This window comes from Pseudonocardia sulfidoxydans NBRC 16205, from assembly GCF_007989085.1.
GTDB lineage: Bacteria > Actinomycetota > Actinomycetes > Mycobacteriales > Pseudonocardiaceae > Pseudonocardia > Pseudonocardia sulfidoxydans.
In genome coordinates this window covers 1-56,498 of the sequence record NZ_BJVJ01000007.1, presented here as the reverse complement: position 1 = coordinate 56,498, position 56,498 = coordinate 1, and the positions used below count along the sequence as shown (strand labels likewise).

At 71.4% G+C, this 56,498-nt stretch carries 54 protein-coding genes (1 of these 54 running past the window's edge); 32 read left to right on the top strand and 22 right to left on the bottom strand.

The features are described from left to right. Window positions 1-1,435 carry the 5' portion of a flavin-containing monooxygenase gene (locus PSU4_RS05925; protein WP_147103202.1) on the bottom strand. It extends 209 nt beyond the left edge of the window, so 1,435 of the gene's 1,644 nt are visible here — the first part of the coding sequence; its start codon is at window positions 1,433-1,435; its stop codon lies off the left edge, out of view. A 127-nt stretch (window positions 1,436-1,562) separates the two neighbouring features. Here PSU4_RS05925 and PSU4_RS05920 point away from each other — a divergent pair, with 127 nt between their 5' ends. Genes PSU4_RS05920 through PSU4_RS05905 form a run of 4 tightly spaced genes read left to right on the top strand, consistent with a single transcriptional unit; the run spans window position 1,563 to window position 6,154 of the window. Continuing rightward, on the top strand, window positions 1,563-2,708 hold the full coding sequence (locus tag PSU4_RS05920; RefSeq protein WP_147103200.1) for a thiolase family protein: 1,146 nt from the start codon (window positions 1,563-1,565) through the stop codon (window positions 2,706-2,708). Then, window positions 2,705-3,028: a Zn-ribbon domain-containing OB-fold protein gene (locus PSU4_RS05915; RefSeq protein WP_147103198.1), complete on the top strand. Its 324-nt coding sequence runs from the start codon at window positions 2,705-2,707 to the stop codon at window positions 3,026-3,028. Before PSU4_RS05920 ends, PSU4_RS05915 begins: the two co-directional genes overlap by 4 nt. After that, window positions 3,025-5,133, top strand: a complete 2,109-nt coding sequence (locus tag PSU4_RS05910) for an acetate--CoA ligase family protein (protein ID WP_147103196.1) — start codon at window positions 3,025-3,027, stop codon at window positions 5,131-5,133. The genes PSU4_RS05915 and PSU4_RS05910 overlap by 4 nt, the downstream gene beginning before the upstream one ends. Before the next feature lie 19 nt (window positions 5,134-5,152). Then, the gene (locus PSU4_RS05905) at window positions 5,153-6,154 is read left to right on the top strand and encodes a cyclase family protein (protein WP_186816767.1); all 1,002 of its coding nucleotides are present in this window, start codon (window positions 5,153-5,155) and stop codon (window positions 6,152-6,154) included. A 144-nt stretch (window positions 6,155-6,298) separates the two neighbouring features. On the opposite strand, the gene PSU4_RS05900 is transcribed toward PSU4_RS05905, so the two are convergent. From PSU4_RS05900 to PSU4_RS05885, 4 genes are all read right to left on the bottom strand, one after another. Beyond that, window positions 6,299-7,126: an LLM class F420-dependent oxidoreductase gene (locus PSU4_RS05900; protein WP_147103192.1), complete on the bottom strand. Its 828-nt coding sequence runs from the start codon at window positions 7,124-7,126 to the stop codon at window positions 6,299-6,301. 25 nt (window positions 7,127-7,151) lie between these two features. Further along, window positions 7,152-7,985 carry a mycofactocin-coupled SDR family oxidoreductase gene (locus tag PSU4_RS05895; RefSeq protein ID WP_147103191.1) on the bottom strand — a complete coding sequence of 278 codons (834 nt, stop codon included), beginning with the start codon at window positions 7,983-7,985 and terminating at the stop codon, window positions 7,152-7,154. A gap of 7 nt (window positions 7,986-7,992) precedes the next feature. Then, window positions 7,993-8,388 (bottom strand): nuclear transport factor 2 family protein, encoded by a 396-nt coding sequence (locus tag PSU4_RS05890; protein WP_147103189.1) that lies wholly within the window; start codon window positions 8,386-8,388, stop codon window positions 7,993-7,995. A gap of 160 nt (window positions 8,389-8,548) precedes the next feature. Next, entirely contained in the window at window positions 8,549-8,950 is a 402-nt protein-coding gene (locus tag PSU4_RS05885) for an FmdB family zinc ribbon protein (RefSeq protein ID WP_147103187.1), read from the bottom strand. A 270-nt stretch (window positions 8,951-9,220) separates the two neighbouring features. On the opposite strand from PSU4_RS05885, the gene PSU4_RS05880 reads away from it, so the two are divergent. Beyond that, entirely contained in the window at window positions 9,221-10,009 is a 789-nt protein-coding gene (locus PSU4_RS05880) for an N-acyl homoserine lactonase family protein (RefSeq protein ID WP_147103185.1), read from the top strand. Window positions 10,010-10,085: 76 nt separating this feature from the next. On the opposite strand, the gene PSU4_RS05875 is transcribed toward PSU4_RS05880, so the two are convergent. Together PSU4_RS05875 and PSU4_RS05870 are read right to left on the bottom strand one after the other, a co-directional pair. Continuing rightward, on the bottom strand, window positions 10,086-10,679 hold the full coding sequence (locus tag PSU4_RS05875; protein ID WP_147103184.1) for a carboxymuconolactone decarboxylase family protein: 594 nt from the start codon (window positions 10,677-10,679) through the stop codon (window positions 10,086-10,088). 179 nt (window positions 10,680-10,858) lie between these two features. Then, entirely contained in the window at window positions 10,859-11,716 is an 858-nt protein-coding gene (locus PSU4_RS05870; RefSeq protein ID WP_147103182.1) for a sugar phosphate isomerase/epimerase family protein, read from the bottom strand. A 252-nt stretch (window positions 11,717-11,968) separates the two neighbouring features. Here PSU4_RS05870 and PSU4_RS05865 point away from each other — a divergent pair, with 252 nt between their 5' ends. The 3 genes from PSU4_RS05865 to PSU4_RS05855 all read left to right on the top strand — a co-directional run bounded on the left by PSU4_RS05865 (window position 11,969) and on the right by PSU4_RS05855 (window position 15,903). Next, entirely contained in the window at window positions 11,969-13,159 is a 1,191-nt protein-coding gene (locus PSU4_RS05865) for a M24 family metallopeptidase (protein ID WP_147103180.1), read from the top strand. 203 nt (window positions 13,160-13,362) lie between these two features. Continuing rightward, on the top strand, window positions 13,363-15,117 hold the full coding sequence (locus tag PSU4_RS05860; RefSeq protein WP_147103179.1) for a sigma-54-dependent Fis family transcriptional regulator: 1,755 nt from the start codon (window positions 13,363-13,365) through the stop codon (window positions 15,115-15,117). A gap of 84 nt (window positions 15,118-15,201) precedes the next feature. Continuing rightward, window positions 15,202-15,903: a GntR family transcriptional regulator gene (locus PSU4_RS05855; RefSeq protein ID WP_186816766.1), complete on the top strand. Its 702-nt coding sequence runs from the start codon at window positions 15,202-15,204 to the stop codon at window positions 15,901-15,903. A 179-nt stretch (window positions 15,904-16,082) separates the two neighbouring features. On the opposite strand, the gene PSU4_RS05850 is transcribed toward PSU4_RS05855, so the two are convergent. From PSU4_RS05850 to PSU4_RS05840, 3 genes are all read right to left on the bottom strand, one after another. Continuing rightward, window positions 16,083-16,949 (bottom strand): mycofactocin-coupled SDR family oxidoreductase, encoded by an 867-nt coding sequence (locus PSU4_RS05850; RefSeq protein WP_147103175.1) that lies wholly within the window; start codon window positions 16,947-16,949, stop codon window positions 16,083-16,085. Window position 16,950: 1 nt separating this feature from the next. Then, a complete protein-coding gene (locus PSU4_RS05845) occupies window positions 16,951-17,316 on the bottom strand; it encodes a hypothetical protein (RefSeq protein WP_147103173.1) in 366 nt (121 codons plus the stop codon). Between the two features lie 109 nt (window positions 17,317-17,425). Further along, window positions 17,426-18,367 (bottom strand): NADP-dependent oxidoreductase, encoded by a 942-nt coding sequence (locus PSU4_RS05840; RefSeq protein ID WP_147103324.1) that lies wholly within the window; start codon window positions 18,365-18,367, stop codon window positions 17,426-17,428. 167 nt (window positions 18,368-18,534) lie between these two features. On the opposite strand from PSU4_RS05840, the gene PSU4_RS05835 reads away from it, so the two are divergent. The 16 genes from PSU4_RS05835 to kce all read left to right on the top strand — a co-directional run bounded on the left by PSU4_RS05835 (window position 18,535) and on the right by kce (window position 36,313). After that, window positions 18,535-19,446 carry an FAD binding domain-containing protein gene (locus tag PSU4_RS05835; protein ID WP_186816765.1) on the top strand — a complete coding sequence of 304 codons (912 nt, stop codon included), beginning with the start codon at window positions 18,535-18,537 and terminating at the stop codon, window positions 19,444-19,446. Continuing rightward, on the top strand, window positions 19,443-19,979 hold the full coding sequence (locus PSU4_RS05830; RefSeq protein WP_147103169.1) for a (2Fe-2S)-binding protein: 537 nt from the start codon (window positions 19,443-19,445) through the stop codon (window positions 19,977-19,979). The genes PSU4_RS05835 and PSU4_RS05830 overlap by 4 nt, the downstream gene beginning before the upstream one ends. Continuing rightward, window positions 19,979-22,435, top strand: coding sequence for a xanthine dehydrogenase family protein molybdopterin-binding subunit (locus tag PSU4_RS05825; RefSeq protein WP_147103167.1), 2,457 nt, complete (start codon window positions 19,979-19,981; stop codon window positions 22,433-22,435). The genes PSU4_RS05830 and PSU4_RS05825 overlap by 1 nt, the downstream gene beginning before the upstream one ends. A gap of 1 nt (window position 22,436) precedes the next feature. Further along, window positions 22,437-23,195, top strand: coding sequence for an SDR family oxidoreductase (locus PSU4_RS05820; protein ID WP_147103165.1), 759 nt, complete (start codon window positions 22,437-22,439; stop codon window positions 23,193-23,195). After that, window positions 23,192-24,139 carry an AAA family ATPase gene (locus PSU4_RS05815; protein ID WP_222596176.1) on the top strand — a complete coding sequence of 316 codons (948 nt, stop codon included), beginning with the start codon at window positions 23,192-23,194 and terminating at the stop codon, window positions 24,137-24,139. Before PSU4_RS05820 ends, PSU4_RS05815 begins: the two co-directional genes overlap by 4 nt. A gap of 116 nt (window positions 24,140-24,255) precedes the next feature. Continuing rightward, window positions 24,256-25,125, top strand: coding sequence for a vWA domain-containing protein (locus tag PSU4_RS05810; RefSeq protein ID WP_246114964.1), 870 nt, complete (start codon window positions 24,256-24,258; stop codon window positions 25,123-25,125). A 117-nt stretch (window positions 25,126-25,242) separates the two neighbouring features. Further along, window positions 25,243-26,085, top strand: coding sequence for a mycofactocin-coupled SDR family oxidoreductase (locus PSU4_RS05805; RefSeq protein WP_147103163.1), 843 nt, complete (start codon window positions 25,243-25,245; stop codon window positions 26,083-26,085). 145 nt (window positions 26,086-26,230) lie between these two features. Beyond that, complete coding sequence (locus PSU4_RS05800; RefSeq protein WP_147103162.1) at window positions 26,231-27,358, top strand: substrate-binding domain-containing protein; 1,128 nt, start codon at window positions 26,231-26,233, stop codon at window positions 27,356-27,358. Then, on the top strand, window positions 27,351-29,834 hold the full coding sequence (locus PSU4_RS05795) for an ATP-binding cassette domain-containing protein (RefSeq protein ID WP_147103160.1): 2,484 nt from the start codon (window positions 27,351-27,353) through the stop codon (window positions 29,832-29,834). The genes PSU4_RS05800 and PSU4_RS05795 overlap by 8 nt, the downstream gene beginning before the upstream one ends. Before the next feature lie 13 nt (window positions 29,835-29,847). Continuing rightward, window positions 29,848-30,858: an ABC transporter permease gene (locus tag PSU4_RS05790; protein ID WP_147103158.1), complete on the top strand. Its 1,011-nt coding sequence runs from the start codon at window positions 29,848-29,850 to the stop codon at window positions 30,856-30,858. A 56-nt stretch (window positions 30,859-30,914) separates the two neighbouring features. Then, complete coding sequence (locus tag PSU4_RS05785) at window positions 30,915-31,652, top strand: alpha/beta fold hydrolase (protein ID WP_246114963.1); 738 nt, start codon at window positions 30,915-30,917, stop codon at window positions 31,650-31,652. Continuing rightward, window positions 31,642-32,379 carry an HpcH/HpaI aldolase family protein gene (locus PSU4_RS05780; RefSeq protein ID WP_186816764.1) on the top strand — a complete coding sequence of 246 codons (738 nt, stop codon included), beginning with the start codon at window positions 31,642-31,644 and terminating at the stop codon, window positions 32,377-32,379. The genes PSU4_RS05785 and PSU4_RS05780 overlap by 11 nt, the downstream gene beginning before the upstream one ends. A 78-nt stretch (window positions 32,380-32,457) precedes the next feature. After that, on the top strand, window positions 32,458-33,000 hold the full coding sequence (locus tag PSU4_RS05775; protein WP_147103149.1) for a DUF421 domain-containing protein: 543 nt from the start codon (window positions 32,458-32,460) through the stop codon (window positions 32,998-33,000). A 244-nt stretch (window positions 33,001-33,244) separates the two neighbouring features. Then, entirely contained in the window at window positions 33,245-34,114 is an 870-nt protein-coding gene (locus tag PSU4_RS05770) for a sugar phosphate isomerase/epimerase family protein (protein ID WP_147103147.1), read from the top strand. Between the two features lie 118 nt (window positions 34,115-34,232). After that, entirely contained in the window at window positions 34,233-35,351 is a 1,119-nt protein-coding gene (locus PSU4_RS05765) for a substrate-binding domain-containing protein (RefSeq protein ID WP_147103145.1), read from the top strand. Window positions 35,352-35,380: 29 nt separating this feature from the next. After that, entirely contained in the window at window positions 35,381-36,313 is a 933-nt protein-coding gene (gene kce, locus PSU4_RS05760) for a 3,5-dioxohexanoate:acetyl-CoA acetone transferase (RefSeq protein WP_147103143.1), read from the top strand. 220 nt (window positions 36,314-36,533) lie between these two features. Here the strand turns inward: kce and PSU4_RS05755 are convergent, their stop codons facing one another. Next, on the bottom strand, window positions 36,534-36,800 hold the full coding sequence (locus tag PSU4_RS05755) for a hypothetical protein (protein ID WP_246114962.1): 267 nt from the start codon (window positions 36,798-36,800) through the stop codon (window positions 36,534-36,536). A gap of 174 nt (window positions 36,801-36,974) precedes the next feature. Between PSU4_RS05755 and PSU4_RS05750 the strand changes: the two genes are divergently transcribed. Further along, window positions 36,975-38,060 carry a hypothetical protein gene (locus tag PSU4_RS05750; protein ID WP_147103141.1) on the top strand — a complete coding sequence of 362 codons (1,086 nt, stop codon included), beginning with the start codon at window positions 36,975-36,977 and terminating at the stop codon, window positions 38,058-38,060. Between the two features lie 5 nt (window positions 38,061-38,065). Here the strand turns inward: PSU4_RS05750 and PSU4_RS05745 are convergent, their stop codons facing one another. Continuing rightward, a complete protein-coding gene (locus tag PSU4_RS05745; RefSeq protein ID WP_186816763.1) occupies window positions 38,066-38,479 on the bottom strand; it encodes a DUF1622 domain-containing protein in 414 nt (137 codons plus the stop codon). Between the two features lie 192 nt (window positions 38,480-38,671). Between PSU4_RS05745 and PSU4_RS05740 the strand changes: the two genes are divergently transcribed. Together PSU4_RS05740 and PSU4_RS05735 are read left to right on the top strand one after the other, a co-directional pair. Then, window positions 38,672-39,940: an AI-2E family transporter gene (locus PSU4_RS05740; RefSeq protein ID WP_147103139.1), complete on the top strand. Its 1,269-nt coding sequence runs from the start codon at window positions 38,672-38,674 to the stop codon at window positions 39,938-39,940. A 26-nt stretch (window positions 39,941-39,966) separates the two neighbouring features. Beyond that, on the top strand, window positions 39,967-40,638 hold the full coding sequence (locus PSU4_RS05735) for a GAP family protein (RefSeq protein WP_147103137.1): 672 nt from the start codon (window positions 39,967-39,969) through the stop codon (window positions 40,636-40,638). A gap of 35 nt (window positions 40,639-40,673) precedes the next feature. Here PSU4_RS05735 and PSU4_RS05730 read toward each other — a convergent pair whose 3' ends face one another. From PSU4_RS05730 to PSU4_RS05715, 4 genes are all read right to left on the bottom strand, one after another. Continuing rightward, window positions 40,674-42,020, bottom strand: coding sequence for a diacylglycerol/lipid kinase family protein (locus PSU4_RS05730; protein ID WP_147103135.1), 1,347 nt, complete (start codon window positions 42,018-42,020; stop codon window positions 40,674-40,676). 106 nt (window positions 42,021-42,126) lie between these two features. Next, window positions 42,127-42,681: a potassium channel family protein gene (locus PSU4_RS05725; protein ID WP_222596175.1), complete on the bottom strand. Its 555-nt coding sequence runs from the start codon at window positions 42,679-42,681 to the stop codon at window positions 42,127-42,129. A 48-nt stretch (window positions 42,682-42,729) separates the two neighbouring features. Next, window positions 42,730-44,178: a DUF2252 domain-containing protein gene (locus PSU4_RS05720; protein WP_147103133.1), complete on the bottom strand. Its 1,449-nt coding sequence runs from the start codon at window positions 44,176-44,178 to the stop codon at window positions 42,730-42,732. Window positions 44,179-44,222: 44 nt separating this feature from the next. After that, complete coding sequence (locus tag PSU4_RS05715) at window positions 44,223-44,657, bottom strand: DUF7144 family membrane protein (RefSeq protein ID WP_147103132.1); 435 nt, start codon at window positions 44,655-44,657, stop codon at window positions 44,223-44,225. Window positions 44,658-44,877: 220 nt separating this feature from the next. Between PSU4_RS05715 and PSU4_RS05710 the strand changes: the two genes are divergently transcribed. Continuing rightward, window positions 44,878-46,149, top strand: coding sequence for a RidA family protein (locus PSU4_RS05710; RefSeq protein ID WP_147103130.1), 1,272 nt, complete (start codon window positions 44,878-44,880; stop codon window positions 46,147-46,149). Between the two features lie 96 nt (window positions 46,150-46,245). Here the strand turns inward: PSU4_RS05710 and PSU4_RS05705 are convergent, their stop codons facing one another. Beyond that, window positions 46,246-47,004: an IclR family transcriptional regulator gene (locus PSU4_RS05705; RefSeq protein WP_147103127.1), complete on the bottom strand. Its 759-nt coding sequence runs from the start codon at window positions 47,002-47,004 to the stop codon at window positions 46,246-46,248. Between the two features lie 150 nt (window positions 47,005-47,154). Here PSU4_RS05705 and PSU4_RS05700 point away from each other — a divergent pair, with 150 nt between their 5' ends. From PSU4_RS05700 to PSU4_RS05685, 4 genes are read left to right on the top strand one after another with little or no spacing between them, the layout of a single operon-like run. Then, window positions 47,155-48,084, top strand: coding sequence for a hydroxymethylglutaryl-CoA lyase (locus PSU4_RS05700; protein ID WP_147103312.1), 930 nt, complete (start codon window positions 47,155-47,157; stop codon window positions 48,082-48,084). Window positions 48,085-48,113: 29 nt separating this feature from the next. Further along, window positions 48,114-48,866 (top strand): CoA transferase subunit A, encoded by a 753-nt coding sequence (locus PSU4_RS05695; RefSeq protein ID WP_147103125.1) that lies wholly within the window; start codon window positions 48,114-48,116, stop codon window positions 48,864-48,866. Further along, window positions 48,863-49,504, top strand: a complete 642-nt coding sequence (locus PSU4_RS05690; RefSeq protein WP_147103123.1) for a CoA transferase subunit B — start codon at window positions 48,863-48,865, stop codon at window positions 49,502-49,504. Before PSU4_RS05695 ends, PSU4_RS05690 begins: the two co-directional genes overlap by 4 nt. 25 nt (window positions 49,505-49,529) lie before the next feature. Continuing rightward, complete coding sequence (locus PSU4_RS05685) at window positions 49,530-50,399, top strand: hypothetical protein (protein WP_147103121.1); 870 nt, start codon at window positions 49,530-49,532, stop codon at window positions 50,397-50,399. 21 nt (window positions 50,400-50,420) lie between these two features. On the opposite strand, the gene PSU4_RS05680 is transcribed toward PSU4_RS05685, so the two are convergent. The 5 genes from PSU4_RS05680 to PSU4_RS05660 all read right to left on the bottom strand — a co-directional run bounded on the left by PSU4_RS05680 (window position 50,421) and on the right by PSU4_RS05660 (window position 55,433). Next, window positions 50,421-50,900: a DUF421 domain-containing protein gene (locus PSU4_RS05680; protein ID WP_147103119.1), complete on the bottom strand. Its 480-nt coding sequence runs from the start codon at window positions 50,898-50,900 to the stop codon at window positions 50,421-50,423. A gap of 21 nt (window positions 50,901-50,921) precedes the next feature. Continuing rightward, entirely contained in the window at window positions 50,922-51,440 is a 519-nt protein-coding gene (locus PSU4_RS05675) for a hypothetical protein (RefSeq protein WP_147103117.1), read from the bottom strand. 84 nt (window positions 51,441-51,524) lie between these two features. Beyond that, on the bottom strand, window positions 51,525-52,643 hold the full coding sequence (locus PSU4_RS05670; protein WP_222596173.1) for a glutamate--cysteine ligase: 1,119 nt from the start codon (window positions 52,641-52,643) through the stop codon (window positions 51,525-51,527). Between the two features lie 214 nt (window positions 52,644-52,857). Beyond that, window positions 52,858-53,271: an ATP-binding protein gene (locus PSU4_RS05665; protein ID WP_222596172.1), complete on the bottom strand. Its 414-nt coding sequence runs from the start codon at window positions 53,269-53,271 to the stop codon at window positions 52,858-52,860. A 515-nt stretch (window positions 53,272-53,786) separates the two neighbouring features. Continuing rightward, a complete protein-coding gene (locus PSU4_RS05660) occupies window positions 53,787-55,433 on the bottom strand; it encodes an ATP-binding SpoIIE family protein phosphatase (protein WP_186816761.1) in 1,647 nt (548 codons plus the stop codon). Window positions 55,434-56,498 lie beyond the last annotated feature (1,065 nt).

Genomic DNA, 56,498 nt, shown 5'->3' with positions numbered 1-56,498 from the left:
CCGCCTCGGTCTCGGCGGTGGGCTCGATCGTGTCCATCCCGGTCTTCTGCAGGTGTCGGATGACGTCGGCGATCCACTCGATCTGGACCTCGTCGGCCGGTGGCTGGTTCGTGAACGGGCCCATCGGTCCGAACATCGTGAACATGTTCGGGAAGCCACTGGTCATGAGGCCCAGGTGGGTCGTCGGCCGGTGCGCCCAGTGGTCGGCGAGGTCGATTCCGTCACGACCGGTGTGGGCGATCTTCAGCGTGTTGCCGGTGACGGCGTCGAACCCGGTCGCGAACACGATGACGTCGAGCTCGTGCTCGACGCCGGCGGTGCGGATCCCGCGCGGCGTGATCTCGACGATGGGGTCGGCCTTCACGTCGACGAGAGTGACGTTGTCGCGGTTGTAGGTCTCGAAGTAGCCGTCACAACACAGCGGGCGTTTGGCGTAGAGGTCGGTCGGTGTCAGCATCCGGGCGGTGTCCGGGTCGGTGACGGTCTCGGCGATCTTGCGCTTGATGAAGTCCGTCGCCGCGTTGTTGGCGAACACGTCGACGCCGATGTCGCTGAAGGTGGCGAACATGAACTGGAAGCCGCCGCCGTGCTGCCACCAGCGCTCGAAGATCGCCTCCCGCTCCTCGTCGGGGACGTCGGCGGCCGGTGTGGTGCTCTCCTCGAACCCGAAGCCGGTGATCGAGCTGCGCACGCGGTGCCAGTAGCCCTCGTAGTCGCTGTGGATCGAGGCCAGGAACTCGGCGTCGATCGCGCCGTGACGCGCCGGGACGCTGTACTGCGCGGAGCGTTGGAACACCGTCAGGTGGTCGGCGTCGGGAGCGATCTCGGTGATGACCTGCACGCCGCTGGACCCGGTCCCGATGACCCCGACGCGCTTGCCCCGGAAGTCCGTACCGGCCTGTGGCCAGCGGGCGGTGTGGAAGACCTCGCCGGTGAAGGTCTCCTGACCAGGGAAGGCCGGCATGTTCGTCGAGGACAGCAGCCCGACGCCCTCGATGAGGAAGCGCGCGGCGAGCCGTTCCCCGCGGTTGGTGACGACGACCCAGCGGTTGGTGTGCTCGTCGAAGGTGGCGCGCTGGACCCGGGTCTCCAGGGTGATGCTGCGGCGCAGGTCGAAGCGGTCGGCGACGTGGTTGAGGTAGGCGAGGATCTCGGGCTGGCGGGGGTAGCGCTCACTCCAGCGCCACGAGTCGAACAGGTCCCTGTCGAAGGAGTAGCAGTAGGCGGTGACCTCGGTGTCGGCGCGGGCGCCGGGATAGCAGTTCCAGTACCAGGTGCCCCCGACCCCGGGCGCGTCGTCGAAGGCCCGGACCTGCAGGCCGAGGTCGTTGCGCAGGACGTGGAGGGCGAGGAGGCCGGCGAAGCCGGTGCCGATGACGACGGCATCCAGCTCCACCGGCTCGACGCCGTCGTCGGTGTCGATCGGTCCGCTCATGCCTCCGATGGTCGGCGACGGCCGTCACAGTGTGCTGTCCCATTTCGGTACGTCGCGGTGTTCCAGATTCGTACAAGTGCCGCGTGCCGACGGTCCGTACGGTCTGGTGCGGAGGGAGGCTGCGCACATGGCATGGATTCGGGGAGCCGGGCTCACCGCGTTCGGACGACTGCCGGGCAGGGACGCGCTGGGCTGGCAGGCCACTGCGGCGACGCTCGCGATGGCCGACGCCGGGACCCGGCCCCGCGACGTCGACGGGCTGATCGTGGGGTACGCGACGACACTCGATCACCTGATGCCGGCCAACCTGCTGGCCGAGTATCTCGGTATCACCCCGGCCGTCGCGCTGGGGGCGGCGGTGGGTGGAGCGACGGGCGTCGCGATGGTCGTGCAGGCGGTGGCCCTGGTCGACTCCGGGGCGGCGTCGACGGTGCTGGTCGTCGCCGGGGAGGACCGGGCGAGCGGTCAGAGCACGCAGACCTCGACCGCCACGCTCGCCCAGGTCGGTCACCGCCGCTACGAGGTCCCGATCGGAGCAACCGTCCCGCAGTACTACGCGCTGCTCGCGTCGGCCTACCTGCACGAGCACGGACTCACCCCGGGTGACGGGCTCGCCCCGCTGGCCGTTGCCATGCGCGCGCACGCGGCCCGCCACGACGGCGCCCAGTTCCGGACGCCGGTCACGGCCGCGGACGTCCGGGCCTCGCGTCCGGTCGCTGATCCGCTGAACCTCCTGGACTGCTGTCCCGTCTCGGACGGTGGAGCTGCGGTGGTCGTGAGCGCCACCGCCGGCGGTGGTCGTGCCGTGGAGATCGTCGGGACCGGGCAGGCTCACCTGCACCAGCACATCAGCGAGGCCGACATGCACGAGTTCGGCGCCCGGGTGTCGGCCGGCCGTGCGCTGGCCCGGGCAGGTGTCCGGATCGGCGAGGTCGACGTCTTCGGCATCTACGACAGCTTCACGATCACCCTCGCGTTGCTGCTGGAAGAACTCGGACTGGCCCGGCCCGGCGGAGCCGGCGCGGCCGCGTCGGAGGGCCGCTTCGACCTCGACGGGCCCATACCGGTGAACCCGCACGGCGGCCTGTTGTCCTACGGACACTGCGGCGTCGGCGGCGGAATGGCCCATCTCGTCGAGATCGTCACCCAGCTCCGGGGGGAGTCGGGCGGACGGCAGGTCGCCAGAGCCCGGCAGGGTCTGGTCCACGCCGACGGCGGTGTCATGTCGGCGCACGTCACCGCGGTCCTGCGAGCTGCGCGAGGCGCAACATGACCGCCGACTGGACCGACGGCGAGCCGCGGATCGTCGTCAGCGTGTGCGCGGCCTGTGGGCACCGCTGGTACCTGCGACGAGCACAGTGTCCGAACTGCGGCGGGTCCGTGTCGTCGACGACGAGCGCCGGCGTCGGCACCGTCGTCGCGGTGACGAGCGGCGAGCGCGGCGCCATCGCGCTGGTCGACCTCGTCGACGGGGTGCGGGTCTTGGGGCGGTGCGGCTCGTCCCTGCGACCCGGGTCCGCCGTCCGACTGAGATTTCAGGCCGGGGCGGACGACCCCGTCGCGGTCCCCTTCTTCGAGGCGGAGAGCTCGTGACCGACCTGTCGTTCTTCCACGCCCCGCGCTCGGTCGCCGTGATCGGCGCCTCCGACAACCCGGACAAGATCGGCGGACGACCGATCAGGTACATGTCGGCTCTCGGGTACGCGGGAGCGCTGTACCCGGTCAACCCGAGCCGCCCGAGCATCCAGGGGCTGCCGTCGCACCCGTCGGTGGAGGCCCTGCCCGAGGTCCCCGAGGTCGCCGTCATCGCCGTTGCGGGGCAGGCCGCCGTCGACGCGGTCGCCACGTGCGCGCGGCTCGGCGTCCGCGGTTGTGTCGTGATGTCGTCGGGGTTCGGCGAGACTCCGGATCCCGACGGGCGGCGTCGGCAGGACGAGATGCTGACGACCGCCCGACGGGCGGGAATGCGCATCGTCGGCCCGAACACCCAGGGTCTGGCCAGCTTCGGGTCGGGCGCGGTGCTGGGCTTCTCGACGATGTTCACCGAGGAGCCCCCGGCCGACGGCCCCGTGGCCGTCGTCAGCCAGAGCGGGGCGATGTGCTCGGTGCCCTACGGGATGCTGCGTCGGCGAGGCATCGGCGTGCGTTATGCCCACGCCACCGGCAACGACGCCGACGTCAGCGCGGCAGAGCTCGCGACAACGGTGGTGGCCGACCCCGATGTCCGGCTCCTGCTGTTGTACCTGGAGGACATCCGCAGCCCTGCTGCGGTCGAGGAGCTGGCCGAGGTCGCAGCCCGGCGTGGTGTGCCGGTCGTCGCGCTCTCCGGTGGCCGCAGCGTGGGTGGGCAGCGCGCCGCCGCCTCACACACCGGGGCGCTCGCGAACGAGACCCGCGTCGTCGACGCCTTCTTCGAACGGCTCGGTATCTGGCGAGCCCGCAACTCCACCGACCTGACGGCAGCCGTCGACCTGTATCTGCAGGCGCCCCTACGTCCGCGCCGCGACGGGGCCGACCGGGGACTGGCGATCGTCAGCAACTCCGGGGCGATCTGTGTGCTCGCCGCCGACGCCGCCGCCGACCACGATCTGCGCCTCGCCCACTTCAGCCCGCAGACGCGTGAGCGTCTCGACGCGGTGCTGCCGACGTTCGCCGCGACCGCCAACCCGGTGGACGTGACCGCGGCGCTGATGACCGACAGCAGCCTGTTCGGCAAGGTCCTCCCGGTCATCAGCGCGGATCCCGGTGTCGAGGCGTGCGTCATCGGCATCCCGGTGGCCGGCCGCGGCTACGACATCGCCTCGATCGTCGCGGATGTCCAGGCATTTGCGCAGGACGGCACGTTTCCCGTTGCGGTCGCGATCGCCCAGCCCGAAGTGGGTGCCGTCTTCGGTGAGGCGGGGCTCGCGGTGTTCGACGACGAGGCCACTGCGGTCGCGTCACTGGCCCAGGTGACCCGGCACGCCGAGTTCGCCGCCGCGGCACTCGGTCGCCCCCGCCTTTCCGCCCGCCGCCCGGCGACATCGGCCCGCACCCTGGACGAGGCGGACAGCCTCGCAGCACTGGCGGGGCTGGGAATCCCCACTGTCGCCGCGACCCGGTGCGCGGATGCGGCCGAAGCCGTCGCGGCCTTCGATGCCCTGGGCCGGGTACCGGTCGTGCTGAAGGGTTGTTCCGCAGCGGTCACCCACAAGTCCGACCTCGGCTTGGTCCGCCTCGGACTGGCCGATGCCGACGACGTCGCCTCCACGGCTCGGGAGTTGCTCGGCACGTTGGCGCGCAATGGCTTCGCGGGAAGCGTGATCGTGGCGCCGATGGTCGGTGCAGCGCTCGAGGTGATGGTGGGGGCGCATCTCGATCCGGTCTTCGGCCCGGTGGTCGTGCTCGGCGCCGGTGGCACGACGGTCGAGATGATCCCCGACGTCCGTGTGCTGCTACCGCCGTTCGGCGCGGCCGAGGCGCGGGCTGCGGTGGCCTCGCTGCGGATGGCGCCGTTGCTGGGTCCGGTCCGGGGCGAGGATGCCGCCGACGTCGACGCCTGGGTCGATGCGGCCGTGCGACTCGGCGACGAGATGACCCGGGCCGGCTCACAGGTCGTGAGCGTCGATGTGAACCCGATGATGCTGCGCCGCGGCGCCGGCGGCGGTGCGGTCGCGGTCGATGCCGTGGTTCTCGTCGAGGGCGGCGTGGAGCCGTGAGCTGCGCGACCATCGAACGATGACCGAGCCGAGCTTCCCGACGTACGCGGAGCTACTTGCACGCACGGATGCGCCGCCCGGGTCGGCGTGGGGGGTGTGGGGCGCCGACGACGAGATCGGCACACTGAACCACCTCACTCCCGAGCGGGTGCGCGATGCGGCGTCTCTCGTGCGTTCGGGGCAGCGGATTCGCCTCGACCATCCGCTGGAGGCGTTCGACCCGCCCCCGGCGCCGACCCGGAAACCGCTGCGGCACATGATGTTCGGAGTCAACGATCATCATCGGGACGAGTATCTCGACGGCTTCTACACCCAGGGCAGCAGCCAGCTCGACGGGCTGCGCCACTTCGCGCACCCCGAGCACGGCTTCTACAACGGTGTGGACCCCGGCCGTCTGCTTCCCGGTCAGCCGACGCTCGGGGTGAACCGCTACGCCGAGCACGGGATCGTCGGGCGGGGCGTGCTGGTCGACGTGGACGCCCACCTGCGCTCGCAGGGACACCTGATCGACCACGACGGCGGCGAGGCGATCGACGTCGCGACGGTGCTGGCGGCCGCGGCCGCGCAGGGTGTCGAGCTGCGGGCAGGGGACATCCTGCTGGTGCGGACCGGCTGGGGGCACCACTACCTGAACGCGCTCGGCCCGCGTGAGCGCCGGGAGCTCGTGCCGCTGCGGGCGTCGGGGCTGCGAGCCTGTGTGGAGACCATCGAGTGGTTGTGGGACAGCAGGTTCGCCGTCGTCGCGAGCGACACGTTCGCGGTGGAGGCGTGGCCGGCGCCGCAGGACTCGCCGTTCCTCACCGCCGCGGAACGGACGGGCGCACCACTGAGCCCGCACAGCGGGCTGATGCATCGGGTCCTGATCCCGTTGCTGGGGGTCGTCCTCGGCGAGCTGTGGGCGCTCGACGAGCTGGCCGCCGCCTGCGCGGCCGACGGTCGCTGGGACTGCATGGTCGTGGCGACGCCGCTCAACCTCACCGGTGGCGTCGGGTCGCCGAGCAACGCGGTCGCGATCCGCTGACGGGCTCACCCCGACCGCACGCAACCTCACGGCTCCCGCCGCGGGTCGGGACGACCGGGAGGTTGCGGGTGGTTGGGAGCGCGGCGTGAACGACGTCGGCCGCCGTCCCGGTCGGGGACGGCGGCCGACGTACGTGGGCGCGGCTCAGCCGTAGCGGTGGACCAGCCCGGCCAGCGCGTCGAGCCGGGCGAGGCTGTCGCTCTCCGACGCCGGCTCGAGGACGACGGCGACGCGTTCGGCGCCGCCGTCCCGGTACGCGTCGAGGACTGCGAGGTTGTCACCGTCCGCGCCGAAGACGCTCATCGGAGCGTCGGGTGCGTACTCCGCGCGCATCTCGAACTGTGCCTTGACCCCGTCGGGGTCCATGGCGCCGCCGTGCAGCCAGCCGTCGCCGTACGCGGCGACGCGTGCCGCCGCAGCAGGACCCCACCCGCCGACATAGAGGGGCAGCCGCTCCTGCGCGGGCTTGGGCCACGACCAGATCGGGTCGAAGTCCACGAACCGGCCGTGGAACTCCGCCTCGTCCTCGGTCCAGATGACCCGCAACGCCTGGAGCTGCTCGTCGAGCAGCGCGCCCCGGGTGCGCGGATCGGTGCCGTGGTTGCGCATCTGCTCCTTGTTCCAGCCCGGCGCCACCCCGAACAGCACCCGCCCGCCGGAGACGACGTCGAGGCTCGCGACCTCCTTGGCGGTGTAGATGACGTCGCGCTGGGTCATCAGCGCGATGCCGGTGCCGAGGGTGATCCGCGATGTGGCGACGGCGGCTGCGGTGAGCGCGACGAACGGGTTGAGCAGCCGGGCGTAGTAGTCCGGCATGGGTCCGCCCAGCGGGAACGGTGACTCCCTGCTGACCGGGATGTGGGAGTGCTCGGTGACGAACAGGGACTCGAAACCCCGCTCCTCGACTGCGCGTCCCAGGACGTCGGGGCGGATGGCCCCGTCGGCGACGAACGCCCCGATGCCGATCTTCATGTCGTCTCCTCGGTCGGTCGGTTCGTCAGATGCGCTGGAACCCGGCGTCGACCGGCAGCGACACACCCGTGATGTAGCGGGCCTCGTCGGAGGCGAGGAACGCGATCGCGTTCGAGATGTCGCGCGGCTCGATCCACGGGACGGGGAGCGCGTTGAGAGCCGTGTAGGCAGGCACGCTCTCCTCGCGGGTCGGGTTCTCGGAGTCCGGGACGAACGCCTTGCGCAGCGCCGGGTTCTGGATCATGTCGGTGTCGCAGTTGGTCGGGTGGACCGTGTTGACCCGGATGAAGTGGGGGGCGAGCTCGAGGGCGAGGGTCTGCATGAGCCCGACGACGCCGTGCTTGGCGGCGATGTAGTGCCCTGCGCCCTGAACCGGACGCAACGCGACCGCGGTACTCGTCAGGGTGATCGACCCGCCGCGGCCGCCGGCGATGATGTGCGGGATCGCGGCCTTGCAGGTGTGGAAGACGCCGGTGAGGTTGACCCCGATCATGTCGTTCCACTGGTCGAGGGAGAGTTCGTGCAGCATGCCGAGGCTCACGATGCCGGCGTTGCCGCAGACGATGTCCAGGCGACCGAGCTCGGAGACACCCCTGTCGACGGCCTGCGAGAGCGCGGTCCAGTCACGGACGTCGGCCTGGGTGGCGATGACGCGGCGGTCGAGTTCCTCGACCAGGCGCACGGTCTCCTTCAGGTCTTCCGGGGTGGACATCGGGTACTCGATCGTGTCGACCTGACCGCAGAGATCGACGGTGATGATGTCGGCGCCCTCCTGGGCGAGCCGGATCGCGTGCGACCTGCCCTGTCCGCGGGCGCCGCCGGTGACGAGGGCGACCTTGCCCTCCAGCTTCCCTGGCATCGTCAGCTCACTTCTCGTTGTAGAGGGCGTTGATCGCGACAGGGTCCTTGTAGAACGAGTCGAGGCCGACGATCTTGCCGTCGCGGACCGTGTAGATCTCGGTGACGCGGGTCGGCAGCGAACGGCCGCTGCCCTTGGAGGTGAAGGTCATCTCCAGCCGGGAGACGATCACGTCGCCACCGTCGATCAGCGTGTTGCTGTCGATCCGGGGCTCGACCCCCGCGGCCATCTTCTCGATCAGCTTCACGAATCCGTCCGGACCGGTGAAGGTTCCGGAGAAGTCCATGCCGTCGGCCTCGTCGACGACCGCGTCGTCGGCGAGGCGGGTCAGGGCGTCCTCGAGGTCGCCGCGGATGAAGGCGTCGACGAATCCCTTCACGACCTGCTTGTCGGCCTCACTCATGAGTTGCCACCTTCCGTTCGTCGCACGGTCCGGCCGTCGTCGGCTGTCCGGGAGACGACGCTAGGAGCCGCGTTCGTCGGGTTGTTGTTCCAGGTTGGGACAAGGGAGGGACGGGGGGAACGAGGCTCCCGGGGCACTGCGGCGGGAGGCTCGGTGCGGGTCATGGCGGCGGCGCGGGTGTCGCCGCCGGGCGGGAGTGGCTGTGGCTCAGGACGTCCTCGATCTTCGGGGGGCGTATGGCCGATGCGGCCTCCTGACGTGCGAGCTCGCGGTCGAGCGCCCGGTTGTCCCCACGGACCCGGGCGACCCAGGCCCGGCCTGCATCCGGGGTCATGTGGCACAGGCCGAGAACGTCGGGGTTGCGCGTGCACAGCGAGGGTTCGGCCACGGCGGGGCGGGGGCTCTGCCGCGCCGCGCCGCGGGTCAGGCCGATCGGTGCCCACGCCCGGCGGGCAGTGCGCCCACACGCCGGGCAGGCGCGTGATGTCGGCGGCGGGACCGGCACCCGGACCTCGAAGCGGCCGGCGCAGGTGGGGCACATGTAGTCGACGAGGATCGCCATGCACGCAGGAAAGCAGCGCGGCCCGGCGCAGTTCTGTGCCGATCTGGCACACGGCCGGGCACGTGTCCCGAAATCGCACACCATTGTCGTGTGCGCGGTCCCTACCGTCCCGGTTCCATGACCGAGTTCCTGAACGGGCATGGAGGAGCTCGTCGAGACGACGTCCGTCTCACTCGGCGGCCTGGTCCGAGCCGCGTCTGCGCGCCTGGGCGCGTCACCTCTGCACGCCGGCCGTACCCCGACATCGCACCACCGACGGAAGGAAGCGCCATGCCTGTCCACGCCACCTGCAAGCGGTTGTGGGCGCTCGACTCGCCGAGCTTCACCCTCGACGCGTCGACGCTGATGTACGGGCTCAGCGGGGAGCTGACGGTCCCGCTGCCCGCGTACCTCATCGAGCACCCGAAGGGGCTGGTCCTGTTCGACACGGGCCTGGTGCCCGAAGCCCACGACGACCCCGAGGCCGTCTACGGCGAGCTCGCGACCATGACCAAGCTCGCGGTGAAGCCCGAGCAGCGGCTCGACCGCCAGCTCGCGGCCCTGGGCTACAAGACCTCCGACGTCACCCACGTCATCGCCTCGCACAGCCACCTCGACCACACAGGCGGACTGTCGCTGTTCCCGCAGGCGAAGTTCTACGCGGGCGAGGGCGAGCTGCCGTTCGCGTTCTGGCCGACGAGCGTCGGTGCCGGCTTCTTCCGCACAGCGGACATCGAGGCCACCCGGCACTTCGACTGGAACTACATCCCGGGCGTCGACGTCGACCTGTTCGGTGACGGCAGTCTGACGGTGCTGTTCACCCCCGGCCATACGCCGGGGGAGCTGAGCCTGCTGGTCCGGCTGCCGTCGCGGACGTTCATCCTGACCGGGGACACGGCGCACCTGCGCGCCGCGTTCGAGCAGGAGGTCCATTTCCCGATCGACTCCGACACCGAGGACGCGGTCCGCAGCCTGCGCCGGCTCAAGCTGCTCCGCGACGCCGCCGACGCAACGGTATGGATCACCCACGACCCCGACGACTGGGCCGCATTCGGTCACGCCCCGCACTGCTACGAGTGACCGGGGCGCCGTGACGGCACAGTGACGACGGACGGCCGCCCCCATCGGGAGCGGCCGTCCGTCGACCCGGTCGGGATCACCCCATCGTCACCTGGACCCACGCGTCGCCGCCCCAGGGAGTCACGACGGTGCCGCTGCTCGCGGGGCCCTGCTGCTTGAAGTGTTCGGGAAGGTCGTCGCGCAGGTCCCAGGTCGCGTCGAGCCGGCCGAGGCCGACGCAGATCGCAGCGATCTGGCCGAGCTCGACGATCTCGCCCTCGCTGTAGTGCGCGCGCAGGTTGTCGTAGACCGCGTCGTCGATCGAGAGGTGATCGGTGGCGAGCCGGTCGGCGTAGTCCAGTGCGGCGCGGTCGGCGTCGGTCAGGTCGGGTGCTTCCTCGGGCTTCTCCAGGGAGCACACCAGCGCCTCGTCGACGCCGTCGAGGGTCGCGTGCCCGTAACGCATCGCCATGCAGCTGCGGCACTGGTTGTGGAATGCGATGCGCAGCCGGACCAGCTCGACCAGGCGGGGGGTGAGCGAGGTGTTCGTCATCCAGGCGCCGAAGAACGTGCCCAGGGTCTGGACCCGTTCCGGGCGGGTCGCCCTGGCGTGGATCTTCATCACGAGGGGCACGTCCTCGCCGATGAGAGGGGCGTACACCTCGGGCGTCGCAGGAGCGATCCGAGCCATGTTGTCTCCTCGTGGACCTCGTCGTCCGGATCGGTGGTTCCGGACCGATGCGTTCATCGTCGGTTCCGGGATGCTGGGCGGAGGTGTCCCAACTTCGGGCACCGCTATCGGGACACGAGCTCGAGCAGGCCGCCTCATGGGAGCCGGGAGCAGACCGAGAACCGGCCGGGGCCGGGCGCTCATCGCGCGAACCGGCGGGCGGTGTCACGGGCGCGACGCAGTCCGTCGGCAAACGGAAGGGCCCGGTGTTCGGTCGAGAGGATCTCCACACCCCAGGGGCCGTCGAAGCCCAGCGCGCGGAGTGCGTCGACGACCGCGGGGATGTCGATGTCGCCGTCGCCGCAGTACCTCCGGTTGTCGACGGTGTCGGTGAACAAGTCCGGTCCGCAAGGCTCGGCGTCGGCGTCGGTGAGCTCGACGGCCCACACCTGACCGGCCGGAACCGTCGCCACCAGCTCCTCGGGCGTCGTCCCCGCCCGGAGCACGTGCCAGAGGTCGACGAGTAGCCCGACGTTGTCGCGGTCGGCTCGTGTGACCAGCTCGGAGCCGCGCGGGACGGACTCGACCATCGCCACCACGGCCGGCTCCAGCACGACGCGCTGTCCCCGGGCGGCGGCCCGGTCGCCCAGCGCCGCGAGGGGCGCGACGAGCGGGGTGAGGTCATCGATCGGGGCGGCGAACGCGGTGCCGACCTTGACGAACGCCGCTCCGAGCTCGGCCGCCGCGTCGAGCAGGAGCTCCTCGGTCTCTCGCGATGCGGCCCCGGCTGTGCCGTCGCACCACCAGTCGCTGAGGAACTCGACCTCGACGTGACCGATTCCGGCCTCGTCGAGGCGGCGGCGCAGGTCGGCGAACCCGCCGTCGGCGCGAATGGCGGCCAGGTCGTCCTGGGTGAAGCCGACGCCGTACCAGCCCTGCTCGGCGAGGATCTCGAGCCGCTCGGCCAGGGGGATCGGGCTGACCCACCGCGCGTCACGGGGTGTCACGTCGCCGATCGCCGTCCACGAGGTCGCGACAAGTCTCGGTGCGGTCGTCATGAGGCCTCCTCGGCCTGGTCGAGTGCGGGTGACGGCTCGTCATGCGGGGATCGCAGGAGCTACCCGGCGCCGATCGGTAGGGCGATCGGGCGCGCGGCGCGATGGTCGCCGTGCCGCACCGCGCCGAAGTTGTCCCAGCTCGGGACACCTGTGAACGGGACGTGACAGGCACGTTGACAGGGCTGTGGCGGCGCTCATAATGTTTTCGGTCGACAGGCGACAGTCGCCCGTTGCGTTCCCGAGGAGTTCGAAATGCCTGCAGCAGCACCCGCGCCACCCGCGCCGGCGGTGGCACCCGCGTTCGACCACCGCCAGCTCGACGAGCTGATGGAACGGGCCGGGCTCGATGCGCTGCTGGCGACGTCGAAGCACAACGTGCAGTACCTGCTGGGTGGTCACCGCTACTTCTTCTTCGACTACATGGACGCCATCGGCATCAGCCGCTACCTGCCCGTCGTGGTGTATGTGCGCGGCCGTCCGGAGGCCACGGCCTACATCGGTAACGCGACCGAGGACTGGCAGCTGGAGAACCGCCCGCTGTGGGTCTCCGACGTCGAGCTGTCGAGCTGGGGCGCCGTCGACGCCATCGACCGGGCGCTCGCACACCTGCGACGGGTCCACCCCGGCGCGGTGACGGTCGGGATCGAGCCGTCGTTCCTCCCGGCGGATGCATACCTGCGGCTGTCCCGGGAGCCGGGCGTGACCGTCGGCGACGCGTACCTCGCCCTCGAGCGCCTGCGGGCGCGCAAGACCCCCGAGGAGCTCGCTCTCGTCGAGCAGGCGTCGGAGGCGATCGTCGAGTCGATGGTCGCGGTGTTCCGCAGCCACGGGCCGGGCACTACCAAGAACGAGCTGGTCGAGGCACTGCGGCGTGAGCAGACCGACCGCGGCCTGATCTTCGAGTACTGCCTCGCCAGCATGGGCACCAGCTTCAACCGTGGTGTGTCCGAGCAGGCATGGCGTCGTGGCGAGGTGCTCTGCCTCGACTCCGGCGGCAACCTCGGCGGCTACATCGGCGATGTGGCGCGGATGGCGGTGCTGGGGGAGCCCGACGGCGAGCTCCAGGACCTCCTCGGCTACATCGAGGAGGCGCAGCAGGCGGCACGCAGGCCGATCCGGCCCGGTGCCCGGGGTGAGGAGATCTTCGCCGCCGCCGACGAGGTCGTCCGTCGCAGCGAGTTCGCTGGCAGCACCTTCTTCGTGGCGCACGGGATGGGACTCGTCAGCCATGAGGCTCCCCGGCTGACCGCCTCGGGTCCCGTCCCCTATCCGAACGACCACGGAGATCTGCCACTCGAGCCCGGGATGGTGCTGTCGATCGAGACGACGTTGCTGCATCCCACGCGCGGGTTCATCAAGCTCGAGGACACCGTTGTCGTCTCCGACGGTGCGTACCGGGCCTTCGGTGACGGGGCCCGTGACTGGTCCGTCGTGGACGGCTGAACTGCAGCGGGCGTTGCGCCCGAGTCCGGGAGATGCATCAATTCCACAGAACGTGACGGGGCGCCCAGGGCGCACGCAGTCCTCGTTGCCGCGGCAGAGTCCGCGCCGACGGGTGCAGGTCGGTAGTCCAGAACTGCAGCTCGAGCACGCGGCGATGCCAGAGTCACCGCCGCCGCACTTGCCTTGCCGACGGGAGGCCAACGATGTCCACGACCTACGCTCGCCAACTCCGCGCTGCTCGTGACGAGTTCGTCGTGACGGGCCACGTACCCGAGCGCTACCGCGCTGCCGTTCGACCGGAGATCGCCGCCTCGTGGGCGCGGTCACGTAGCGGTGGTGTGTCCCCGGAGGAGGCGCACCTGCCGACGCTGCCGGAGGTCGACGAGAGATGCAAGCTGGCGACGGTGGCGCGGCCCGTCCTCGACCGGCTCGCCTCCGAGATCGACGAGCTGGGCGGCGCGGTGTTCCTGGCGAACGCGCAGGCGCAGCTCGTACGCAGCTGGATACCCGACGAGATGGTTCGGACCTCGCTGCGGCGGATCCTCGCCGAGCCCGGCGCCAGCTGCAACGAGGCGCACGTCGGCACGAACGGGATCGGGACCGCCCTCGCGGACGGACAGACCAAGATCATCGGGGGGCCGGAGCACTGGGGAGAACTCCATCAGGACATGACCTGCGTGGCGGCTCCGATCCTGCACCCCGTCACGCGACGGGCAGCGGGCGCGCTCAATGTCACGTTGATGGACCAGCGCATCCATCCCGCTCTGACCGCGCTGGTCCGCTGGGGGATCGAGGAGATCCGGCAAGGCCTGCTCGAGCAGACGGGCAGGGCGGAGCGACTCCTGTTCGAGCAGTTCATGGCCCGTCGGCGGAGCGACCGCCCGTCGCTGCTGCTCAGCCCGCGGCTGTGTATCGCAGACCCTGCGGCTGCGGCGCTGCTGCCCGATCTCGACGCGGCCGAGCTCTGGGACCAGGTCAACCGGTCTCGCTCGCCGGGCGGGGCGACCGAGCTCGAGCTCGCCGACGGGGCCGTGGTCCCGGTGAACGTGACGCCGGTCGAGGAGGGACTGCTGATCGAGGTCCGACGACAGGGACGGCCACCGCGGCGGCGCTCGGCAGCGCGTCCGCGGCCCAGTGCCGCCTTCGCGACGGCACTCGAGGCCGGCGCAGACGCCCTCGCAGCCGGCCTGCCGCTCCTGGTCGTCGGCGAACCCGGCGTCGGCAAGCTGTCGCTGGCACGGCGGCTCACCAGTGCGGATCCGGATCTCGATCCACTCGTCGTCATCGACTGCCGCGCCCATCTCGACCATCCCGAGCGACTCGTCGAGGACGTGCGAACCACGGGCAGCGGCGCCCGGGTGCTCGTCCTGCGCCATCTCGACAAGATCGGCGTCCACGCGGCGAAGCTCCTCGCGCCGGTCCTCGAGGTGTTCACGGCGGGCGCCCACCCGCCCCAGCTGATCGCGACGATGACCGCCCGCGGGCGCCAGGGCGACGCCGCGCAGGTGGTGTTCGAGCGCTTCGCGACGGTCACGGTCGAGGTGCCACCGTTGCGTGACCGGGTAGCCGATCTGCCCTCGCTGGTGTCGGCCCTGACCGCCGGGCACGACCGGCGAGCCCGCTGGAGCCCGGAGGCACTCGAGGTCCTGGGCCGGCGCAACTGGCCCGGGAACGTGCGCGAGCTGGAGAACGTCGTGCAGCGGACGTTGAGCAACAGCGGTGGCCTGGTCCGGGTCGCCGACCTGCCGCTCGACGTCCGTCAGGAAGCCGGGCGTCGCAGCTTCACCAGGATGGAGCGAGCCGAGCGCGACGCCATCATGGCGGCGCTGGAGAACTCGCGGGGGAACAAGGTCATTGCTGCTGAGGAGCTCGGCATCTCCCGGTCGAGTCTGTACCGCAAGATCGAGAGATACGGCCTCGCCGACGCAGGCCAGGTCGAGGTGCGGCTCCGCAGCTGAATCCCCGAGCTCGTCTGCACGCAGTCGCCTGTCGACTGAATGATAGGTTCCGGTGGCGATCAGTGCGCTGCGAGGAGGCGAGTCATGTCCGTGTCCGTCCCGCCGTGGGAGTCGCTCGACATGAGTGGGCGGGCACCCAGGAAGGCCCCGTCACTTGCCGACCAGGCCTACGAGGCGCTCAAGCAGTGGGTCGTGGACGGCGACCTGCCGGCAGGGGTACCGCTGAGCGAGAACGACCTGGCGCGCCGGTTCGCGATCAGCCGCTCGCCGCTTCGTGAGGCGGTGCGGCGGCTGCAGGACGAGGGGCTGCTCGAACCCTCGGGGCCGCGTGGGTTCAGCGTCCCGCCGCTGAGTGTCGAGCTCGTACGCGATGTCTACGGAGTGCGCCGCGCCCTGGAGACGGCCGCCGCCGAGACCGCTGTCTCGATCCCGCCGGAGGAGATCGTGCGCATGCGTGCGCGGCTGGACGACCAGGTCGCGCGGGCCAGGCAGGGCGACTTCGCGCCGTTCAACAACAACGACTTCGCCTTCCACGACCTCTTCGTGGCCCACTGCGGCAACCGGCTGCTGATCAACAGTCTCGACCGCCTCCGGGGGAACCTGAAGCGCATCATCACCTACGCGGGACAGTTCGAGGCGCACACCCTCGAGTCCTGCGAGGAGCATCTCGCGATCATGGGTGCGATGGAGTCGGGCGATACCGCCGAACTGCGCCACACGGTCGACGTCCACATCCGCGGCGTCACGGAGAGGCTGGTCGCGACGTTCGAGGCCGACCGGGGCTGAGCCATCGTGTCGCGACGTGTCGTCGTTGCCGGCTGCACCCGGATGTGCCGCGCCCGGCGCCGCGGAACAGACCGGCTCGCGGCCGGCGTCCGTCGCAGGTGCTGTGACGACTGCCGAGGGCCCCGGACGCGGCGACGCCGCGTCCGGGGCCCTGTCGGCCGTGCCGATCCGATCGTTCGCTACTTGATCAGCGCACCGAGGTCGACCGACATCCGCAGGCCGGTGATGTAGCGGGACTCGTCGGACGCGAGGAACAGCACCGCATTGCTGATGTCGGTGACGTCGAGCCACGGGACCGCATGCTTCCACGGCTTGGACGGATCCCAGAGCAGGTTCATCGTCGAGGACGCCTCACCGAACTCCTCCCGGCTGGGGGAGTGGTCGAGGTCGGGCCGGAACATCCGCTTGAGGGGCTCGTTCTTGAAGTTGATGTCCGTGTCGACGGTCGCCGGGTGGATCGTGTTGACCCGGATCCCGTGCTCGGCGACCTCGGCCGCGAGGGACTGCGAGAGACCGACGACGGCGAACTTGGCCGCGCTGTACGCCGCAAGGTTCGGCATCGCCTTCAGGCCGAGCAGCGAGCTGGTGATGATGATCGAGCCGCCGTTGCCGGCCGCGATCATCCGAGGGACGACCGGACGGACCGTCGCCCAGACACCCTTGGTCACCACGTCGACGTGGGCATCCCACATCTCCTCGGTGATCTCCCAGGTCCGCGGACCGACCTGGCAGATTCCGGCGTTCGCGCACACGATGTCGACGTGGCCGAACTCCTCGTAGGCCTCGTCGACGACGGCCTGCATCGCGGCGACATCGCGGACGTCCGCGGTACGGGCGAGAATCCTGCGGTCCTGGTCCTCGACGAGCGCGACGGTCTCGTCGAGCTCCGACTTCGTCCCGAGGGGATACCCGAGGCCGTCGATGTCGTCGCAGAGGTCGATCGCGACGATGTCGGCACCTTCGCGCGCCAGCAGCCGGGCGTGCGAGCGGCCCTGGCCACGTGCCGCGCCCGTGATCAGCGCGACCTTGCCCTCCAGCCTGCCCACGTCAGATCTCCCACGGGGTGGTGACCTGCAGGACGGCCTCCTGCAGCGAGTCGCCCCGCAGATGGAAACCCGACTTGAAGTCGGCGTCGTGGAGCAGGGCGAAGAACTGCTTCGAGTTCGGGTAGCGGACGATCCACACGGCGTCCCAGGACTGCCCGTCCTCGGCGACCATGACGTGTCCTCCCTTCCCGAGATAGACGAACTCCACCCCGAAGCGGGGACCGTGCACCTTGCAGTGCCGGACGTAGTCCTCGTAGGTCTTCTCGCCGCCCTCGGTGAACCTGAGCAGGTTCATCAGGATGATGGGCTGGTCCTGGGGGAGGTCAAGAAGCGCGTTGATCGCGTCCTGTTCCGGATCGATGGCCATGAACGTTTCCTCTCGGGTTTCGCGGGTCCGAACGTCTGACGAGCGGGATCGGTCGTGACGGACGTTAGGAAGGGTCGTCGGGGCGCTGTTGTCCCGCGGTGGGACAGGCTCAGCCGGGAATCTCGAGAACGAGCTTGCCCGTGGTTCGGCCGGCCTCGCCCTGACGATGTGCGTCGCCCGCCGAGGCGAGCGGGAAGGTCGAGTCGACGACGACCTGAAGCTTCTTCTCGTCGACGAGAGCGGCGAGCTCGCAGAGCCCGGTGCGGTCGGGCTCGACGAGCATCCAGGTCACGGTGACGCCGTCGCGGCTGGGCATCAGCGACGAGTCGAACCCGGGAGGCGGGATGATGCTCACGAGGATGCCGCCCGTGCGCAAGGTGCGCAGCGAACGTTCGGTGACGTCTCCGCCGAGGGTGTCGAGTACGACGTCGACGTCGGACACGACATCGGCGAAGTCCTGGGTCCGGTGGTCGACGAGCTCGTCGGCACCCAGCCCGCGCAGGAGGTCGTGCTTGGCCGCGCTGGCCGTACCGATCACGTACGCGCCGCGCGCCTTCGCGATCTGGACCGCGAGGTGACCGACACCCCCGGCCGCGGCGTGGACGAGCACGCGCTGGCCGCTCGCGACGGCGGCGGTGTCGACGAGTGCCTGCCAGGCGGTGAGGCCCGCGAGCGGCAGCGCTGCGCCGTGAACGGCGTCGAGGCTGTCCGGGCGCGTGGTGAAGTGCCGGGCCGGGCCGGTCACGAACTCGGCATAGGCCCCGGCCGGGCGGGGGAAGCGCGGCATCCCGATGACCTTGTCCCCGGGCGCGAAGATCGTCACGCCGGGCCCGACCGCCTCGACGGTGCCGGAGACGTCGAAGCCGAGGGTGAACGGCGGCTTCTCGTCGTGGTAGAAGTAGCCACGACCCCGGGTCTTCCAGTCGGTCGGGTTGATCCCCGCCGCCTCCACCCGCACGAGTATCTCCGTGGGCCCGGCCACCGGTCGTTCCTGGTCGACGAGTGTCAACACCTCGGGTCCGCCTGCGCGGTTCTGGCTCATCGCTCTCATCGTCCTGCTCACGCGCATCTCCATGTCACGATTGGTGCGCCGACCGGGCGACGGTCGGCTGTCGACCGGACCGTAGAAGCGTGCTCTCCGGGGTGTCAACGTGCAGGAACGTCCCGTCCCAACTTGGGACAACCCCGCTCCGGGGGCTGTCTGCCAGCGTTGCCGACGTGAAGCCACCACCGTTCAGCTACCACCGCGGCCGCACCGTCGAGCATGCCGCGGAGCTGCTGCGCGAACTCGGGCCGAGTGCCCGGCTGCTCGCCGGCGGCCAGTCCCTGCTGCCGATGCTCAACCTGCGGCTCGCCGAGCCGGCGCACCTCGTCGACCTCGGTTCCGCCCCTGGACTCGACGCCATCCGCCGCGACGGTGACCTGCTGGTCGTCGGCGCCACGGCGCGGCAGGCCGCGGTGGAGAACTCCGCCGACGTCCGCTCGCTCGTGCCGCTGCTCGCCGAAGCCGTCGAGCATGTGGCCCACCCGCCCATCCGGCACCGCGGGACGGTCGTCGGCAGCATCGCGCACGCGTCAGCCGTTGCCGAGCTGCCCTGCGCAGCGCTCGCGCTGGATGCGCAGCTGACGTTGCTCAGCGCCGATGGCGTTCGGACGGTCGGGGCCGAGGACTTCTTCACGGGCGCCTTCACGACATCGGCTCGTGCCGACGAGATCGTCGCCCAGGTCGCCTTCCCGGTGACAGGGCCCGGTACCGGGCAGGCGTGGTCGGAGTTCAGTCTGCGGCGCGGCAACTTCCCGGTCGCCGGCGCCGGCGTGAGCATCACCGTCGCCGACGGCGAGATCGTCGACGTCGCGATCGCGATCTGCGGTGTGTCGGACCGACCTGTCCGTGCTCGTGCCGCCGAGGCGGCGCTCCTCGGATCCCGGCCCGATCCGGAGACCGTCGCCGCTGCTGCCGCCGCCTCCGTCGCGGAGCTCACCCCACGTGGCGCCGGGGACCTCGCCGCACACATCCTGCCGGTCGTCGCGGCGCCCGTTCCGGCTTGGGGGTATCGCGCATCTGTCGCGAAGTCCCAGGTCCGCCGAGCCGTGACGACCGCCCTGACCCGCGCCGGAGGCGTCCGATGACCGCGACCCACGAACCGGCGACGGGTGTCGACGAGATCGACACCGATCCCGCCGCGCTGCACCCGATCACGATCACCGTCAACGGAACGACGCACCGGCTGGCTGTGGAGGGTCGGCGGCTGCTCGTCGACGTGCTGCGTCAGGACCTGCGGCTGACCGGTACCCACACCGGTTGTGACCAGGGCGTCTGTGGGGTCTGTACGGTGCGGCTCGACGGCGCGACGGTGCGCTCGTGCATCACGCTCGCCGTGCAGGCCGACGGCGCCGACGTCCGGACCATCGAGGGCGTCGCTCCCGACACCCGGACGCTGCACCCCGTTCAGCAGGCGTTCTGGGAGAAGCAGGGCCTGCAGTGCGGGTTCTGTACTCCAGGGATGGTGTTGCGTGTCCAGGAGATCCTGGAGCAGAACCCCTGTCCGACCCGGGCGCAGGTCCGGGAAGGCATCTCCAGCAACCTGTGCCGCTGCACCGGCTACCAGTTCATCGTCGACGCCGCGGTCGAGGCGGCCGAGCGGATGGCGGAGGGCTCCTGATGACCCGGACCACTGACAACCAGGCCGACGTGCCGGCGCCGACGGCCCCGCACAAGGACATGAAGTGGATCGGCAGGTCCGTGAAGCGGGTCGAGGACCCCAAGCTGCTCCGCGGACTCGGTCGCTACATCGACGACGTCGTGCTGCCGGGGATGCTGCACGCGGTCGTGCTGCGCAGCCCGCACGCGCATGCGCGGATCGTCTCCGTCGACGCCGAGCGGGCCCGTCGGGCACCCGGCGTCGTCGCGGTCCTGACCGGGCCCGAGGCCGCCGAGCAGTTCGGCCCGCTGCCCGACTCCGGGCCCGCCCCCGACAAGCACGTCTGGCGGGTGCTGGCCGCCGACAAGGTTCACTACGTCGGCGAGGGCGTCGCGGTCGTCGTCGCGGAGAACCGCTACCAGGCCGAGGACGCCCGCGCGCTCATCGACGTCACCTACGACGTCCTCGATCCGATCGTCGACCCGATCGCCGCGGCCGAGGACACCGGCAATCTCGTCCACGAGGCCCTGGGTACGAACGTCGCCTACGAGCGGACGTTCACGTTCGGCGAGGTCGCCCGCGACTTCGCCGACGCCGATCTCGTCGTGCGGGACCGGCTTCGCTGGGGCCGTCAGACCGCGCACCCGCTCGACACCACGGCTGCGATCGGCGACTACGACGCGGGCACCGGCGAGATGGTGGTGCACACCAACAGCATCAGTATGACCTGGCTGGCATTCGGCGCGGCCGTCGCACTCGGTATCCCCAGCAACAAGCTCGACCTGCGGCCCTACATCTCCGGCGGCAGCTTCGGCTCCAAGCAGTTCTGCTGGCGATCGACGGTCACCGCGGCCATGATGTCCAAGATCACCGGGCGTCCCGTCAAGTATGTCGAAGACCGGCTCGACTACCAGCTCAACGGAGACCAGCACGGGTCCGACCGCTACTACGACGTCGAGCTCGCGCTGATGCGCGACGGTACGTTCCGTAGCCTGAAGATCGACTGTGTGGACGACTACGGTGCCTACATCCAGTTCGGGGTCGGATCGCACGGCAACGCGCTCGCCCAGGTGACGGGGCCCTACCGCATCACCAGCACGGAGTACCGCGTGCGTGCGGTCCTGACGAACAAGACGCAGCAGGGCGCCTATCGCGGCTTCGGTGCCGATGCCGGGAACTGGGCCCTCGAGCGCATCGTCGACAAGGCGGCCGCGGAACTCGATCTCGACCCGGCCGACATCCGGCGTCGCAACCTGATCCCGCCGGACGCGTTCCCGTACCACATTCCGAGCGGCAACATGTACGACTCGGGCAACTACGAGCCCGTGCTCGACCACGCCTTGCAGCGGTTCGACTACGACGGCTGGCGCCGCAAGCAGGAGGCGATGCGCGCCGAGGGCCGCAAGATCGGCATCGGCGTCGTCACCGCGAACGAGCGCAGCGTCTACGGTGCCACCGAGTTCTGGTTCTGGTTCGACGACAAGGATGTGCCGGTCAAGACCACCTCGACGCCGGAGGGTGTGTCGATGACGGTGGACACCGTCGGCGCCGTCACCGTGACGCTGTACTCGACCCCGTTCTGGGGCAACAGTTCCGACACGGTGGCGGCGATGATCGCCGCCGAGGAGTTCGACGTCGACCCGGCCGATGTCAGCGTCGTGCACCACGGCACCAAGGGCGGGCTGCCCGCGGCGGGGCCCGGAGGAAGCCGGCTCACCGTGATGCTCGCGGGCGCGATCACCGGGGCCTCGAAGAAGATCAAGGACAAGCTCCGGCGGATCGCCGCGCACGACATGGAGGTCGACGAAGCCGATCTCGAGTGGGTCGACGGCGGCTACCAGGTCCGTGGCGCCACGGACTCGCGGCGCGGTATCGCGGACCTTGCGATGCTCGCCTACCTGGTCAAGACAGCCCTGCCGGACGGCGAGGAGAGCGGTCTCGCGGCCGACTTCGTCTACGACCACCCCCACCTGACGATGCCGAAGCCCGACCGCAGCGACCTCGGGTCGTTCTATCCGTGTGTCGGGCACGCGTGTCACCTGGTCGCCGTGGAGGTCGACGAGGAGACCGGCTCGGTCGACATCCTCGACTATGTCGCCGTCCACGACTCGGGCACGTTGGTCAACCCGCGGTCCTACGACGGACAGATTGTCGGTGGCACCGCCCAGGGCATCGGGACCGCGCTGGCGGAGGAGATGACCTACGACGCGGGTGGCAACCCGCTGGTCGGCACGTTCTGGGACTACCTGATCCCGACGGCGCTCGACGTGCCCGAGGTGAACTTCGGCCACGAGGAGACCCCGTCGCCGATCACCGCCCACGGGATCAAGGGTGGCGGTGAGGCGGGGCGGCTGATGGCCCCCGGGGCTCTCTCCGCCGCCATCGACGATGCGCTGCGCGACCACGGTGTGCGCGTGACCGAGCTGCCCGCCACCCCCGAGCGGATCGTCGGCTGGCTGCAGGGTCAAGGGGGCTGAGATGGGGCGTCTGGACGGCAAGGTCGCCCTTGTCACCGGCGCCGGCCGGGTCCCCGGTCGGGCGCTGGCCGCGCAGTTGGTACGGGACGGGGCCGCACTGATCCTGGTCGATCACGATGACGACGCCCCGTCGGGGGCGGTCGACCTGATCTCGACGCGGGCGGTCGTGCAGGCGCTGGGTGGACGGGTCGTCGTCCATGACGTCGACGTCGTCGACAAACCGCTTCTCACGGCCGCGGTGTCGACGAGCGTCCGGCGGTTCGGCGGGCTCGACGCCGTCGTCGTCGGTCCTGTCGTCACAGCACCGTGCTCGGTCGAGGCAACCACGGACGAGGCGTGGTGCGACGCCCTCGACCGGGTCCTGACCGGAGCGTGGAACGTCTGCCGCGCAACGCTGCCGCACCTGGTCGACGGCGGATCCCTCACCGTCGTGGGCACCGCCGCCGGTCTGCGCGGCTACGCACATCTGGCGCACCAGGCGGCAGCCGAGCACGGCGTCGTCGGACTGGTGCGTTCGTTGGCCCACGAGCTCGCCCCGCGGTCGATCCGCGTCAACACCGTCCATCCCGTCGCCGACGCCGGTGCGACACCGGCGGGGGGTCTCGTCGGCAACCTCGTCTTCGATCCGGAGGCGAAGGTCCCACCCCGGTTCGCGGAGGCGGGAGACGTGTCCGAGACGGTTGCGTATCTGGCGTCCGACGATGCGCGCCTGCTCACCGGTCTCACCGTGCCCGTCACGGCCGGGTTGGTGCCGCGATGAGTACCGCGGTGGAGCCGGACGGGCACGTCGCCGGCGCCGAGGAGCCGACGGTGCGCCGTGCCTCGCGGGCACGCCGCGACGCGGTTGCCGGCTGCGTCGTGGGCCGCGAACGGGAGCTGGACCTCGTCCTCGCCGCCGTGTCGGCCGGACGCGACATCCTGCTCGAGGGCCCCCCGGGTACCTCCAAGTCGACGATGCTGCGGGCGATCAGCCAGAACTGGGGTGTGCCGTTCTTCCTCGTCGAGGGCAATGGCGAGCTGACCCCGGCCCGGCTCGTGGGCCACCACAATCCCGCCCGGGTGCTGCGCGAGGACTACTCCGACGACAACTTCGTGCCCGGCCCCCTGGTGCAGGCGATGCAGGCCGGCGGGTTCCTCTACATCGAGGAGCTCAACCGGGCGCCCGAGGACACCCTCAACGTCCTGCTGGCCGCGATGGCCGAGCGTGAGGTCGTCGTCCCGCGGGCCGGCACGGTCCGGGCGTTGCCGAGTTTCCGGCTCCTGGCGTCGATGAACCCGTTCGACAACATCGGGACGGCCCGCATCTCCGACAGCGTCTACGACCGCTGGTGCCGCCTGGTCGTCGACTACCAGGACGACACCGAGGAGCGGGCGATCGTGTCCACCCGCACCGGTTGCTCCGACGACATGCTCGTGGCCGACGCCGTGGCCATCACCCGGGCGACGCGGGCGCACCCGGAGCTGCGCCGCGGCTCGAGCGTGCGCGGCGCGATCGACCTCGTCGCGATCGCGGTCGAGCTCGAGACCCTGGAGACACCGGCGGACCGGAACCGGATCGTGCTCGATGCGGCGCTGCTCGCGCTGTCGGCGCGCATCGCGGTCGACGAGACCTCCGAGGCCACCCCGGAGCGGGTGATCACCGAGATCTGGGAGAACCATTTTTTCTCGCACCCCGGCGTGCGGCGCCGGGACCGCACGGCCTGACCCTCGACAACACGATCGAGCCGGCCGGCGAACCCGACCGCCCGGGCGGCTCACCTCGTCGTCGCGCGAAGCGACTCGCCGAGGCGCCGGCACTGTTCCAGGACGGTGGCGGGACCGTGCTGGTCGTCGAGCTCGCCGATGACCGCGCCGACGGGAGCGACGGGCGGCCGGCCGGCGGTCAGGGTGTCCAGGTCACCACCCAGCGTGCCCGTTGCCGCGATCTCGACGAGCTGCTCGAGGAGGTACCCGCCGACCGTGAGGTCGCCGCGATGGCCCGTCGCATCGCCCGCAGCCTCACCCTCCGGCGGCGGCCTCGGGTGCGGCGCGGCGAGCGCGGCGGAGGTCGCGGCCAACCGCTGCCCTACCGCTACCGCTCCGACGACATCGACATCGACCGCACGCTGGATGTGCTGGCCGAACATCCCCGACCCGATGACACTGAGATCATCGTCCGCGAGCGGGTCCGCTCGCGCCGTGCCGTGGTACTGGTCGCCGACGTGTCGGGGTCGATGCGCGGGGAGAAGGCACGCATCGCGGCTGCGGCGATCGCCGCGTTGTCGGCCGACCTGACCGGGGCGGGCAGCGACGACCAGCTCGCACTCGTCGCGTTCTGGTCCGACGCCGCACTGGTGAAGTCTTTCGGCACCCCGCTCCCGGTGACCCGGATGCTCGACCGGCTGCTGTGCATCCCCGCGCGCGGGCTGACCAACGTGTCGTTTGGTCTGGAGGTCGCGCGGGCCGAGCTCGCCCGCTCGCCGCTGCGGAAGCGCTCGATCGTCCTGCTCTCCGACGTCGTGCACAACGCCGGCGCGGACCCGCGAGGCGTCGCCGCCCGATGCGAGGAACTGCACGTCGTGCTCGAGTCCGACGGCGAACACGACGCCGTGCTGGCCGCCGACCTCGCCCGCCTCGGCCATGGCCGCCTCGCCTCGGTGACCGGCCACCGCGACGTCGCCCCGGCGCTCAACCGCCTGCTCTCCCATTGAGGCGTGTCACATTCCGGGACACCACCCGAACAATCGGCCGCCTTACCGTCAGGTCGTTCCGCGGGCCGGCGCACCTCGGCGCCTTCGCCCATTCCGACGTGACGGGAGCGACAAATCGTGAATCGGGTCGAAGGAAAGGTCGCGCTCATCACCGGCGCGGCCCGGGGGCAGGGGCGGGCGCATGCGAAAAGGCTGGCCGAGGAAGGTGCCGACATCGTCGCCGTCGACATCTGCGCCGACATCGAGAATCTCGGCTATCCACTGGGCAGCCTCGACGAGCTCGCCGAGACCGTCCGTCTCGTGGAGAACGAGGACCGGCGGATCCTCGCCCGGCGCGTCGACGTGCGTGACGGCGCAGGCATGCAGGCCGTCGTCGACGAGGCCTGCGCGGAGTTCGGCGGCATCGACATCGTGTGTGCCAACGCCGGGATCATCGACTCGGTCCCCAAGACCTGGGAGATCACCGAGGAGATGTGGGACGCCCAGCTCGACGTCATGCTCAAGGGTGTCTGGCACACGGTGAAGGCGGTGGTTCCGACGATGATCGCCGCAGGTCGTGGCGGTTCGATCATCATCACCAGCTCGTTGGTCGGGCTCAAGGGGACCCCGCACACCGCGGCGTACTCCGCGGCCAAGGCGGGTGACGTCGGGTTGGCCCAGTCATTGGCCGCGGAGGTGGCCGAGTACGGCATCCGGGTCAACACGGTGCATCCGACGGCAGTCGACACCGACATCCTGCAGCGCAACGAGCCGATGCAGAAGCTGTTCCGTGCGGATCTCGGTGGCCGGGTCCCGACCCGTGAGGAGTTCGCGGAGGCGTGCGCGCCGATGAATCTCCTTCCCATTCCGTGGATCGAGGCGCGCGACGTCAGCAACGCTGTGCTGTTCCTCGCCTCCGATGAGTCGCGGTATGTCACCGGCTTGCGGATGTCGGTCGATGCGGGCGCGCTGATCAAATAGTGATCCGTGTCCCAGGGCGGGACACCACCGGGAGATTCCTCTCGGCGACCATTTCTGTATCTGTTCGGTAATCGCTCTGCACTGCTGGCCATTTCCCCTGCCTCCCCGGTAACCCGAGGAGGCGAGTCCTGAATGGAGGTCGGTGATGCGCTTCCTCGCCTCATCGTCGCGCGTGCGGATCATCACCGCATCGCTGGCGGCCGCAGCGGCCGTCGTCGTCGCCGGATGTGCCCCGGCACCGAGTCCGGAGTCCGGGGGTGGGTCGGCGGTGGCGGCGGGTGCCGACAGCGCCGCGCCGTCCGCGCCGGGGGACATCACGCCGTACTGCCCGTCGGAACCGACGAAGATCGTGTTCGTCAAGTCGGCCGGCGGCCAGGTGTGGGCGGCCATCGCGAACGCCGAGTTCGAGGCCGAGGCGGCCAAGTGCCCGAACATCCAGGCCAGCTGGTACAACGGCACCTCAGGTGTCCAGGGCGCCATCGCGGCCACCAATGCCGCCGTGGCGCAGGGCGCCAAGGCGCTCGTCGTGATCGCCGATTTCGGCGCGGCTCAGCTCCCGTCGCTGCGCAAGGCCGTCGAGGCCGGCGTGACCGTCGTGACGACGGTCAGCGACGGTGGCGCCCAGAAGGGCACCGACGTCAGCGACTCGCTGCTCTGGGACGTGAACTCCATCGGTGAGAACCAGGCGAAGTGGCTCGCCGAGCATGTCAAGACGGGCAAGGTCGCCTTTCTCGGCGGCCAGCCGGGGGCGCCGTCCACCCAGACGACCTTCGATGCGTTCAAGGCGGCGCTCAGCACGTACGCGCCAGGCATCCAGCTCGTCCCCGACACCTGGGTCCCCACGAACTGGGACAGCGCGCAGAAGCGTCGTGCCGTCGCCGGCCTGATCGCGCAGAACGGTGACTACGCCGCGCTCGTCAGTGACTACGGTGCCTCCGACATCGGGGCGGTGCAGGCGATCCTCGACGCCAAGGCGACGATGCCCGCGTTCCTCAACATCGGTTCCTCGCAGGGCTTCGTCTGCACCGCGAAGCAGAACAACATCCAGTGGCTGGGTCAGGACGGATCCACCCGCATGACCGCCTCCGCGCTGCGGATCGCCCTGGCCGACATGCAGGACAGGCCCAGTGCGGAGCCGAACCCCTACATCCTGTTCACCTACGCCGACACAGCCGCGGGCAAGATGCCCGACTGCGACCCGTCGGTCTCACCCGACGCCGACCTGTCCTCGAGCCTGTCGGTGGCCGATCTGAAGAAGGTCCTCGGTGGCTGACGACATCATCGCCGATCTGCAGCCGGCGCTGCGGATCGACCACGTGACGAAGACGTTCCCCGGTGTGGTCGCCCTCGACGACGTCGACCTGACGGTCCGTGCGGGCGAGGTCCACGGGATCGTCGGGGAGAACGGCGCCGGGAAGTCGACGCTCATGGCGGTGGCGTCCGGGGCCCTGGTGCCGGAGGCCGGTTCCGTCTCGGTCGGCGGGCAGCCGCTGCGCGCCGGTTCCACCCACGATGCGCAGGAGCTGGGCGTGGCGATCGTGTTGCAGGAGCCGGCCCTGCTGCCCGACCTCACCGTTGCGGAGAACATGTATCTCGGGCAGCCGCCGACGGCGCGTCCGCCGATCGGGCAGCTTCGGGCGTGGAGCCGGGACCGCTTGTGTGAATGGAGCGACGACGTCGGCATCGACCCGGACACGCGGATCGAGGAGCTCGAGCCCGAACAGCGGTTCATCGTCGACATCGTGCGAGCGCTCGCGCGACGGCCGGCAGTGCTCGTGCTCGACGAACCGACCGAGCACCTCGCCGGTGAGGACGTCGAGCGACTGTTCGCGGCGGTGCGGGAGCGGGTGCGCGACGGGGGCGCGGTCGTCTACATCTCGCACCGGATCCGGGAGGTCAAGCAGATCGCCGACCGGATCAGCGTGCTGCGGGACGGCTGTCATCGTGGCACCTTCGATGCGGCGACGCTGTCCGAACGCGACATCGTCGACCTCATCGTCGGCCGCCGGCTCGATGCGGTCTTCCCGGACAAGCCCGCGCTCGTCGACGACGTCGCGCCCGTCCTGAGTGTCACGTCCGCGCGTGGGCGCGGTTTCGAGGACCTGACCTTCACCGTCCGCCCGGGCGAGATCGTCGGCTTCGCCGGGATCGAAGGGAACGGCCAGCGGGATGCCTTGCGCGCGTTGGCCGGGCTCGGGCACCGCAGCGGGTCGGTCGAGGTCGACGGGACGCCGGTGCGGCGGAAGTCGTCGGCCGTGGCCTACCTGACCGGTGACCGGCACCGGGAGGGGGTCTTCCCCGGCCTGACCGTGCGGGAGACGATCGGTCTGCGGAACCTGGACAAGTTCAGCACGCTCGGCGTGGTCGAGCCGCGCCGTGAGCGCGAGTTCGCCCGCACGGCGGTGGCCGAGCTCGCGGTGAAGACCCCGACCATCGAGACGCCGATCGAGTCCCTGTCGGGCGGCAACCAGCAGAAGGCCCTCCTCGCGGGGGTGCTGCGCCGTGACCCACGGGTGCTGCTGATCGACGAGCCGACCCAGGGCGTCGACGTCGGGGCCAAGTCGGAGATCTACGATCTGTTGCGCGACAGCGCCCGTGACCGGGGCATGGGCGTCGTCGTGGTCTCCTCGGACGGCATCGAGCTCGCCGGGCTGTGCGACCGCATCCTCATCTTCTCCCGCGGTCATGTCGTGGAGCAGCTCGCCGGTGACGAGGTGACCGAGGCCCGGATCACCGGTGCCGCGCTGACGGCGACGACGCACCGGGACAAGGCGGACCGACGTGCCGGAGCGGCGGTCCGGTGGTTCGCCGGGGACACGGCACCGATCGCGATGGTGGGGTTGGCGGTGCTGGCGCTCGGGCTCTGGACGTCGCTGTCGAGCGCCTTCTACCTCACGACGCCGAGCATCGCCGGGCTCCTCGCACTCGTCGCCGTCCTGGGATTCGTGGCGCTCGGCCAGACCGTCGCGCTGACCATCGGGGCGGTCGACCTGTCGGTGGGACCGCTGATGGGCTTCGTGGTGGTGGTGGAGTCGTTCTTCCTCACGGCCGAGTCGATGCCGCTCGACAGGGTGCTGGGCTGGGTACTGCTGTTCGGCGTGCCGTTGCTGGTCGGTTTCGTGAACTGGGCTCTCGTCGACGTCGTGAAGATGAATGCGATCGTCGCGACGCTGATCACCTTCATCGCGCTCCAGGCGCTGTCGCTGGTGCTGCGGCCCCAGCCGGGCGGGCTGTTCGACAGTCGGATCACCGACGCGTTGACGTTCACGCTCGGTCCGATCCCGGTCGCGTTCCTGGCACTGCTCGTCGTCGCCGGCGGACTGCAGTTCTGGCTGCGGCGCAGCCGCACCGGCATCGCACTGCGATCGGTCGGCTCACAGCCCGACGCGGCCCGGCTCAACGGGCTCAGCGCTCCACGCGTCCGCCTCGTCGGTTTCCTGCTGTGCAGCCTTCTGGCGGGGCTCGCAGCACTGTTCCTCCTGGCCCAGGTCGGGTCAGGTGATCCGACCTCGGGCATCGACTACACGCTGACCAGCATCTCGGCCGCGGTGATCGGCGGGGCCAGCATCTTCGGCGGCCGGGGGTCCTTCATCGGCACCGTCGCGGCCGCGTTCCTCGTGACCCAGGCGATCGGGGCGGTGACCTTCCTCGGCCTCGACGCCGCGTGGTCGTCGTACCTGCCCGGGGCGATGACGCTGATCGCGGTGGCCGTCTACTCGCGCACCCGGCACCTCGCACGCACACACTGACTCGGAGACGTCGATGAGCAACTCGTTGAGCGACCCGGAGCAGGTCGCCACCGTCGACCCGGACGTGAGGCCACCGCAGCGCAGACCCCGGGCCGCGGGCCCCTACACCGGCATCGTCCTGGCGACGTGTGCGCTGTTCGTCCTGAGCGCCATCATCGTGCCGAAGTCGCTGTCGGCGCAGTCGCTGGGGGCGATGCTGCCGTTCTGGGCGATCCTCGCGATCATGTCCGTGGGCCAGACCCTGGTCATCCAGCAACGTGGGATCGACCTCTCCATCCCCGGTGTGGTCAGCCTGACCGCCATGGGTTTCGTGGTGTTCGTCGACCGCAACGACACCTCGGTGTTCCTCGGGCTCGTCGTCGTGGCCGCGACCGCCGTCGTCATCGGCCTGGTCAACGGACTGATCATCACCAAGATCAATGTGACTCCGCTGATCACGACTCTGGCGCTCAACGCGCTGCTGGTCGGCGCGATGTTCAGCTACACCAAGGGTGTCGGGTCGGCAGCGCCGTCGAGCCTGCAGGCCTTCGCGGCCTCGAGCTTTCTCGGCCTGTCGACGCTGGTGTGGCTCGCGATCGGGACCGTTCTGCTCGTGGGCTTCGTGCTGCGACAGACGGCGGTGGGCCGGCGGTTCGTCGCCGTCGGGTCGAACCCCGACGCGGCGCGGGCCATCGGTGTCCGTGTCGACGTCTACATCGTCGGTGCGTACATCGCGGCGGCGCTGCTGTTCGCACTCGCCGCGGTGCTGCTCGCCGGCTACGCACAGAACCCTGCCCCGACCATGGGCAACTCCTACCTCTTCCAGACCGTGATGGCGGTGGTCATCGGCGGTACGAGCCTCGCCGGTGGACGTGGCAGCGTGTTCGCGACCGCCGTGGCAGCCCTGTTCCTCACCCAGCTCGGGCAGGTCGTGCTCACGCTGGGCGCCAACGCCGCGGTCCAGCTGCTCGTCCAGGCCGTCGCGATGGCGCTGGCGCTGGCAGGTGCGGCGGTGCTCAACCGGCGGCGGGCGCGCTCCACATGACGACGCTGAGCGGCCATCTGCTGGCTGGGCTCCCGCCGCCCGAGCCGGGTCGCCGCGTGAGCCGGCCCGTCGGCGGATTCCGCCTCGCCTACGACCGATCCGGGGACGGGCCGGCGGTGATGCTCCTGCACGGCGGACATGGCGACCGGACGGACTGGGCGGACGTCGCGGTCCAGCTCGATGCCACTGTCGTCGTCCCGGATCTGCGGGGAGCCGGGGAGTCGGACCGATGGCCGCACGGCGACATCTCGGTCTCCGGCCAAGCCGCCAGTGTGGTCGGGCTGATCGACGAGCTGCGCCTCGGTCGTGTGGTCCTCGGCGGCTACGGAGTGGGAGCCGCCGTGGCACGTCTCGTCGCGGCCCGACACCCCAGGCATGTGGCCGGGCTGGTCATGACGCCCCCTCCACGCGTACCCGCGAGGACGGTCGCCGGGACGGCGCACGACATCGTGCGCAGAAGCTGGACGAGCTGGTCCGCACCTCGGTTCGTCCCGGACCGGGCCCGGCTCGAGCATCTCGCGTTGCAGCACGACCGTCGTCTGCTCGAGATGTCGGGCGACGCCGTCCCACCTCAGGGGCCAGAGGTCGTGACCGTCCCGACGACGGTGTTGTGGCCTCAGCTCGACCCACTGATACCGGATGCGTGGTTCGACCGCCTCGCGGAGCGTTTCCGCCGGGTGAGGGTGCGCGGCCTGCCAGGGGTCGGGCACTTCGTCCCGGTCGAGGCGCCGATGGCGTTCGTCGACGCCCTCCATGCCGCGCTCTCGGAAAGGAAAGATCGCCATGAGTCCTGAGCAGCTGTCGCTCGGTGGATGGTGCCACCTCGCGTCTCCGTTCTCCGTCGAGCTCATGGCATCGGTCGGGTTCGACTGGTGCTGTCTCGACATGCAGCACGGCACGATCCGGATCAACGATGTCATCGGAGCGTTGCAGGGTGTCCGGGCAGCGGGCGGCACGGCCTACGTGCGTGTCCCCGGTGTCGACGCCGCGCTGATCGGGGCGGTCCTCGATGCCGGCGCCGACGGCGTGTTCGTCCCCCAGGTCTCGACCGCCGAGCAGGCACGGGCGGTCGTCCGGGCGTGCCGGTACTCCCCGGACGGCGCACGCAGCTGGGGACCGTTGCGCCCCAAGCTCACGACCGCGCGTCCCGACCCCGCCGTCCTGGCCGGCGCGCCCTGCTACGTGATGGTCGAGGACCGAGCCGGAGTGGAGAACGTCGCCGCGATCACCGCCGTCCCGGGTGTGACGGGCGTCCTCGCCGGACCGGCGGACCTTGCGCTGGACCTCTTCGGCGACCCGTATCTGGCATCGGACCCGCGAACCGTCGACGCGCTGACGCCGGTCGTCGCCGCGTGCCGGGACAACGCAATCACCGCGGGCGTCTTCTGCGGCGCCGGCAACGTCGACCGGTGGCAGGCTGCAGGGTTCGCGATGCTGGCCGTGGAGTCCGACACCACCCTCCTGTTGACCGCGGCTCGGCGGGCGGTCGCGGATGCCCGGGCACAGCTCGACCGTGTCTGACCGCCGCCGACCCCGAGGCGGGGCCGGGGCATGACGGCCTCGGCCGAGCTCGGCGTCGATCTGCGAACCGCGGGCCTGGTGGTCGTCGCGACCCTGGGCATCTACCTGGCTCTCCTGGTGTGTGTGCGGGTCAGCGGTCAGCGCAGTCTGTCGGCGATGTCCGCGACCGACGTCGCCTGTGTCATCGCACTCGGCGCGGTCGTCGGCCGGACCACCCTCCTGGCGACGCCGACCCTGACGACGGGAGTGATCGCTCTCGTGATGCTCTTCGCCGTACAGCGGTCGCTGTCCTTGCTGCGTCGCACGAGCGTGCTGGGTCGGCTTCTCGCCCGTGAACCGGTGTTGCTGGTCCGGGGCGGCCTGGTGCAGCCCGACGGCCTGCGTCGCGCCCGCATGAACGAGGACGACCTGCGTCAGCGGCTACGGGTCGCGGGTGTGGCGAGACTGGCAGACGTCGACTGTGTCGTGCTCGAGCGCACCGGAGTCGTGAGTGTCCTGCGCGCAAGCCCGGACGCTGACACGTGGGTGATGGCCGACGTGCCCGGCTACCGGGGCAGCACCGACACGGGACGACGCGGCCGCAGCACGCCGGCTGATCCTCTGCCCGTCGAAGGTCGGTGAGGGGATCGTCGTGCCGGAGAACGGCGACGTCGCGGTGACGGGGTCGGTGGCTGCTCTGGTTCTTCCCGTGAGCGCCGGACGACGCGAAGGTCCCGTCCCCGCGGTGCACGCGGTCGCTCCGGACAGGCGACGAGGGGTCGGGCTGCGGTCGTCCCAAGTCGGGACACCTGATCAGGCAGGTGCGTCCCTAACGTCGGTTCGGATCAACCGATGGTGGCGCGCAACGGCAGCAGGAAGCGGAGCGATGGGTGAGAACAACATGGTGACGGAACCGGGTGTGATCCTCGGATACGGCAACCTCGTCGGTGTCTCCTTCGAGGAGCGCGTGTCCGCGGCCGCGGCGGCCGGTGCCGACGCGATCGGGTACTCCGTGTTCGAGTTCCAGGACGCCCGCCGCGCGGGGATCACCGCGAGGGACCTGGCGGGGATCGCCGAACGATCGGGTGTCCGGGTCGCGGAGCTGGAGATCGGTCTGGGTTTCGACGGCCCCGCGGACGGGAGACGTTGGCAACCCGCCGGCTTCCCCTGGGAACTGCCCTACATGGACGCGGGAGTCGAGCAGGACCTCATCGAGCTCGCCGGCGCCTTCGGGGCGCACCACATCGTCGTCACCGCATCCACGGGTGGTTCGGGGACGGCGTCCGCCGCCCGTTTCGCGCGACTCTGCGACCGGGCTGCCGAGGTGGGGTCGAAGGTGGCCATCGAGTTCCTTCCGGGAACCGACATGCCCGACATCGCCAGTGCGCTGTCGGTGGTCCAGGCGGCCGACCGCGACAACGGCGGGCTCTGCGTGGACAACTGGCACTTCATGCGGGGCAACCGCGATGAGGCCGCCCTGCGGTCGTTGCCGGCCGATCGGGTCGTCGTCGTGCAACTCTCGGACGGGCCGGTCGCGCCCCGGACGGACGACTACTTCGAGGAGACGCTCAGACACCGCGCGCTGTTCGGCGACGGCGACTGGGATGTGGCGGGATTCCTGGCGACGCTGCGCGCCGCCGGTGCGACTGCGCCCGTGTCGATCGAGATTCTCTCCGAGCACTGGCAGGCTCAACCGGTCGTCGAGACGGCCAAGGTGTTCGTGGCCGCCGCCCGTGCGCTCGAGAACCCTGTCTGACGCCTCCGAGCCCGGACAGTCCGTCCGAACTCGGGACAACTCGTCAGCCGGATCGGTCCATAGCGTCGGCCACGATCCGATGAACGGATCCCAGCCCCCAGCACCAAGGAAGATCGACATGTACCGCGCCCGTGTCTCACGCCCCCAGGCGTTCGTCGTCGCGACGGCACTCGCCTCGGCGCTCGCCCTCGCCGCCTGCTCCCCAGCCCCCGCCGGCGGAACCACGCCGGCGGGTGGGGCCACACAGCAGGCCGCCGCCGCGGCGCCCGGTGACATCACGTCCCTGTGCCCGTCGGAGCCGACCAAGGTCGTCTACGTCAAGTCCGCGGGCGGGCAGGTCTGGTCGGCGATCTCCAACGCCGAGTTCCAGACGGAGGCGGCGAAGTGCCCGACGCTCGAGGCGAGCTGGTACAACGGCACGACGGGCCAGCAGGGCGCGATCGCGGCGACGAACGCGGCCGTTGCGCAGGGCGCGAAGGTCATGGTGATCAGCCCTGACTTCGGCCCGTCGCAGCTGCCGTCGATGCGCAAGGCGATGGAGGCCGGCGTCAAGGTCGTCAGCACCGTGAACGAGGTCGCGGGTCAGAAAGGCACCGACTACGTCGAGTCGCTGGTGTGGGACACCGACGCGATCGCGCGCAACCAGGCGGAGTGGCTGGCCAAGAACGTCGGCACCGGCAAGGTTGCGTTCCTCGGCGGCCAGCCCGGGGCGCCGTCGACCGAGAAGACCTTCACCGCGTTCGCCACGGCGCTCAGGCAGTACGCACCGCAGATGCAGCTCGTTCCCGACACGTGGGTGCCGACGAACTGGGATGCCGCGCAGAAGCGGCGCTCGGTTGCCGGCCTGGTGGCTCAGAACGGTGACTACGCGGCATTCGTCAGCGACTACGGCGCCTCCGACATCGGGGCGGTGCAGGCCATCGTCGACGCCGGCGGGAAGATGCCCGCGTTCCTCAACATCGGTTCGTCACAGGGCTTCGTGTGCGCCGTCGCCCAGCACAAGATCGCCTGGCTGGGTCAGGACGGGACCACGCAGATGTCGGCGGCGTCGCTGCGGATCGGGTTGGCGTCGCTGGCGGGCAGGGCGAGCGCCGAGCAGGTTCCGTTCGTGCTCTCCGTCTACGCCGACACCGCCGCCGGAAAGGTCCCGGCGTGCGACCCGTCGATCTCGCCGGACGCGGACCTGTCGTCGAGCCTGCCCGTCGACAAGCTCAAAGCCGTTCTGAGCGGCAGCTGAGCAGAACCGAACAGGAAGAAGGTCGTCGCGTGGCGAGCAGGCGCAAGGTCGTCGTCACCTGTGCGGTGACGGGTGCGATCCACACACCGTCGATGTCACCGCACCTGCCGGTCTCGGCGTCGGAGATCGCGGAGTCCGCTCTGGAGGCCGCGGAGGCCGGCGCGGCGATCCTGCACCTGCACGCCCGCGACCCCATGGACGGTCGACCCTCGCAGGACCCGGCCCACTTCGAGCCGATCCTGCGCAGGCTGAAGGGCCACACCGACGCCATCGTCAATCTGACGACGGGCGGGAACCCGGCGATGACCGTCGACGAGAGGGTGCGGCCGGCCGCGGAGTTCGCCCCGGAGCTCGCGTCGCTCAACATGGGTTCGATGAACTTCGGGCTCTACCCGATGCTGGAGCGGAGCACGACGTTCCGGTACGCGTGGGAACGGCCGGCCCTGGAGGCCTCGCGTGATGTCGTCTTCAAGAACACCTTCGCCGACATCGAGCGCATCATCGCGATCGGCGAGGCGAACGGCACCCGGTTCGAGTTCGAGTGCTACGACACGTCACACATCTACAACCTCGCCCACTTCCGTGACCGCGGCCTTGTGTCGGGTCCACTGTTCGTCCAGTCGGTGTTCGGCCTTCTTGGTGGCATCGGGGCGCACCCGGACGACGTGTCACACATGAGACGAACGGCGGACCGGCTGCTCGGAGACGGGTACGAATGGTCGGTCCTGGGGGCCGGGAAGGCGCAGATGCCGTTGGCGACGATGGGCGTGGTGATGGGTTCGCACGTCAGGGTCGGCCTGGAGGACTCGTTGTGGATCGGTCCCGGCCGACAGGCCGTCAGCAACGGAGAGCAGGTCCGCCGTGTCCGTGCGGTGCTGGACGCCCTGAGCATCGACGTCGCCACCCCTGACGAGGCACGAGCCCTGCTGCGGCTGAAGGGTGCGGCGTCGGTGGGCTTCTGACACGGTCGGCCCCGGGCCTTCGTGGTCGCGCTGGCCGCCACGGTCCTGTGCGCGGTGCTGCAGAGCGCCGTGGGGGTGATGGCGTGTGCCGGGGCCGGCGTGGTCCTGCTCTGCGTCTCCGCTGTCCTGGCCGCGCGTGCACAGCCCGCGCACTCGCGAACCTGACGTGGCGCGGAACCGTCACGGCGGTCCCACCGCACCCGGAACGTGGCGGCCGGGCTCAGCGGTCGGCGACCTCGGTGAGTGCCTGGATCCGGCGGAACTCGTCGAATCTCTCCAGGGCCTCGGCGGCGTGATCGCCGGTGATCCCGCCCGGGGGGACGGCGAGGTAGCGGGCTCTGCGTTCGTGGCGGGGGACGCGCTCGGTGCGGCACCACACCAGGTAGTGCTCGACGACCATCCGGTGGCGTCGCCGGGTCTGCTCGTCCCGTTCCCGGGTGACCAGCCACGCGACGAACGGGCCGAGTGTCGTACCGGTGATGTTCACGGTGGGTCCTCGTCGTCGCCCGGTCGCGTCGTCGGTGGCGCCGGGGTGCGCCGCGTCTACCCGGTGTGAGCAGGACCACACCTGGATCGGCGCGTCATCTCGACCCGGATCCTTGGGATGGCGGGGCCCCTGCGTGACGCGTGTGAGGGACGATGTGCCGGGTAGGGCTCGGCCATGCCGAATGAGACCGACACCGGGCCCGTCGTCGGCCTGCTCGCCGACCCGAACCTGCCGGGGGAGCTCGCCCGTCGTCTCGCGGACGGGCTGCCGCAGGTCCTCGCCGCACGGCTCGACGCGCCGTGGACCTGGCTGGTGGAGACCGTCGTCGAGCCGTTCGAGGCCAACGACCGCGGCGAGGGAGCACTCGAGCGGGCCCGGGAGCGTGTCCGGCGCACCCGGTGGGACACCGCGATCTGTCTGACGGACGTTCCGGCGACCGCGGGTGGCGTTCCCGTCGTCGCCGAGGTGGCGGACGGCGACAACGTCGCAGTCGTGTCCGTGCCCGCGCTCGGGGGCGTGCGGCTGCTGCCGCGCCTGAGGGATGCGGTCGTCGAGCTCGTGGGCCGGCTCCTCGAGGTGGAACCGGTGCCGGGCGCACGCGGTGGCGTGCGGGGAGGGGAGCTGCTGCGCCGGCCCGGGGACCGGTCCGGGTCATCTGATGCGGCGGTCGTGACCAGGCGGGGCGGGGTGCGGCTGCTCGCCGGGGCGGTCCGCGCCAACAGGCCCTGGCGGCTGGCCCTCGGGCTCTCGGCCGCGCTGGCCGGTGGCATCGCCGGTTCGGCCTTCGGGCTCATGTACTCGAACCTGTGGCAGCTCGCGACCGCACTGGACCCGTGGCGCCTCGCGTGCGCCTACGTCGGCTCGCTCGTGCTGTTCACCGGCTGGCTGATCGTGGGGCACCGGTTGTGGGAGCGGAGTGTGCCCCAACGAGACCTCCGGGGGTTGCTGAACGCGGGCACGGTCCTGACCCTCGTCGTCGGGACCGCGGTGTTCTCGCTGGCACTGTTGACGCTGAACTCCGTCGTCGCGTCGGTGATCGTCCCGCCCGAGTACCTGACCCGCGTCGTCGGCCACGCGGCCGGGTTCGGTGACTACGTCCGGGTCGTGGTGCTCGCGACGATCCTGGGTGTCGTCGCCGGCGCGGTCGGGTCGGGGCTCGAGGACGACGCCACCGTCCGTCAGGTGGCGCACGGCCACCGCCAGCGCGAGCGCCGGGATCGTGCAGCCCGGATCGATGCCGCGGCACGGGAGGACCCGTAGTCCACCTACGACCGGGGCGGGGCGGCCCGTTCGCGGGCCCGGGCCGTGGCCGCCGCCAGGTGGCCGGCCCCTGTGACCAGGGCCCGTCGCCACGGCGGCACACCCTCCAGCTCGATCTCGAGCGAGAAACTGAGGAAGGTCCTGATCAGCACGATCAGGCCGAGGACGACGACGTCGGTCACGGTCGGTGTGACCGCCACCGTGCGCAGCAGGTCGGCGGCGACGAGGATCTCCACGGACAGCAGGAGGGCGCCGCCGAACGCCTCACGCAACGTGAGGTAGGCCGGGCGACCCCCGCGGGACCGGACGAGCACCCGGATCGCGAGCGCCACCGCCAGGACCGTACCGGCCACCAGCGTGGCCGCGCCGAGGATCTCGAAGGCGGTGGCCGTGTGCTCCATGACCTCGACCAGGGTCACCGGGTCGCCTCCTCGTTCCCGCCGGGCGGGTCCGTCCCGGACTCACGCGCGAGCAGTGACGGCCCCGGCGGGTCAGCCTGTTCGGGATCGCGGGCGGCAGGCATCGTCCTCGGAGGGTGAGGGTCCGTCACGGCACGGGCTCGCCCGTTCCGGGTGACGTCCGGGAGCGTGGTCGGGTCCTACGGTCCCGGCGTGACGATTCCGCAGACCGGTGCCGGCGCGCCCGCGGGCGACCCGGCTGTCAGCAACGCGAGGCGGGCGATCCCGCGCGCGCTCGTCGTCCTGCTCGGGGCCGCCTCGGTGGTCGTCGTCGTGGCCGGGGCGCAGGCGGTGGCCTGGCTGATCGGCCCCGCCTTCATGGCGCTGATCATCGTGATCGCGGTGGCGCCGGTCCAGGGGTGGCTGCGGCGCAAGGGCTGGCCCGGCTGGGCGACGACGCTGGTCGTGATCCTGCTCGTCTACGGGTTGCTGCTGGTCCTCGCCTTCGGGCTGATCCTCTCCGTCGCCCAGCTCGCCACGGAGCTGCCGCAGTACTCCGCGAAGGCCGACGGGATGGTCAACGGGCTCGTCGGCGAGCTCGCCCGCTTCGGGGTCGGCCCCGACCAGCTGGCCGCGGCGCGCGGATCGCTCGACCTCGGCAAGCTGGCGGGTGTCGTGGGCGCGATCCTCGGCAGTGTCGCGGGACTCGCGTCGAACCTGGTCTTCCTGCTGGCCCTGTTGCTCTTCCTGTCCGTGGAGTCCGGGGGAGCGGGGGTGCGGCTGGCCTCGATAGGCCGGGACCGGCCCCAGGTCTCGGCCGCGCTCACCCATTTCGCGTGGGGCACGCGTCAGTACCTGCTCGTCACGACGGTGTTCGGGCTCATCGTGGCGCTCCTGGACTGGGCGGCGCTGGCGATCATGGGGATTCCGCTGGCCCTGACGTGGGGGCTGTTGTCGTTCGTCACCAACTACATCCCGAACGTCGGTTTCATCATCGGGGTCATCCCGCCCGCGCTGCTCGCCCTGCTGACCGGCGGCTGGTCGCTGGCGATCGCGGTGGTCGTCGTCTACTGCGTGCTGAACTTCATCGTCCAATCGATCATTCAACCGAGGTTCATCGGGGACGCGGTCGGTCTGTCGGTGACCGTCACGTTCGTCGCGCTGGTCTTCTGGGCCTGGCTGCTGGGCCCGTTGGGGGCGATCCTGGCGATCCCGCTGACGCTGCTGTGCAAGGCGCTGCTCGTCGACATCGACCCGCAGGCGCGGTGGGCGGCCGTGCTGCTGCGCGACACGCCCATGGAGCCGGAGGAGGCCGCAGCGGCCAAGGCTGCGCGCAAGGCGGCCCGCAGGAGCCGAAGACACGGACACGCCGAGGGCAACGGGGCCGCACCCGGCACGTCGGAGGATGTGCCCAGCACCCCGCCGGAGGACGTACCCGACACGCCGTCCGGCGACGGGAAGCCGCGGCTGCCGAGCAGCTGAGAGCGAGAGGCCGTCCGGGAGGCGGGATGAGCACCGAGGCGCTCCTGCTCGCCCTGACCACGATCGTCCGCCCGACGACGGTCGCCGCCGTGTTCGCGATTCTCGCCACCCGCACCCCCCAGCGGCTGCTGCTGGTGTACGTGGTGGCGGCAGCCGCGTTCAGCATCGCGGTCGGCATCGTCGTGATGGTGCTGCTGCGGGGGCTGCTGTCCACGACGTCGTCGTCGGCGCCACGGCCGGTGCTGGACCTCGTGCTCGGCGGTGCAGCGCTCGGGTACGCGTGCGCCGCCTGGGCCGGGTGGGCGCCACGGCGGCGCAGCACCCGCCCGCCCGACGAGCCGACGTGGACGCAGCGGATGCTGGACGGGATGACGGTGCGGGGGGCCGCGTACGCGGGGATCCTGACCCACCTGCCCGGGCTGGTCTACCTGGCGGCCCTCAACGCGATCGTCGCCAGCACGACGGACTCGCTCGACCGGCTCTTCCAGGTCGCCGTCTACACCGCCATCTGGTGCCTCCTGCCGCTGACGGCGCTGCTGATGTCGTTGCGCCGGCCCGAGCTGTGCCAGGAGCTGCTCGAACGTCTCGCCGACGGCACCCGCCGGCACCGCAGGTTGATCACCGTGGTGTTCCTCGGGGTGTTCGGCGCGTATCTCGTCTGGTCCGGCATCACGGTGCTCACCGCTCCGCCGGCGTGACCGGTGCGCCGCGGGCGAGTCGGGCCGGGCGATCTCTAGGCGGCCGTCCACTCCTTGCCGCCGGCGACCCGCACCAGCCCCACGACCGCCCGGCCGACACCCGCGTGCGCGACGCCGACGGGAGGCGCGCCGGGGGCGTCGAGGGGCGTCCGCACCTGAAGCGCCCCGGGCAGGACCCGGAACCGCAGCGGCGTCGGGAGACGCAGGGCCTCGCCGTCGACCCCGACGTCGACCAGCTCGTCCGCGGAATCGACGACGAAGTCCGGCGCCGTCCATTCGCGGTAGCCCGCGAACTGCCCGAGACGGCGGCCCGCCTGGGCGGCCACGAGCCTGCCCACCTCGCGGCCGACCGTGACCGACACGATCCCGAGCACCCCGGCGTCGAGACGCTCGCGGGTCCCGAAGCCGCGCAGGTCGTCGAGCCGGTAGACCCCGTTGGACACCAGCAGCACGTCGGCGGTGTCGACGGGCTCGCCGTCGGCGCCGGTGAACCGCAGGTCGAACGGTTTCGCGCCGGGTCCCAGGAGGTCCGGCAGCATCCCGGCCGCCGTCGACACCTTCGCGTCCCGGTACGCCTGCGACTGCACCACGGTCGCGTAGACGCCCATCGAGGCGTTGTTGACGAAGATGCGGTCACCGACCAGGGCGAGGTCGATCCGGCGTTGCACGGCGTCGCCGTACCCGGCGAGGGCCGCGGCGACGTCGTCGCGGTCGAGGCCCAGGTCGAGTGCGAAGTGGTTGCGGGTGCCGGCGGGCACGCAGACGAACGGCAGGTCGTGGCTGCGCGCGACGTCCGCGACGAGTGCCTGCGAGCCGTCGCCGCCGGCCATCCCGATCACGTCCGCGCCGTCGGCGACGGCCTGCTCCGCGAGCTGCCGCAGGTCGTCGCCACGCTTCAGCACGATCGCCGTGACCCCGAGCCGGGCGGCCTCCTCCACGAGGGCGAACCGCCCGACCTTGCCGCCCCCGGACCACGGGTTCATCAGCAGCACACCCCGCCGGGCCGGGCCGACCCGGTGCGCGCCGGCCGCCGGCGTGGCGGCTGTCGCGGAACCGAGGGCGACCCGGGCCGCCGCGGTGGCGAGCGCCGCGAGGGCGACGACGAGCACGAGAGCGACGACCGACCTGATGTCGAGCAGCACGACCACGCCGACGAGCGCGGCGACGGCGACGACCGCCGCGCCGATCCGCATCGCGCCGCGGTGCACGAGCGCCGTCCAGGCCGCGAGGACGGTCACCAGCAGCAGGACCAGGGCGAGGGGCAGCCACAGCGGGTGGCGCCAGAGGGCCCAGACGACCACCGCGAGCCCGGCGGCGAGGGACAGGAGTGCGCCGACCGCGGCCATCCGTCGTCGCGTGTCGGGAGTTGTCTCGCTCTGCATGGCACGACCGCCTCTCACCCGGGCTCGGGACGAACGTTGCTGGGGCCGGGGGGCTGCGTCGTCACCCGCGGCGGAGGATGTCGCCGTGCGCGGGCCGCGGTGCCGGTCACGGTCGACTGCGGTGCCACGGTCCGGGGCCGCGGACCGTGGCCGGCGCGGCGCCGACCCGGCCGCCGCCGGAGACGCGGGCGCCGCGGGCGGTGCCGACGAGGGCGCGGGCCGCCGTCGCCAGCACCGCGACGTCGAAGACCAGCTGGGCGACGACCAGGCCCCGGGCCACCTGGCCCTCCGCGTGCACGTCGCCGTAGCCCACGGTGGTCAGCGTGGTGAGCGAGAAGTACAGGGCGTCGGTCTTCGTCCGCAGGTCCACGAACTGGCCCGGCATCGTCGTGGCGACGACGAGATCGGCGAGGGCGAAGGTGACGACGCCGGCGACGAGCGCCACGAGCAGGGGACCGGCGCGCGCCGGGTTCGGCGTCTGCAGCTCCTGATCCACCCGCCGCCCGACGACCAGCACCAGCAGCGCGAGGACGATCGCGAGCAGGCCGCCGCGCAGCCACGCGTCCCCCGTCATGACGTTCTCGCCGAAGGGCGCCACGTAGTAGGCGATCACGACGAGACCCGCGCTCACCAGCGTGCGGACGATGTCACGACGGGTCATCAGCCCCCTCCGGTCGCTCCGCCGTGGCCGGTGCGAACGACGGGTCGATCACTTCGGGTCCTCGACGACCGCGATCCTCCCGGCGTCGATGGCGCGGCGGAGCGCGGCGTGGTCGGACTCGGTGCGCTGGGCGTAGGCACGGGCGAACGCGGCGATCGCGCGGTCGAACGAGTCCGACGACCCCAGGTAGCCGGCGATCGCGATCCGGTCGCCGCTGCGTGCGTGTGCGCGCGCGAGCGTCCGCCCGCACAGGTCGGCGTAGATGACCAGGCCGCTCGCCCGCAGGACGGTGAGGTCGATGGACCCCTTGCCGTCCCGGAGCTGGCGCAGGTAGAAGTCGCGTTCCAGGCCGTCCGGCCCGGCCGCACGCTGCCAGCCGAGGAAGATGTCGCCGACGGCCTGCATCCGGCGCTGGCCCTCGACCACCCGTTGCCCGGCCGTGGCCTGGGGTGCGGCACCGAGTACGGACTCGAGCGTGGACGGCCCGGCTTCCTTGGCCTGCAGGAACAGGGGGTCGGCGGCGTCGCGTCCGAGGAACAGCAGCATCCAGCAGCGGGTGCCGACGCTGCCGACGCCGACGACCTTGTGCGCGGCGTCGACCGCGCGGTAGCGGTCGAAGAGCCAGCACCGGTCCGGCGGCAGGCTCTCCCGGTACCCGACGAGGATCTCCTGGAGCCAGTCCTCGATCCCGCGCCGGGCGACCTCGTCCGGGTACATCTCGCGGACGGGCACCACCAGCGGGGGTGCCGACCGGATCCGCGGCGTCCCGTCGACGAGGCCGGTGAACCGGGCGAGGGCCCCGAGGTTGTCGCGGGACCGGAACTTGTCGAGGTTCCGCTCCATCCGGGACCGCCGGCCGGGGGCGATCCGGCTCCGGTAGCGGCGGAGCGCGTCCTCGGCCTCCAGGTGGTCGTACCAGACCTCGAGGGTGGTCATCCGCGCGTAGCGGCGCATCGCCTTGCGGTAGCCGCGGAGTGCGGCGAGCACGGCGAGCTCCCGGTCGGCCGGGGCGAACAGGCGGTCCCGCCCGGCGACCTCGACGCTGGCCGCGAGCCGCTTGACGTCCCACTCCCAGGGGCCGGTCAGGGTCTCGTCGAAGTCGTTGACGTCGAACACGAGCCGACGCTCCGGCGAGGAGAAGAAGCCGAAGTTCGCGAGGTGCGCGTCCCCGCACAGCTGCACCTCGATACCGCTCACCGGGGTGCGGGCGAGGTCGGCCGTCATGACGGCGGCCGAGCCGCGCAGGAAGGTGAACGGCGACGCCGACATCCGGGCGTAGCGCAACGGGAGGAGCTCGGGCACGCGGCCGACGTCCTGCGCGGCCAGCAGCCGCAGGGCGCCGGGACCGCGGCGGGCCGGGAGCTCCGCGTGCGCGGACCGCGGGACGGCGGCGCGCGCGGCGCGGCCGCGCTCGTGGTGCTCGGCCGGCGCCTCCCGCGGATCCAGCTCGTCCGCCTCGTCGACGGTCGTCAGCGGCGCCGGGTCCAGGGCGGTCATCGCGGCCGCGCCAGGTGTGCGGTGATCACGGAGCGCCTCCCCGGTCAGGCGGCCGCACGCTGCTCGCGGACGAGCGCGGCGATCACGACGACGTCGAGCGCGATCAGGACGAGGGACCAGACCGGGTAGTAGGGCAGGAACATGAAGTTGGCGATGGCGCTCAGCCCGGCCAGCACGATGCCGACCATGCGTGCCCACGTCTGCCCCTGCACGACTCCCAGACCCGTCAGCGCCATCGCGGCACCGACCACCAGGTGGATCCAGCCCCACGTCGTCACGTCGAACGAGTAGACGTAGTTCGGGGTGGCGACGTACACCTGGTCCCGGACCAGCGCCGCGATCCCCGCGAGGACCTGGCAGATCCCGGAGACGATCAGGAAGACGCCCGCGAAGACGCTGAATCCCGTCGACCACCCCGTCGAGGCCGGACGGGTCGACGTCGGGTCGCCGCTCGACGGATGGGTCGTCGTGTCGCTCATGTCCTTCTCCTGTCCCGGGCGGGAGTCGTCGGCCGCCGGGGGACGCTAGACACGGGTGGCCGCACCCGGCTCACCCGTGCAGGGTGACCACCTCGCCGGGCCGCCGTCCGACACCTGGCCGCAGCACGGTTCCCCCGGCCGATCCCCCCGGCGCGGCTGATCCGCGCCGGGGTCGCCGGACACCATCGCTGTGTTTGTCGACCAGAAAGTGGTGCCCGACATGAGTGACCTCAACGCAGTCCTGGCGCGGAACCCGGAGCAGGCGCCGAAGCCGATCGGTCCGTACTCCCAGACCGTCGCCTTCTCCCACTACAACAACGTCTCGGGGCAGCTCCCGATCGACCCCGCGACCGGCGAGGTCGTCCCGGGCGGTGTGAAGGAGCAGGCCGGCCAGGCCCTCGCGAACCTCCGGGCCGTGGTCGAGGGCATCGACCACGTCCTCGACGACGTGGTCCGGCTCTCCGTGTTCGTCACCGACATCGCCGACGCCGACACCGTCGACACGGTCGTCGCGTCCGCCTTCACCGGCTACGTGCCCGCCCGCACGACCGTCGCCGTCGCCGCGCTGCCGCTGGGCGCCGCGGTACAGATCGACGCCCTCGTCGCCCACGGCGAGGGCACGATTCCGAACGCCCCGCAGGCGGGGGACCTCGTCAAGGTCGTCGCCGGCACCGACGCGGCACCGCGGAGCCCGGGCTCCTCGCAGGCGGTGGCGTTCTCGCACTACAACAACATCTCGGCCCAGCTGCCGATCGACCCGGCGACGGGTGAGCTCGTGGCCGGTGGCGTCGCCGAGCAGACCGCGCAGTGCCTGGCCAACGTCAAGGCCGTCCTGCAGGGGATCGACGTCCCCTTCGACGACATCGTCCGCGTCACGATCTTCCTCACGGACCTCGCGGACGTCGACGCGGTGAACGAGGTCTACACGACCTTCTTCCCGGACACGGCCGTCGCCCGGGCAGTGGGCTACGTCCCCGCCCGCACCGTGGTGGAGGCGGCGGCCCTGCCGCAGGGTGCCCTCGTGCAGATCGAGGCGGTCGTCTCGCACGGCGACGGCACGCCGCCGCAGGAGGTGGAGGACCGGCACGGGATCGTCATCCGGGCGAACGACACCGATGCGGCGCCCCGCAGCCCGCTGTCGACGCAGAGCGTGGCCTTCTCGCACTACAACCACGTCACCGCCCAGCTGCCGATCGACCCGGCGACCGGGGAGCAGGTCGGCGGCGGCATCGCGGACCAGGCGCGGCAGTGCCTCGCGAACATCAGGGCGATCGTGGAGAGCGTCGACCACTCGCTCGACGACGTCGTCAAGGTGAACCTCTTCCTCACCGACATCGCCGACATCGCCGCGGTGGACGAGGTCTACGCCACGTTCTTCCCCGGCGGTGTCCCCGCCCGCCGGACCGTGGGCGTCTCGGCCCTGCCGGGTGGTGCGCTGATCCAGGTCGACGCCGTCGTGGGCAATGCCGAGGGCACCCCGCCCGCGGTGTGACCACCCCCGGCCCGCTCCCGTGGCCGCCGCGGCCCCCGCCGGCCACGGGAGCGGGCCGGCTCGGGGGTGCCGGTCGGTCCCTGCTGGTCGGTGGGGCTACGCGTGTCTGCTCAGGAGATGGGCGCGGTCGAGGAGCATCCGGCCGAGGGTGGGGATCCGCTCGTCGGTGAAGCGCGACCGCACGCCGGTGAGGGTCAGGGCGGACCGCGGGCGGCCCGCCCGGTCGAACACGACGGCGGCGAGGCCCCAACTGCCCTCGACGAGCAGGCCCGGGTTGACCGCGTACCCGCGCTCCAGCGTCGCGCTCACCCTGGACCGCAATGCGCGCCGGGAGTGCGACCTGCCCCAGCGCGTCGTGAGGTCGGTGGCGGCGATGTAGTCGCGCGCCTCGACGCCGGGCAGGTGCGACAGCAGCGCGAGACCCGCGGACGCGACGCCGAGCGGGAAGCGGATGCCCTCGTAGAGGACGTGCGAGCGCAGCGGGAAGCTCCCTTCGCACTCGGCGAGGCAGACGGTCTCCCGGCCGCGGAGCACGGAGAAGTAGGCGCTCTCGCCCGTCTGCTCGGCGAGGTCGGCGAGGACGTCACGGACGTGGCCGCTGACGTCGTAGCGCGCGGCCGCCACGGTGCCGAGCAGGTACAGCTCGGGACCGAGGTGCCAGCGGCCGGTGTCGGTGTTGCGGTCGACGAAGCCCTGGTCGGCGAGGTCGGTGAGGAGCCGGTGTGTCGTCGGGCGGGGCAGCCCGGTCCCCCTGGCGACGGCCGACGTCGTGGCCCCGGCCGTGTCGGTGGTCCCGACCGTGCGCAGGACGAGCCCGACCTTGGCGATCACCGACGTCCCGAGGGATGGCTGCATCGTCCCGCCTTTCGTCCGTCCAGCGGCCGTCTCCGCCCGATTATGTCCGCTCAGTGGACAGGTTGTGGAGGCCGGGGCGGTCGTCGGGATTCGCTTCGCGCGACAGCTCGCACGACGCGACGACCGCTCGTGCGCGGGGAGGCGGTGGCGGTGGACTTCGGGGTCACACCCTTCGACGGGCTACCGCTGCCTTCGCGGGTCACGATCTGCGAGGTCGGTCCGCGCGACGGGTTGCAGAACGAGTCGACCGTCCTGCCGGTGGAGGTCAAGGCCGAGTTCGTCGACCGGCTCGTCGACGCGGGGCACACCGTGGTGGAGACCACGAGCATGGTGCACCCCAAGTGGGTTCCCCAGCTCGCCGATGCCGAGGACCTGCTGCGCATGGTGGTTCCCGCGCCCGGGGTGCGGTACCCGGTCCTGGTTCCGAACGAGCGTGGTCTCGACCGCGCGCTGGACCTCGGGGTGCGTGACATCGCGGTCTTCGGCAGCGTCACCGAGACCTTCGCCCGACGCAACCTCAACCGCGGTGTCGACGAGTCGCTCGAGATGTTCGCGCCGGTCGTGGCGCGTGCCCGGGACGCCGGGATAGGCGTGCGCGGCTACCTCTCGATGGTGTTCGGCGACCCGTGGGAGGGGCCGGTCCCGACCCGCGATGTGGTCGCCGTCGCGACCCGGATGATGGCGCTGGGCTGCACCGAGCTGAGCCTGGGCGACACGATCGGGGTCGCCACACCCGGCCGCGTCGAGGACGTCCTCGACGCCCTGGTCGCGTCCGGAATCGGGATCGACGCCCTCGCCGTGCACTTCCACGACACCTACGGCCAGGCACTGAGCAACGCCCTGACCGCGCTGCGCCGCGGCGTCACCCGGTTCGACACGTCCGCGGGCGGGCTGGGCGGCTGCCCCTACGCGGGCTCGGCCACCGGCAACCTCGCCACCGAGGACCTGCTCTGGCAGCTGCACGGGCTCGGCGTCGAGACGGGCGTCGACCTGCACCGGATGGTCGACACCAGCATCTGGCTGGCCGGGCGCCTGGGGCGCCCCAGCCCGTCCCGCACCGTCACCGCCTTCGCCGGCTGACCCGGCACCCACGACCGGAAAGGAACGACATGGACAAGGTGATCGGCGCCGACGAGGCGCTCGCAGGCATCACCGACGGCGCCACCCTCGCCGTGGGCGGCTTCGGGCTGTGCGGCATCCCGTCCACGCTCATCGCGACACTCCACGGCCTCGGCGTCGGCGGCCTGCAGGTCGTGTCGAACAACTGCGGCGTCGACGACTGGGGCCTGGGGATCCTGCTGTCCGACAAGCGGATCGCCCGGGTGACCGGCTCCTACGTCGGGGAGAACAAGGAGTTCGCCCGCCAGTACCTGTCCGGTGAGCTCGAGGTCGAGCTGTGCCCACAGGGCACCCTCGCCGAGCGGCTGCGCGCCGGCGGCTGCGGCATCCCGGCGTTCTTCACCCCGGCCGGGGTCGGCAGCCAGATCGCCGACGGCGGCCTGCCGTGGCGCTACGCCGCCGACGGGTCCGTCGCGGTCGCGTCGCCCGCGAAGGAGGTCCGCGACTTCGGCGGGGTCCCGCACGTGCTGGAGAACGCGATCGTCACCGACTTCGCGCTCGTCTCCGCGGCCAAGGGGGACCGGTACGGCAACCTGGTGTTCGAGAAGACCGCGCAGAACTTCAACCCGTTGTGCGCCATGGCCGGGCGGGTCACGATCGCCGAAGTGCAGGAGCTGGTCGAACCCGGCGAGCTCGATCCCGCAGGCATCCACCTGCCGGGGGTGTTCGTCCAACACGTCGTCCACGCACCCGACGTCGAGAAGCGCATCGAGAAGATCACGGTCACGGAGGTCGAGCGATGAGTTTGTCCCGCAACGAGATGGCCGCGCGTGCCGCCGCCGAGCTGCGTGACGGCGAGTACGTCAACCTCGGCATCGGCCTGCCCACGCTCATCCCCGGGTTCCTGCCCGACGGCGTGCACGTGGTGCTGCACAGCGAGAACGGCATCCTCGGCACCGGCCCCTACCCGGCGCCCGACGACGTCGACCCCGACCTCATCAACGCCGGCAAGGAGACCGTGACGATCCGCCCGGGCGCGTCGTACTTCGACTCCGCCCTGTCGTTCGGGATCATCCGCGGCGGCCACCTCGACGTCGCCGTCCTGGGCGCCATGCAGGTCTCGGAGAAGGGCGACCTGTCCAACTGGGCCGTGCCCGGCAAGATGGTCAAGGGCATGGGCGGGGCGATGGACCTGGTCCACGGCGCCCGGCGTGTCATCGTGCTGATGGAGCACACCGCGAAGGACGGGTCCCCGAAGATCCTGCGCGAGAACACGTTGCCCTACACCGGGATGGGCGTGGTGAACCGGATCATCACCGACCTCGCCGTCCTCGACGTCACCGACGACGGGCTCGTCCTCGTCGAGACGGCCCCGGGGGTCACCGAGGCCGAGGTGCTCGCGGCGACCGACGCACCCGTGAGAACGTCGACGGCGGTGTGAGGCCACGACGTCAGGAGCCGCCGACATGACCGCCGATCCGATCCCCGCGGTCCGTGAGGAAGAGGCGGTCGGCGCCACCGCGGAGGTCTTCGCGGACCTGCGCGCGACGCTCGGGCTGCCGTTCGTCAACCTGATCTGGCGGCACCTGGCGACCGTTCCCGGTGCGCTGCAGGCGGTCTGGCGCGCCGTCCGGCCGTTGTACCTGACCGGGGAGCTGGCCGCCCGGTCCGCGGAGATCGGAGCGCGCGCCGTGCCCGGCGGGGTCGAGCCGGTGCCCCACGAGGTGTGGTCGGTGCTGGGCGTCGACGAGGCCGCCCGCCACGACGTCGCGGGACTGGTCGACTTCTACAACCGGGCGAACTCGACGAACTTCCTCGTCTTCACCGCGATCGACGTCCTCCTGCGGGGCGGGCCCGGTCCGGGCGCCGGCGCCCGGACCGGGAACGGGAGCACCGCGCCGGTCGCCGCGCCGCCCGCCGCGGCGGTTCCCCCGCTCCCGCCGATGGACGCGTTGTCCCCGGACCTGCGGGCGCTCGTCCTCGCGTGCGACGCGCTGGGCAGGCTCGGGGCGAGCGCCGCCCACGCCAGCCTCTACCGGCACCTCGCGCTGTGGCCGCCGTTCCTGGCGACGGCGCACGTCGCGCTGTCGCCCCTGCACCGGTCCGGTGTGCTCCAGACCGCCCAGCGCGACCTGATCGGGGTCGCGCGAACCGTCGTCGTCGACGAGCTGATCCCGCTGCTGCCGCAGGCCCGCCTCGTCGTGGACGACGACGTCCGCACGCGGATCGGTCCGGTCGTCGAGGAGTTCGCGACGATCATGATCGGCCGCATGGTGGTCACCGGCGCGGTGATGCGCGCGCTCCTGCCCGGCCCCGGCAGGCACCCGGCGACGTGACCGCCGGGCGCCGGTGGCGCCTCAACCGACCGACGGACGCTCGGGCGAGCCGCTGTCGCCGGCCGTCGAGGTGAAGAAGGAGATCTTGCCGTCGGTCTCCAGCACCGCCAGGTCGATCTCGGTGAAGCGACGGATCCCCTTCTCCCTCGCCGCGGCCATCAGGTCGTTGACGGGCAGGCGTTCCCTGGTCATGACGTCGAGCAGCGGATCGCCCGAGCGCACGATCACGACCGGCACCCCGTGGGTCAGCGGGCGGACCCGTCGCCAGCGCGTGTTGGCCCACGAGATCGCGATGGTGAGCACCGCGAACGTGCTGACGGCCAGGATGCCGGAGGTCACCGAGTAGTCCTGCTGCGTGATGGACTGCTGGACGAGGTCGCCCATGGTGACGTAGAGCAGCAGCTGGAAGGTGCTCAGCTCACCGAGGGTGGAGCGCCCGGCGACCCGGGTGACGAGCCACAGGAAGCCGAACATGACGACGGCCCGCACGACGAGTTCCATCGGTTCACCGCTCCTTCGGCATCAGGGCAGCAGGAAGGTCGAGAAGGACACCGTGGCCCGCGGGGCGCCGCCGTCGACCACGGACACCTCACCGGACTCGCCGAGCTGGCTCGAGGGCTGGATGTAGGCGTCGAAGTCGATGGTGAGGTCCTCGCCCGGCGGCGGGTCGAACGTCCAGTACAGACGGGTGGCGTCGGCGGTCTGCGAGGCCGGTTCGGGATCGAGGCCCTGGCTCTCGTAGATGTCGAAGTAGCCTGCCGTCACCGCCACGGTGACCGGGCCGGAGAACCCGCCGTCGCGGTGCACGGTGACGGACCACGGGACGTCGAGCCCGGCCCGGGCGACCCAGGCGTACTCGACCGACACCGTCCACGGCCCGTCGACGGTCGTGGTCGTGGTGCTGCGGACACCGAGCAGCCCGGCCAGTCCGGCCAGCACGACGACCACGAGCATCGCGACGGCGACGGACCGCAGGACGGCGCGGCGTGGCGTCGTGGCGCCACGCACGTCGGAGAGCGTCGACCGCTCGTCGCTGTCCATGCGCCCCCCACACCTCACCCGATGTAGAGCATCGGTTCCCCGTGCACGCCCCCGCAAACGACCCGGACGGGGGACGCGGTCGTCTCAGTTCGTGACGAGGTAGGTGGCGTCCGCGGCGTCGAGCACCACCGCCCGCAGGTCCCGCGTCCGGGCGTGCACCGCCCGCTGACGATCGGCCCCGGTGCCACGACGGACGACCGCGTCCACCAGTTCGGTGACGACGGCCAGGTCGCCCGCGGCCGTCAGCGCCGGCTCCACGTGTGCGACCAGGTCGTCCACGACGGTGCGCGCAGGCGCGGGCGTCCACGTCGCCGGGTGGACGAGCTCGCCCGCCATGCCCGACCGGCCCGCCCGCCAGGCCGCGAGGCGCAGCACCTCCGCCGGTACCGGGTCGGGGTCGACGCCGGCACGCCACTGCGCCGCGGCGGTGTCGACGAGCGCCCGCGCCAGTGCGGCGACGAGCACGGCGTCGTCGGGTTCGCGGCAGACGTCGGCGACCCGGATCTCGACCGTCGGATGCCGGCGGGAGAGCCGGGCGTCGAAGTAGATCATGCCCTCGTCCAGCAACGTGCCGGTCCCGAGCATCGCGCGTTCCACCGCGGTGTAGCGCTCCGCGGACCCGAACAGGGAGAACGGTCCGGCCGACGGCCAGCGCGACCACACCTGGCTGCGGTAGCTCGCGTAGTTCGAGTCCTCACCGTTCCAGAACGGGGAGTTCACCGACAGGGCGGCCAGCACGGCGAGCCACGGACGCATCCGGTCGAGCACGGCCACGCCCTCGTCGGCGCACTCGACCCCGACATGGACGTGGCAGCCGCACGTCAGCTGCTCCTGGGCCGTCCGGCCGAACCGTTCGAGGATGCGCCGGGTCCGGGCGCCCGCCGAGACCGTCGGTTCGACGGCGAGCGGGTAGGTGGCCAGGGCGACGGGCACGACCCCGGCGCTCTCGGCCGCCCGGCGCGCGTCCGCCCGGCGGTCGACGACCTCGGCGCGCAGCTCGTCGAGGGTGTGGCTGGGCCGGGTGCCCGTCTCCAGCTGCTCGCGGTGCAGCTCGGAGGTGAGCTCGCCGCCCTCGTCGTCCGGCGCGCCCGACGTCCCCCGCTCGGCCTTGTCGATCCGCAGGACCGTGCTCGCCACGGCGGCCGCCGCGGCGGTGTCCGGGTCGACCAGCACGAACTCTTCCTCGATGCCGACGGAGCGCACCGGCGTCCTCTCAGCGCAGCCCGTGCCGGACCACGCAACGATCGGGCCGCGCCCTGTCGGCGTGGCGGGTGAGGACCCGGTGACGACAGCCCCCGCGTCGGAGGCTGCATCGGCCGGGTCCGATGTCCTCAGGCATTTCCCCGCCGCACGGCCGGACAAACTGCGCTCCCGTGCGCCGCGACGAACGTGCCGGTGACGGCGACGAACGCGAATGTCAGGCGGACACGTTCATCGCCGGGAGCACGACGTCCGCGACGACCGTCTTACCGCCACCGTGGCGCCGGAACGACCACCTCGACGACAGGTGCGCGACCATCTGCAGGCCGCGGCCGCGGACGGCGGCCGTGTCGTGCGGCTGCAGGCGCGGCTCCTCGGCCGAGCCGTCGGTCAGCTCGATCCGCAGGCTCCCCGGGGTCAGCGTGGCGGTCAGGCTGAACGGGGTGTGGGCGTGGTCGACAGCGTTGCACGCCAGCTCGTTGGCGATCAGCAACGCGTCCGCCGCGGCGTCCGCGTCGACCTGGCACCGGTCGAGAAATGCGCGCATGTCACGCCGGACCTGGACGCAGGACTCGCGATCGGGCCGGTAGCGCTGTCGCATGCGCCGTTCCTCCATCATCACCGTCGGCATGCGGGGAGCCGGGTTCAGCGACGGGATGCCCCGGTGAGGATCCGCGCAAACCGCCGGCCGCATCCCCGGCCGAGGGATGGGTACGTCGCGTCCATGGGCGATCCCGGGCCGTGCCACGCCGGGCGGGGTGTGCCGGGGTGTGTGTCGGCATGTCCCGGCGTCGATGATCGTGCGGGTTCAGGTGGTCGGCGACCTCGGCCTTCGGCCGGTGGAGCCCCACCCGCGTGATCACTGTTCCCGGCGCATGAGCGACGAAGACGACCCTCATCCACTGAAGCGACGATCATGGGCATTGGCTACAGGATCTGTGCGCTGTCGAACCGATCCAGGTCCGCGCGCCGAACATCCCGGCGTCGGCCGGGGGCGGGAGGGGTCTCGGGCCCCCGGCCGGCGCCTTGTCGGTGCCGAGCCGGCGAGGGCCCGCCTCTCCGGCGGGACCCTCGCCCAGCCAGGGGCGGGTACCCACCGACGTCCCCGGGAACCTGTCCGGATCGTGCGGCGCGGGATGGTGGTGGTCAGGGGTCCAGGTTCATCGCCGCGACGGTCACGTCGGCCGACACCGTCTTGCCCGCGCCCTCCCGACGGAACGACCACCCCGACGAGAGTCCCTGCACCATCTGCAGACCCCGTCCGCGTTCCGCCCTGGCGTCGAACGGCTGCAGGCGTGGCTCGGCGGGCGAGCCGTCGGTGACCTCGACCAGCAGGTTCCCCGGCGTCAGCGTGGCGGTGAGGCCGAACGGTGTGCGGGCGTGGTCGACGGCGTTGCTGGCCAGCTCGCTGACGACCAGCAGCGCGTCCTCCACGGTGTCCTCGTCGACCTGCCAGCGCGCCAGGAAGGAGCGCACGTCGCGGCGGACCTGACCGCACGCACCGGGGTCGGGGGCGTAGCGGTGCCGCAGGGTCCTGCGCTCCGGCCCGTCCTGCGGATGCGCCGAGATGGTCGCGGCCGCCGCGCCCTGCGACGTCGAAGCGCTGGTGAGGAGCGCGAGGGCGCGGTCGTCGCCGCGGATCGGCGCGAGCGCGTCGACCTTGGTGAGGAGGCTGTCGAGGACGGTGTCCGGCCGTGTCTGCCAGTCGCGCCCGGCCTCGGCGAGCGTGGGGGACAACAGGTTCAGCAGCCCGTCGGTCCACAGCAGCTCGCCTGCCGCGTTGCGGGCCTCGATGAGACCGTCGGTGTAGAGGAGCAGCGCCCAGTCCGGGGGCAGCGGCACATCGACCGCGGCCCAGGTGGTGCCGACCTGCACCCCCAGCGGGACCCCGAGGGCGTGGTCGGGCAGCGGGGCGGGCGTCGTGCCGTCGATCAACAAGGGTGGCGGATGGCCCGCGAGGTAGAGGTCGGCGTGGCGACGGTCGGCGGACACCGAGACCATCGCGACGGTGGTGAACAGCGTGGCGTCGTGACGTTCGGTGACGAGGACCCGGTCGAGCACCGGAAGCACATGACCGGCGGGCACGCCGGCGAGGATGAGGGTGCGCCACGCGATCCGCAGGCTCACACCGACGGCAGCCTCGTCCGGGCCGTGCCCGCTGACGTCGCCGATGATGACATGCAGGGTGCCGTCGTCGGTCTCGATCGTGTCGTAGAAGTCGCCGCCCAACAGGAGCTGCCGCCGACCGGGCTCGTACCGGGTCGTCACGGCGACGGTGGCGTCCTGCAGCAGCGGCGTCGGGAGCAGCCCACGGCCGAGGCGGCGGTTCTCCTGCTCGTGGACGCGAGCCTGGTGCAGCTGCGTGGCGAGTCTTTCGGCGTGCCGCCGCTCGACGGCGTACTGGACGGCGCGGGTCAGCAGCTGCCCGTCGACCCGGCCCTTGATCAGGTAGTCCTCGGCACCGGCGGCGACCGCGGCGCGACCACGGGTCTCGTCGACGTCGCCGGTGAGGACGACGACCGCGGGATGGCCCTCCACGGCCAGCAGGCGGGCGAGGGCGCCGAGCCCCACCGCGTCGGGAAGGTTCATGTCGAGCAGCACGCAGTCGGCCTCACGCAGCCTCGGCTCCGCCTCGGCGAGGCTCTGCACGTGGACCACGTGGGAGATCTCCCCGACGTCGGCGAAGAGCTCCGTCACGAGCACCGCGTCGGCGGCGTCGTCCTCGACGAGCAGCACCCGGATGTCGCGGGGACGCGCGTCCACGGAACCGCCCACGGGCGAGGTCGAGTTCACGTTCCGGCCTCCTCGCGCGCGACTGGCGTCGAGACTAGTCACGTACGGGCAGGGTCGCCGATCCGATCGGGGCGGAGTGTGACGACATCGTCGCCGGGGGTTGCGGACGACGGCATCGGGTATCGAAGATCGCTGCGGGGGCTCCGAAGTCGCGCGCGACGGCGATCGAGTGGGCGATGTCGGCGACCGTGACGTTCAGACGCTGCGCAGAACGGCGAACGCTCCATCAGGAAGCCCCCGGCCCGCCCGCACCGAGGTCGCCGACACCGAGTTCACCGCGTTCACCGCGGCAAGACCGAGCACATCACTGCCCGACTGCTCTCCGCGCTGTCCAGGGCATCGCGGCCGGAGCGATCATGCCCGCCGCGACCGGGATCGTCGTGCGCCGGGTCCACCGCCTCAACCCCGCCCACCATGGCCCCGACCCCGCGCAGCTCGCCAGACAAGGCGGCGGGCAGCACAGGGTTCGCCACCGACCGCTACCACGTGATGTTCACCGACAGCCAGGCCCCGATGCTCGCAGCCGACCTGAGGAGCGTCGCACCTGCCCTCCGGCCGTTCGGCGCGCGTGGGCTGGCTGGTCTGCGCCGCGATCGTCCACAACCACGCGCCGCGGGCGTCCTGGCCGGGCGCTGCACACCTGGCTCGGACCGGACCCTGCGCGTCCGGCTGATCAACGTTGCGGCACGCCCGGCCTGGTCCGCCGGCCGGCTCGTGCTGCACCTACGTCGAGGACGGCATGGCAGGCAGGCGACTCCTCGACGAGCTGTTGCGTCGAGCACTGCTCGATACCTTGGCCGTGATGGCCGGACCATCCGCCCACGAGGGGCCCGACCGGAGATCAGAGCTGGAACAGCCGGCCGGACCGGCTGATCAGTCACGCCCACCCCAGCCCTCCCGCGGTGGAGCCAGGTTCAGTGAGACGCGACCGGCAGAGGATCTGTGCGTGCACGGGCGCGACCGCGTGGGTGTGCCACGTGGCAACTCCGCGATTCGGTGGTCGCTGCTGGGGGTGGGTCGAGATTGGTGAGTTGGATCGTGTGTCGGGGTCGGTGTCGTGGTCGG

Coding starts and splice junctions, on each gene's coding strand:
- PSU4_RS05680 (WP_147103119.1), bottom strand. CDS start 50,900: ATGGAACTCGTCGTGCGGGCCGTCGTCATGTTCGGCTTCCTGTGGCTC.
- PSU4_RS05865 (WP_147103180.1), top strand. CDS start 11,969: ATGCCTGCAGCAGCACCCGCGCCACCCGCGCCGGCGGTGGCACCCGCG.
- PSU4_RS05890 (WP_147103189.1), bottom strand. CDS start 8,388: ATGAGTGAGGCCGACAAGCAGGTCGTGAAGGGATTCGTCGACGCCTTC.
- PSU4_RS05765 (WP_147103145.1), top strand. CDS start 34,233: ATGTACCGCGCCCGTGTCTCACGCCCCCAGGCGTTCGTCGTCGCGACG.
- PSU4_RS05720 (WP_147103133.1), bottom strand. CDS start 44,178: ATGACCGCCCTGGACCCGGCGCCGCTGACGACCGTCGACGAGGCGGAC.
- PSU4_RS05920 (WP_147103200.1), top strand. CDS start 1,563: ATGGCATGGATTCGGGGAGCCGGGCTCACCGCGTTCGGACGACTGCCG.
- PSU4_RS05750 (WP_147103141.1), top strand. CDS start 36,975: ATGCCGAATGAGACCGACACCGGGCCCGTCGTCGGCCTGCTCGCCGAC.
- PSU4_RS05870 (WP_147103182.1), bottom strand. CDS start 11,716: ATGACGACCGCACCGAGACTTGTCGCGACCTCGTGGACGGCGATCGGC.
- PSU4_RS05905 (WP_186816767.1), top strand. CDS start 5,153: ATGACCGAGCCGAGCTTCCCGACGTACGCGGAGCTACTTGCACGCACG.
- PSU4_RS05815 (WP_222596176.1), top strand. CDS start 23,192: ATGAGTACCGCGGTGGAGCCGGACGGGCACGTCGCCGGCGCCGAGGAG.
- PSU4_RS05685 (WP_147103121.1), top strand. CDS start 49,530: ATGACCGCCGATCCGATCCCCGCGGTCCGTGAGGAAGAGGCGGTCGGC.
- PSU4_RS05665 (WP_222596172.1), bottom strand. CDS start 53,271: ATGCCGACGGTGATGATGGAGGAACGGCGCATGCGACAGCGCTACCGG.
- PSU4_RS05770 (WP_147103147.1), top strand. CDS start 33,245: ATGGGTGAGAACAACATGGTGACGGAACCGGGTGTGATCCTCGGATAC.
- PSU4_RS05820 (WP_147103165.1), top strand. CDS start 22,437: ATGGGGCGTCTGGACGGCAAGGTCGCCCTTGTCACCGGCGCCGGCCGG.
- PSU4_RS05880 (WP_147103185.1), top strand. CDS start 9,221: ATGCCTGTCCACGCCACCTGCAAGCGGTTGTGGGCGCTCGACTCGCCG.
- PSU4_RS05675 (WP_147103117.1), bottom strand. CDS start 51,440: ATGGACAGCGACGAGCGGTCGACGCTCTCCGACGTGCGTGGCGCCACG.
- PSU4_RS05895 (WP_147103191.1), bottom strand. CDS start 7,985: ATGCCAGGGAAGCTGGAGGGCAAGGTCGCCCTCGTCACCGGCGGCGCC.
- PSU4_RS05690 (WP_147103123.1), top strand. CDS start 48,863: ATGAGTTTGTCCCGCAACGAGATGGCCGCGCGTGCCGCCGCCGAGCTG.
- PSU4_RS05705 (WP_147103127.1), bottom strand. CDS start 47,004: ATGCAGCCATCCCTCGGGACGTCGGTGATCGCCAAGGTCGGGCTCGTC.
- PSU4_RS05825 (WP_147103167.1), top strand. CDS start 19,979: ATGACCCGGACCACTGACAACCAGGCCGACGTGCCGGCGCCGACGGCC.
- PSU4_RS05800 (WP_147103162.1), top strand. CDS start 26,231: ATGCGCTTCCTCGCCTCATCGTCGCGCGTGCGGATCATCACCGCATCG.
- PSU4_RS05840 (WP_147103324.1), bottom strand. CDS start 18,367: ATGAGAGCGATGAGCCAGAACCGCGCAGGCGGACCCGAGGTGTTGACA.
- PSU4_RS05855 (WP_186816766.1), top strand. CDS start 15,202: ATGTCCGTGTCCGTCCCGCCGTGGGAGTCGCTCGACATGAGTGGGCGG.
- PSU4_RS05790 (WP_147103158.1), top strand. CDS start 29,848: ATGAGCAACTCGTTGAGCGACCCGGAGCAGGTCGCCACCGTCGACCCG.
- PSU4_RS05735 (WP_147103137.1), top strand. CDS start 39,967: ATGAGCACCGAGGCGCTCCTGCTCGCCCTGACCACGATCGTCCGCCCG.
- PSU4_RS05845 (WP_147103173.1), bottom strand. CDS start 17,316: ATGGCCATCGATCCGGAACAGGACGCGATCAACGCGCTTCTTGACCTC.
- PSU4_RS05860 (WP_147103179.1), top strand. CDS start 13,363: ATGTCCACGACCTACGCTCGCCAACTCCGCGCTGCTCGTGACGAGTTC.
- PSU4_RS05780 (WP_186816764.1), top strand. CDS start 31,642: ATGAGTCCTGAGCAGCTGTCGCTCGGTGGATGGTGCCACCTCGCGTCT.
- PSU4_RS05885 (WP_147103187.1), bottom strand. CDS start 8,950: ATGGCGATCCTCGTCGACTACATGTGCCCCACCTGCGCCGGCCGCTTC.
- PSU4_RS05725 (WP_222596175.1), bottom strand. CDS start 42,681: ATGACCCGTCGTGACATCGTCCGCACGCTGGTGAGCGCGGGTCTCGTC.
- PSU4_RS05715 (WP_147103132.1), bottom strand. CDS start 44,657: ATGAGCGACACGACGACCCATCCGTCGAGCGGCGACCCGACGTCGACC.
- PSU4_RS05830 (WP_147103169.1), top strand. CDS start 19,443: ATGACCGCGACCCACGAACCGGCGACGGGTGTCGACGAGATCGACACC.
- PSU4_RS05730 (WP_147103135.1), bottom strand. CDS start 42,020: ATGCAGAGCGAGACAACTCCCGACACGCGACGACGGATGGCCGCGGTC.
- PSU4_RS05915 (WP_147103198.1), top strand. CDS start 2,705: ATGACCGCCGACTGGACCGACGGCGAGCCGCGGATCGTCGTCAGCGTG.
- PSU4_RS05710 (WP_147103130.1), top strand. CDS start 44,878: ATGAGTGACCTCAACGCAGTCCTGGCGCGGAACCCGGAGCAGGCGCCG.
- PSU4_RS05900 (WP_147103192.1), bottom strand. CDS start 7,126: ATGAAGATCGGCATCGGGGCGTTCGTCGCCGACGGGGCCATCCGCCCC.
- PSU4_RS05695 (WP_147103125.1), top strand. CDS start 48,114: ATGGACAAGGTGATCGGCGCCGACGAGGCGCTCGCAGGCATCACCGAC.
- PSU4_RS05875 (WP_147103184.1), bottom strand. CDS start 10,679: ATGGCTCGGATCGCTCCTGCGACGCCCGAGGTGTACGCCCCTCTCATC.